9 protein-coding genes are annotated in these 43,514 nt (G+C 38.8%); 1 reads left to right on the forward strand and 8 read right to left on the reverse strand.

Annotation, left to right across the window (positions count from 1 at the left end; genetic code table 11):
* The coding region (locus tag SKA34_RS23305) for a hypothetical protein (protein WP_006644766.1) at nt 1-455 on the reverse strand (455 nt) is incomplete at its 3' end.
* A gap of 62 nt (nt 456-517) precedes the next feature.
* Here SKA34_RS23305 and SKA34_RS06860 point away from each other — a divergent pair.
* Nucleotides 518-1,690: an SEL1-like repeat protein gene (locus tag SKA34_RS06860; protein ID WP_006644767.1), complete on the forward strand. Its 1,173-nt coding sequence runs from the start codon at nt 518-520 to the stop codon at nt 1,688-1,690.
* A gap of 121 nt (nt 1,691-1,811) precedes the next feature.
* Here SKA34_RS06860 and SKA34_RS06865 read toward each other — a convergent pair whose 3' ends face one another.
* From SKA34_RS06865 to SKA34_RS06895, 7 genes are all read right to left on the reverse strand, one after another.
* Nucleotides 1,812-4,640: a hypothetical protein gene (locus SKA34_RS06865; protein ID WP_006644768.1), complete on the reverse strand. Its 2,829-nt coding sequence runs from the start codon at nt 4,638-4,640 to the stop codon at nt 1,812-1,814.
* 32 nt (nt 4,641-4,672) lie between these two features.
* Nucleotides 4,673-5,197, reverse strand: a complete 525-nt coding sequence (locus SKA34_RS06870) for an OmpA family protein (RefSeq protein ID WP_006644769.1) — start codon at nt 5,195-5,197, stop codon at nt 4,673-4,675.
* Nucleotides 5,198-5,213: 16 nt separating this feature from the next.
* The gene (locus tag SKA34_RS06875; RefSeq protein ID WP_232284237.1) at nt 5,214-11,774 is read right to left on the reverse strand and encodes a DUF11 domain-containing protein; all 6,561 of its coding nucleotides are present in this window, start codon (nt 11,772-11,774) and stop codon (nt 5,214-5,216) included.
* Nucleotides 11,775-11,943: 169 nt separating this feature from the next.
* The gene (locus SKA34_RS06880) at nt 11,944-15,201 is read right to left on the reverse strand and encodes a hypothetical protein (RefSeq protein ID WP_006644771.1); all 3,258 of its coding nucleotides are present in this window, start codon (nt 15,199-15,201) and stop codon (nt 11,944-11,946) included.
* A gap of 88 nt (nt 15,202-15,289) precedes the next feature.
* A complete protein-coding gene (locus SKA34_RS06885; protein ID WP_006644772.1) occupies nt 15,290-15,775 on the reverse strand; it encodes a DUF11 domain-containing protein in 486 nt (161 codons plus the stop codon).
* Between the two features lie 359 nt (nt 15,776-16,134).
* Entirely contained in the window at nt 16,135-30,381 is a 14,247-nt protein-coding gene (locus SKA34_RS06890; RefSeq protein ID WP_232284238.1) for a GEVED domain-containing protein, read from the reverse strand.
* Between the two features lie 321 nt (nt 30,382-30,702).
* Nucleotides 30,703-43,176 (reverse strand): GEVED domain-containing protein, encoded by a 12,474-nt coding sequence (locus SKA34_RS06895; protein WP_157044456.1) that lies wholly within the window; start codon nt 43,174-43,176, stop codon nt 30,703-30,705.
* Nucleotides 43,177-43,514 lie beyond the last annotated feature (338 nt).

The following is a 43,514-nucleotide window of genomic DNA, read 5'->3' on the forward strand; positions in this document are numbered from 1 at the left end:
ACGTTCACAAATTCATAAGACACAGAATAACTGTCATCATAAATATAGCTATATGACGTATTGTAATAGCTATTAAAGCTAACCCCTCGACCATAAGAGCCATACCCGCTTCCACCGGGATAACGAACCTCTTTATCTTCAATATTTATCAATTTTGCGACAAAAAGGGTTTGCGTATTATGTTTTTTTATATACGCCTCAATATCGCTTTTAGACGGTAACTCGTTAGGAAAAACTTGCGAACTCGGGATTGCATTCACCCCATGAGTTTGTAATTGTTTGACCATATCATCTTCAAAGATCCGTCTTACACGTAAGTTGTCAGACATAGCTACAACCATTGTGCTTTTTATTGGAAATTTTGTATAAGATGTATCAACCCAAGATGAAGTTAAATTACTTGAAGCACATCCCGTAAAAATACTTAAAAATAAGAAAATAAATAAATAGCGCATAATACCATTCCTTAACTTATGTTCTAAAATTAAACATAGTGCAGGGATAGGATAAATCAATCATGAAAAGAATTTTATTTCCTAGCTTAATTGTACTTATTAGCTGTAGTGCTGATAAAGACACTGAAAGCGTAAAATCAATATCTAAAATTGACAATAACTCAGAACATATTGTTGTATTGAAGACGAAAGAAAAAAATAACAGTTCAATAACCTCGCCAATAAAAAAATTAGATTTCCAGCCAAGTCTTTCTAAGAATATTATTATTATTGAGAATTCATCGTCAACTGATGAAGAAAGAATTGAAGCAATAAATAATATTAAGGATTTCTCTGATAACAACAGTGATGCCTTATTTTATTTAGGTAACTTATATGAGAAAGGTCACTGGCTCGAAAAGTCTGAATCACAAGCTAGAGACTATTATAATCAAGCAGCTACAATTGATAGTCATATACTGTCTCATTATTCATTAGCACTTATGCTTATTGATGGCCGCGGTGGAAACGTGAATTTAGAAAAAGCGGAGCATCTTTTAAAAGTAAACCATGATAAAAGCCATGCTCCTTCTACCTATTCATTCGGATATCTCTACTTTATCAGTGATAATTTCGAAAAATGCATAGGCGTTTTTTCAGTAAAAGGTTTTAATGCTAATGAATACAGTAATTATCTTCTTGCTATCTCATTACTTCAGACGGATCAAGATATTCCAAGAGCTTTGGCTCTACTCAACACTTCAGCAGAAAAAGAGAATGGCTATTCACACCTTACATTAGGTAATATTTATCAATATGGACTTTATGGAAATGAAATAGATGTAAAGAAAAGTTACTTTCACTTAAGCAAAGCAGTAGAACAAAAAGTTATTAAAGCAAATTATGAATTATTAATTCTTACTCTTGAATATCCAGAATTAATTAACACTGATTCTAAAAACATTATTCAACAATTAGAAAATGAAGATAAAAATGGAAACCTAGATGCGAGCTTTCAACTCGCTAAAATTTATGATCAAGGTAGAATTTCAAAACAAGATTATAAAAAAGCATTATTTTGGTATCAAAAATCAGCTAAGAATGGAAATAATTTAGCAATGTATAATTTAGCAAGCATGTATGCTGATGGTGATGGTGCAGAAGAATCACTTGATAAAGCTGAGCATTGGTTAAAAGAGTCTGCTAAGTATGGCAACAAAAAAGCTATTGAGTTATTAGAAAACCTTCCTGAATAAATTCTATATTTACACTTTTATGTAAATCATCCCTTTTAAATAAAAAAATCTTGCTTGGCAATTCGCCAAGCAAGTGTTTCGTCAACATAACAAAATTTGTTTTATCTATAGTGTGAATCGTTTAATCATCAACTTGAACTGCAAATAGAAGTACTACACTCTCGCCCGTAGCAACAGAATTAGCATCAATAATAATGTCACCTTGATGACCTTCGCTAATGGTAATCGGTGTACCATTTGAAATTGATGGTAAAGAGCCAATTATTCTGTGCTTAGTGTACAGAGGTACTTCATCTTTAAACCTAACATTATGAGCATCTTTAATACCGATATTCGTAGACATTAAACGATAAATAATGCATTCGTTAGGTTGAACATCAAATGTATTGAGAGTAAATGCCCCCTCCTCTGTACCATCACAGTTACTATCAAGCGCTTGCTCTTTAATAATGTTCATTATGGTATCTGTCACGTAAGTCAAATCCACTATTGAAGCACTACCACACGCTGCTTGTGCTTCAATTGTTGTAGATACTTTTAAGCCTTCAGCGATACCACTATTAAGTTGCACCCGAGAGAAGAAGATATAGTCTGCTTGAGCTGCAAGCGAAGCAATTGGCGCAACGATTTGAACATCATTTTCATCCAGCTCCCCATTACTGTTTGTATCTTCAAATAGCATGACTGATGCAAGTCCAGATGGTGAATTTGATGCAGTTAAGCTAATGTCGGTTTTTTCTTCATAACTTAAATTGGTAATTCGATGTTTGTAAGTAATGTGACCGCCACTGAACATTCTACCTTCAGTGCCAGTATCTATGCTCAAGCAAGAACTTCCATCAAATGTTAAACCAACACGATCGTGTTTCATGTCTGTTGCACCAGATGTAGGCGATATTGCTTTAAAGAATACTGATAGTGGAGACGTCGCATCTTCAGGAACAGAGACTTCTGCAATTACATATGTACTTTTTTGAGGGCCTAGAACAGGGATACTTGTAATAACACTGCCATCAGCCCCATCTTTAAACGTTACTCCCCATCCATTAGGTAAAGAGCCAGCAACAAAGGTATTAGGATCTGCGCCAGTCACAGCGTCACTGAATGATAGAGTATAAGAATCTGCGACGTTTGAAGTATTTGTTACATATAAATCAAACTTCGCCACATTACCTGGAATGACCGAAACAGTTCTAACTGGTGAAGCTTCTGGGCCTTGACCCACACCACAGTTACTACTTGTATCTTCACATGCTGATGAAGGATTTTCAGCGTTCTTTAAAGGCTCATCATTTGTAATATCAACAGTATTGCCAACAATACTGCCGAGTTCATCTGTTACTAAATTAAATTTCGAGGTATCGCTTGAAGACGTGGCTTTCTTGACCACTTGGAAGTCACTGCCAGAGGTCACACTAGCAGGAAGAGTCGCAACAAGCACAACTTTAACACCACAAGCTTTTATACCGGTTTCAGAGGTTGAACCCTCTACTTGATAAGATTTACAAGTATCGTTTTTACCCGGAATTGGACCTGTATCAGGTTTATCATCATTATCTGTGTCTAATAAAGGCGTAACACCATCACTTTTATATAAAAAGAACGTTGTTCCTGCTGGGAATGTATTGCCAGATTCAATAGTGATGTTAAAAATATCTTCATCATTACCGTGATTCCAGATGAAGTTAGTAAAACTTACGCGCTCGCCCTGACTAGCAGAATCGACCCTAACGGTATCAATCGCACTATCATCTTGGGCATTACAATTGGCACCTGAACCATCACAACCACCAGCATTCGCAACAACTGAGTATTGCGCTAATACATCGTAAGGGACTTTATTTGTTTGCTCTTCAAGCATAGGATCAGAAGGTGATGCTGGATCCGACATATATTCGAGTGTTGCTTGATTGAAAAGTGTTTGAGCTAATATATTGCTATCAATAACAGCATCAAAATCAATTTTAGCTTTCTTAGCAGAAACTAAACCAATGATCTGAGCCTTAATTCCCTGACCACCACTGGTGTATTCGAAGAAACCAGCATAGCTTCCATGAACGGATAAATTTGACGTGCCATCATTAACAACAAACTCAATTTCAGTACCATCGATTGTCCAACGCACTTTATCATCAGCAAATGACATACCAGCAGGTAATACATCTTCAAGGATAATATTGTAATGGCTTGAAAGCGTCGGGTTAGCTTGTACCGCCGCTATATCAGAAGATACGGGCATGTCTGACACACCAATATTTTCATAAACAAGGCTTACAGTAAAGGGGGCGACGCTTGGAGAGTCACCCAAGTCCTCACTCATATTTTTGGTTGCATTAATGATAGGTAGTAATGAAACCGTGATAGTATCTTGATTTGTTGCTGTACTGCTTCCACCTGATACTACAGTAATACCGTCGACCACATTATTCTGACTTTCAGCTGTAATATCTACCGTGACAACATCACCATCTGAAGCTGAATTACTCATGTCAACTTCGAGAATAAAACTATAAACCTCATCCGGAGCCATCGCTTGAAGGACGGTATCTGTTGCTATCGGCGTTGAGCCTGCATCTTTAACACCGTCGTTATCTACATCTGGATAAATAAGAACACTTTCGATAATTGCTGATGAAGCAAAAGCATATGACAATTTGAACGTATCGGTATCATTACCAACATTCGTCAATAAATGATTAAATGTAACAACACCATCAGGAGCAACACGTTTACTTTGAGGATCAATTAGACTTACGCCTGATACAGATTGAACAATAGTTTCAACCATATTAGAGGTTGTGCTACGTTGAATATCAGCACTATCTATATAAGTCGCACCAGCTTGGTTTTTAATAACCACACCTGACTCTGTTAACGCAATAGCGTGAACACTCACTAGAGCTATACAGATAAAAATTATTTTTTGTATCAATCTATAGAAGACATTCATCGGATGCTCCTCCGCGCATTATTTACGCTTTATTATTTAGATGCACTGAAATCTAAACTAACAGGGTTATAGTTAGCACCTAATAAAATCAGTTGTGCACGACGATTAACTCTATTTACTTCTCGGTCTTTTGAAACAATAAATTGCTCTCGAGAACCACTGCTTAAAGTCACCATTCGTGAACGGTCAATTCCTTTTGAAAAGAAATAATCAGCAACAACTTTTGCTCGTTTTAAAGCCAGTTTGTCGTTGTATTTAGCCCCACCCATTGAGTCAGCAGAACCAATAACAGCGACCCTGTAACGAGGGTTATCGCTTAAAATTTTTGATGCTAAATCCAATTGAGATTGCTCAGACATTTGCAGATCGTGTTTGTCGAAATCGAAGTAAACAGCTACTGGCCACTGATCAGAAGGAATAATGGCAGGAGCTGGTGCCTCAATGACAGTAGTACCACATGCTAAGTCACCATAATCAGCATAAATAGCTCTATCACTGACACAGCCTTGAAGCATTACTAAAAGAATAGGTAAAGTTACCTTTGCAATAAATCTCATTCTTGACTCCCTACTATTATTCACTCAACCAATCAAACATATCGTCATCAAGTTTGAACATGAGGTTGAAATAGAAACCTTGTAGGTTATAGCCTTGTGGATCAAGGTCTTCATCATCAAAGCCAATGAAGTTATAACCTATACCTGTACGAATATTTTTATAAACAAGATAATTTAAACCTAAACCTGCTGAGTAACGGCGACTATCAAATCCATCTGTAGATAGTAACCCTGCGTGAAGATCAACATCCCAACGACGATTAATGTAGTAATTAACTCTTCCATCAATAATCGATGTAATAGAGTTATAATTATCGTCATATTCAATGAAGTCTTCCCATTTCACACCTAGGCGACCTGAAACAGTCCACTCTGGTGAAAATTTATAGTTATGGTGTGTAGAAAGAATGTGAGCATCACGCTGAATTTCTTGATGTTCTGTTTTCCATTCATAAGCACCAAGCATGTGATAACGATTTGTTAAACGTGGGCGATACGCAAGACCCATTGTGAAATGGTTTGACCAAGTATTTTCAGCCGACTCTTTATTAAGGTATCGATATTCATCTCGAATTAAACCACTCCAATCTTGACTCAAGCGAGTAACCCACGCCCCGGTTAGACCGTAATAATCTTCAGACTCACCGTGGCGATACTCAATACGTCCCGTTGTTTTATAGTTCGGGTTTCTAACATCAGCAACACCTAAAGAAACCGCCACGCCATCTTCTGCATCGCCTTTAAGTACTTCCACATATTCAATGGCTGGGTCGATACTGATTCCAGGTACAACTTCGAACTTACCGCGGTAGCCATTTGATAGCTCAAGGCTACGACCATCGGTTGCACCTCGTTGACGAAACTCACTAAAAGTACGACCGCCATTTAGCCAATCAATATCTATACCTGCTGTAAACATATTGGTTGTACCGCTACCTAGGTTGCTAATACCACTGAGAGAGTCAATATATTCATACTGGGTGTAAAGGTTGGCTTGTTTATGAATTTTCCAATCAGCTTTAACATTGACGCGACGTTTTTCATCGTGACCAAAACTTTGTTCGTATTCTGTATTAATACGCGCAGGTTTATCCATCAATGTGAAGCTACGACCTAAACCAACGATTGCCGTTGTGTAAGTTTCTGAATCCGTTTCTGTCGTATTCTTGATATAACGACTACCTAATCTTGTCGTCCATTTTGAACCAAGAATTGGCGTATCAATTGTTACACTAACAGTCTCTTGCTTATCTTTGGTTTCTAAAGACTCAGACAAATTACCTTCAATGTTTAAGTTCATTAAACCTGTTAGTTTTTGACGGTGACGTAAACGAATTTCTTGTCGACCACTTGAAACACTTGCAGAGGTGTTAGTAAATCCTTTTTCTGCTCTTGCGTATTCAAGTTCGGTAGTTGCTTTGGTATTCCAATCTCTTTTTAAAGATAAGCGAATCGCTGAACCTTTTTTCATTCTATCTGTAGAGACTGTGTTTTGATCATTTAAGGTATCGGCACTTTCAGCACCTTCGTGATCCATCATTGCATAAGACACTGCAAACTGAGTTTTGCTGTCAAAGTTATACTCTGCCCAAACACTACCGATCTTATAGCCTTCGATATCATTATCGTTAAATTCGTAACTAATACCTGTTCTAAAGTTCGGCGTGAATTGATAACCTAATCGAGCACCTGCAACATTATACTCTTCACCATTACCTTCAACATCATATGCAATTCGAACACGCATAGGATTTAATGCACTGTCATAAGTTGGAATTACACGATTGAAAGTAATATCCCCGCTAAAGTAATCAATGGTGTAATCGATATAACGAACAAGTTTGATTTCTTCTAATATGAGACCAGGGCTATTACGGTCATAAGTAAGTAATGAAACCGAGTCACTATGACGGACGATATCTGAAGTACCAATTTTATAGAACATGGCGGTACCATTACCGTCAATGAAATCAACTTTGTGAAGATCTTCAGGTTGTGCGCCATAGATTTGCGCCATGAACAAACCATCGTTATACATAGCACTTATACCGTTTAGCACCTGACTTGTGCGACCAAGATCGTAACGGTCTGCTCCATCTCCACTGTTGAAATCACCCCACATTAAGAAGTGGCGTTCTTTTTCTATTTTTGCAAACAGTTTGCTGCTACTACGAGCATCATAGCCCTTAATACTTGCATCACCTGCTAATGGGTAATAACTATCAGGAGCAATTTCACGTAGATACTCTTCGTCAGTTTTTTCTGAATCATAACTAAGTGTTAGGTGAAGACCACCAACAATATTACCTTTTAAGAAAATAGCACCACGTTCATCATGGGTGTAAGAATCATCTTTATATCCATCAGCTTGTTGCGTCGGCTCATGACCCGAGAAGTTTGAATAACGTGCTGTGTAATCAAGAATACCAGCAACCATTAACGGACGTTTTGCTGCTACTTGATAAACCTCAACGGTATCAGCTACGTCATCAAGAGCAGCTTGAATCGTTAATTTTCCTGTTTCTTCACCACTACGTAGGTATACAGTTTTTTGTCCGTTCGTAACACGAACTTGGTACCCTGTTTCAGTAGGCTGAATATCAGGTTCTAACCAACTAATTCGTTTATCAGAATTTAATGTAATAAAGTTAGTACCACGAGCAAGGTTTCCGTATTCATCATAAAGACTGATACTAATAGGAATAGATGAACGACCACCATCAGATTGAATAACACTGTCTTGAGCAACCACAGATATACGTTTAGCTGATTCTGGTTTTACTACTGTTTTAGAGGCTAAAACACGCTCATTACCAAAGTTATCATTAGCTTTAACTTCTACTAAATTTTCACCACTCTCTAATTCAATACCATACCAACCCATTATTTGAGAATTAGCTTTTTTGTTAAGAATCTGCTCACCGAGTTTATCGCTATCTACTTTATCGCCATTGATGTAAAGATGCGGTTCAACACCACCTCTCACTACTACAATAAAACGACCATCGTAGCTGTAATTATCTTTTGGCCAATACCATGTACCTACTTTACCTTCCTCATTTGTTATCTTCTCTGCAACTTTAAGTGGTAATGGTATTGAATCATCAATCTTATTATCGATATTATTTTTAGCCGTATTAGGAATAGATGAGTAGAAAACTTCCACAACTTCAGTCGATATACGATTTACTGCTAATGACTTTTTCAATTCCATAAGTTGATCAACTGATTGACTAAAACCAAAACGTAAATAAGCTATTTCTTGTGATTCATAAATATAGCCTTCTTCTTGTACAACTTTTGGTAATGCATCAAATGCTTTTTGTACTGTTACAAGAGCGCCTTTTCGGTATTCCAAAGAATAACCAGAGGTATCGCTTTGAGAAGGACTCGATAAATCATTCATACCAACATTGCTTGGACCAGAAACAATACCCGAAGAAGAAGTGTTATTTTTAATTGAATTAGAGGATGGTGTATTCATACCGCGGAAGTTATCAACAGTATCTAATAGCCAATCACCATTAATATTCTTATTTCTTCCTCTTAATTCTTCAAATACTTCAAGTTGGTTATCTTTCGGACAAGGCGCTGCAAAGTCTGCTCTGTGCATTTCACCACGAAGGACATCAGCAAATCGTGAATCACCCGCTCCCGCATTCCTCGTATCAAGAGGCATTAAAGTGATGCCTTTCGGCAATGTTTGACGATCAACTTTTACTACATGATTGCCAGGCTTAACACCAAATAATGAATATTGACCATTTTCATCAGTTATTACGTAATCACCGGTTTCAAGATAAATTTTAACGCCACCAATCGGCCATTCTTGATTCGCTCTTAAGGTATTACATTTAGCATCAACATAAACTTTACCAAAAATGATACCCCTAGCAGACATAACGCCAGTTTGAGAGATTTTCACCTTAAATTTTGCGATATTTGAAGTGATAGGTTCAGTCGGTTTGCCCAATAATGATCCCTGAGCGTAAACTGAGTTAACTCCATCAGAGTCCATGGCACCCGCAGTCAACTGAAGAATATAGGTTAGTGTGTAAACACCTTTCGTCTCTGCATCATTTTTCGCTTGAAGCTTGCCAATAGTGAAAGTTAGAACATTTTGATCGCTTCTTACAGGATCTGTAATTTTGATTTCATTTAAACGAGCGCTACCTTTTATATATTTAAAGCCATAAGGTAAAGCATCATAAATTACCGAATTATAGAGTGTAGATGCATCAAGATTATTTCGTAATGTCACCGTATATTTAACAAAACTACCTATTTCTGCGGTATCTTTATCAGCCTCTTTCTGAACGGTGAGTCTTTTGTCTAAATTGGCAGGATCAATAGGCACATCGAATACAAGGTTTGTACCATTAGTATCTATTAATTTATGACTAAATAAACCTGCATTCGCTTTGTCACTATGACCAAATGGGCCATAAGACTGCTCTTTTACATTGTAAGTAAAGAATAATGACGGTTCTTTATATGATGACGGCCAAACATGAGTGTCTGGTGTTTTTACTGATATATAATAATTTTCAGATGACGGCGATAACTTAGGGAAAATGATTTTACCGTCTTCACCGGAAATAATGGTGTTAGTCGGCTTTAATCCATCAACATTTGGAACTCGATTTTTTGCATTAGGCGCATTGCCATCAACAGTTTGATAAAAATTAACTTCAACACCAGATATACCTTCTAAATTAGTAGCATCAAAAATGGTCATTTGAGGGCTAACAAAAGCTGTATCCGCAAATATGAAATTGCCGTTTTTATCATATAGCGCCAGAATTAATTTATCATTAGGATGTGCCTCAATCTTACATTCATTAGCCGTATTCCCATTTAACCCGTGGCCGGTAAGATTCAATTTATTATTGATATTAGTTAGGAATTCTTTTTCAGTATGTTCGTTTTCCAACCAACTATTTAGCCAACCGCTTGTGTGCGCTTCTGCACAATGATCTATATGAGCACGTGTGTAATCATCACTATGCATCATTGCCGTAACTGGAATTGCAGATCTAAATAAACCAGTGTTAGGGCCTGTTTCTACAAATAACCATTTTAGTGGGCGAGAGTCAGATGAAGAGGTTAGTTCTACCTTGAAATTACTGCTTGCTGGGCCTATGACGTCTCGTTTCAGAGGATCTTCGTTGGCTTGAGGGTAAAATATAGACGCATACTTACCATCAGCAAAAGGACTGAAATCAAACTCAGATGATTCAAAACTTTCTTTTAAAAGATAGTAATCAGTATTTGGAAACAAATCAGAGTTATTGATACTAACGAAAGTCTTATTACCACTACGAACACTGTCTTTAATACTTTGAGTTAATTCTTCAAAGTGAATATTTGATTTTCCATCTGAATCTAATTGGTAAGAAGATAAACCAGATAACGTATTGCAACGCTGATTACTTTGTATTGTACTTCCACCATCCGCATCTAAATTCAGGCTAGCTTGATTATAAATTTTGAATGGTTTTGCACCTGTAATATTGTTCACTTTAAGTGAATAAGTAAAGAATCCACTTTCGTTATTTTCCATATTTGATGCTGATACTAGAAAACCAATCTTGTGGACTAATCCATTACCATCCCATGAACCGTAATCATACCAATCTAAATCATAATCGCTTTTGCTTGATGTAACTGATTTTAATAAACCAACAACTACAATACCACCAGAAAATACAGAGTTATCAAGGATCGCAGTTTTAGGTAAGAAATTTGGAGTACCAGAAGATGGCTTATTATACGATTTATCGGTAACTAAACTGACATTACTTGGAATTTCTAACGTAGTTAATACGCCTGAATGATAAAATTCATCATAACCACCATTCCCATTTCCAGCAAAAATACGATATGGTTTTTCTGAATTTTCAGGTGGAAAAACACCAACATTTATATATTTAACTTTGTAATCAATAATATTATTAGATCCTACTGGCTTGTCACATTGAGTAGCCGAATCTAAAGAAAGATTAATTTGAGCCTTATTTGAAATAACAATTTTAGTAATATTGCCGTCTTTTTTAGTAGGATCACTTTTTGATGTAGCAACTGTTTCAATATTAAAGAAATCATCAAATTGAGCAAGACTTGGAATTTGAACATTATAAACAAGGTAAATTTGTTCACCAGGTACCATCTCAGGAGTAATGTAATTTCCATTTTCATCTTTAGGTAATTCAGTTTCTCCAGAATCTAATAAGCCATTTTTATTTACATCAAAATATAATTTAATGATATCACTATTATGGCTAGATAAATCACCTGAATCTCCAGATTGATTAAACAGTTCTACATTATATTTATCATCAACATTACCTATATTCTCGACAATTAGAGGGACACTTAAATAAGAATTAGGAGCAACATTAATTTGTTTTTCTTCATCGGGATATAAATCAACACCACGCGATGGTAGAACTTTTAAAGCAATAATATTAGATAGAATAGTAACGACCCTTCCCGTTTCACTATCTATATATTGCATCTCTGCTTTATTAAAAATCCTAGTACCAGCCGGTGTTAATGAATAGACAGCTGTACTCATAAAAATCAAACTATAGATAAATAGTAATTTGATCTTTCTCATTAAATTTAAGAGTGCCATAAGCGCTCTCCACTGGCTAAAATACAAGAAAATATAAAAGGCTTACTGAGCTCACTTAAAAAATAAGCTCAGTAAGCCTCCCTAATTGCTTAGGGAGGCTTTGTTAGAGTTATTCGACGCGAGTCATGAATTCAGCAACATATAAGTCGCCACTTTCTAAATCACTAACATCGAAAGAGATAGTCATTGTTGCAGGATCATAAGTAGCATCCGCTGACGGTCCTTGCGGGTCACAAATAAATTGCAATGCAGGGTCAAGAACTGTACTTGAGTCAACAACATCACCAGGTGCAGTTTCACTTAAACGACAAGACTTGAACGAAGTGGTTTCCATTGTTTCAACACCACTCTTAATCTCATCACGAATAATGGTATTTTCTGTTTTAGCTAAGCCATTATTCGATGCAATAAGTTTCCAAACTAAACACTCACCAGGTTTAACTCCAGGGCCATTAGATGGGTCTTTCTCAAACATGCCAGTGATTGTGCCATCACAACCAGCGCTCACACCTACATATTTATCAAGAGTAACATCACCATTTACAACTTCAGTTGTATCGATAGCTTCATCTGATGCACCTGCACTAGAACCAGTGGCAGTAATGGTAGTGTTATTTTTGTAGCCTTCAGGAGCTTCTGGTGGAACTTGCACTTGAACGTTGATTGATACTTCTTCACCAGGTTCTAAGTTCAATGTTCCAGCAGGACAAGCAACTTCAATGCTAGCTACAGAACCATCGGCTTGCTCAGCCAATACTTCTGTTTCACCATCAGCACACAACAGTGCAACATTTTTATCTGGAGTTAATGGATCATTATCGTGATCGACCATGATGATTGATGTGAATCCATCGCCACTGCCGCTATCAGATGTACCTAGCGTAACTTCTTCTGTTGTATTACCAGTATTAGTTAAAGTATGAGGATAAACTTCACTACCGCCGTTCTCAGCCTGACCACTTAATGAATCTGGAGAAATATCAACGGAAGAAGTCGATTCAACATCAAATGCCTCTAACTTACGGTCACTAGCACCGGTTACATTTGAAGATACTTTAATTGAAATGATGTAATCTAAGTCAGTATCACCACCCGCAGCGTTACCATTTACCGCGCCAACTTGATCACTATCAGCTAATGCTTTAGCTGCATCTGTAGGTGCTGTAAATACTGCTGTGATATGCATTACAGAACCAGGACCAATATTTGGTGTTGCTGTAATAATTTCACCACTAGCTGCAACATTTACGCTACCGTCGGCATCAGTATCAATACCGTTATGCTTGAAGACTACACTCCAACCATCAGGTACCACATCACCTTCATTTACACCTTCAGCTAATAGCGTGAAGCTATCATTAATACCACCTTCATTTGCGATATAGATACCAACTTCTTTAGATTCACCCAACGCTATATCGAAAGTCGTTGCAACACCACTTGCTGCATCATCAATATTAGTCGCAGGGTCAATTGAAGTTATTGCGGTGTTTGCCACATCAACTGTTGGACCAGTGATACTCTCTAGCTTCTCGATTTTACTAAAAGTAACCGTTGGATCATTAAATGATGTTGCAGTGGTTGTTGCTAGAGACTCTGTCGCTTGCGAACCACCATCTTGAGGAAGAGATGCAACAACTCTGATGAGTTTTTGGTTACAAGTTAACTCTATATTAGTACCAGCAACTGTAATTGTACTTGAGTCGGTTTCCAAACAAGTAACAGAGTCAATTAAACCAGTATCTACAGTGAAGTTACCATTAGTATCGGAAAGGTCTGCTGTACCAGTACCATTTTGATAACTAAAGCTTGTTCCTGCAGGGAAAGGATTAGTAACGTCGTTCTCAGTAACTAAGTCATAACTATCAGCTTTATTACCAAGGTTAGTTACAATGTTATAGAAATAAGCTTCGGCGCCAGCTGGAACTGTTGTAATAGTTTGCGTACCATCAACAGCACCATCATCATCACCACCACCATTTGTATCATCATCTGGGTCATTACCTTTATCACCTGTATCTGTGATTGAACCACCAGAATTGTTTTCAGAAGGTTTGGTTGTTGGGTTCGATGTATCTGGACCAGACGTGGTTGGATCAGGATCATTACACTCACCTTCTCCATCGAAATTACCATCGTTGTTTAAATCAGCACAAGCGTAGGCAATATTTATGAGATCTGTCTCAGCAGGTACTTTAAGTGGATCGTAAGCTACGTGGAAAGTAATACCCACTTTACCTACACTAAGTTCTTTTTTCATTGCATAAACACCAGAAATAGGATCGGTGTCAGTTGCATTACCATTGTTGTTTAGATCAATACCTACATCAGCCTCAGTGCTACCATTTGCTCCATCTTGATTAAGATCGATAGTAGACCCTTCATCAGCCAAATCAGATGCATATGTTGCTACAACATCATTTTGAAGCGCATTTAAATTAAACCCTACAGGACCATAAGTACCCGATGGAAGAACAACGGTATACTCTGGAGCACCATCAAAGATGACAACATCTTTCGCTGGTGTAATACTGTCATTTTGAACAGTTACTTCATATTTAATAATGTTAACTGGCGCATCATCAATGCTACCATCACCGTTAACGTCAAAGTTAATGTCAGCATCGCTTTCTTTGAAGGTGCCCTCAATTGGTGTTGCTGTTTTCTCCAAATCAAGAACAGCGTTGTTAGTTACAGTTAGGACATCACCGTTAGTATCAAAGCCAGCTAAAGGATCTGCCGCATCATTGTTATCACCTTTATCTTCGACTTTACCATCAACACCGGAGCCTGTACCTTCATGGGCTTTTACAATTAATTGAGCACCCATTTTGTCGTCTTTATTAGCATCCACTGGTACTTGGAAGGCTAATACCATACAAGCAGATTCACCCGCATCAAGGGTTACAGTATCTCCAGCGAATGGAAGTTCACCATCATCCGTTTTACCATTACAATTTTCATCAAAGAAGTATGATATATCGGTGTCAATTAAGGATGTTGTTATATCACCTAAACGTGAATCATCACTTGATAAATTAGCAAGTGTCGAAATTGAATAGGTGTCTGGACCATTACCAGTATTAGTTAATTTGTGTGCGAAGTTAACAGTTTTACCTGCTACACCTTTTTCATTTCGATCTTCTTCAATTGTTGCACTGTAAACTTGAGCAACATTAATAATAAGCTCGTTGGATTCAACAGTGTGTTTAATTCCAGATTCATCGGTATATTCAACAAATGCTTTGTTGGATATGGGTGTATTGACAGGGGTCTGTGCAAGGGCCGGATTAATTAATGATGCTGAACCAGCCGTTATGATCCCCGCAATAAACCATCTCGATATTGGTTTAAGTTGCGTTTTCATTTAGTGATTACCTTATAACGTGTAAGTTGTTATATGAGAATTAATTTCACCCTTGCAGATGCATAGTGAAATATTTAAATATCAGGAGTTATTCAACTTCAATACGATATTTAAAGATTTGCTCTTGATTGCCGCTAATCGGCTCTTTTGGAACCCACCGAATATTCGTGTACTTTTCAGGTGGAATTATTATTTCCACTTTCTTACCATCTTTGATAATTTCACGTTTTACCGGCTCAGATTCGTAGTTTTTTCCTCCATCAATACTAACTAAAAATTGTGAATTAACTTTGGTGTTATTTGTATTAGAAACAAAAAATGTATTTGCGGGAACAGGCCCAGTAACAACAAGCCCTTTTAATGGTTCATCCGTATTATTTTTATATGTAAGACGATATTCAATATTGTCTTTTGGATAAACCGTTTCAGCTGGAGTAAACACTTCTTTACCCTCATCATCAACATTCACAACAAATGCTGTCATGTCACTAGATAAAGGCGCTTTTTTATCATCAGCTATCGAATAAAAGGAAGCTGCTATACCGAAAAATAATATAAGCAATAATCTTTTCACGTTACACCTCATAATTTATAACAAGCAATTTAAATTAGCGAAATACATGCCAAAAAAACCATTATTGTAAAAATATTATAATCAGTAACTTACAAGAAATTAAAATAACGAAAAACTAAATCAATAAATATTTTTTATTATGCATAGCATTATAATAAGACATTTCTCAGAACATATTTCATTAAGAATTGAGATTATTAAAAATAAAACAAATTCATTTATTTAATATAAAAACCCAATAAAGACAAAGTGAATTCAAACAATATAGAATGACGATAATTATTTTTAACAACTCTTAGTTTTAATAAACTTTATTTATAATAAGACAATAAAAAAGGGCTCATTTTGAGCCCTGTATATTACTTAATTTTCACTCTATAAGTCACATGTCCTTGATCACCAGGTTTTAATATGCCATCAAGTACCCACTTTAAGCGACCTTCATAACCACTTATAGCGCTGCCATCGTCTGCAAATACTTGGCATGTCACTCCACTAGGTAAAGAACCAATACAGGCATTCATTGTCCCTTCAAGCTCGGTATAAGCTGGGGTAAAGTCAAATATTTCCACAGAACGTATGTCATCACTTCCGTTATTAATAAATTGAATTTCATATTCAAGAATATCATTTGGTTTACCTAGGTTAGATATTCCTTTGATATTATCCCCTGATATGTTGGTGACATATTTTTTAATCGTTAACTGACCAGCACCTTTGAAGCTCACCTTGACTGTATCATTATCTTTAACTGAAAGATCCGGATAACTGCTTCCAGAAAAGCTCATCGTTGCAACCAAATCATAATTAAATATTGAATTGAGTGGCGCATTTTCAGGGATGTATATTCTACTGACTATACAAATGTCATTATCCGATTCAGTAAATGTTGCTAATGAAACAGTAGAATTAATGATGGACTCAGTGGTATCAATCGCCCCATTACAGTTTGCATCTTGATAAAGCGCTACTGTCCATGCATCGTTCGCAGGTGCAACTTCTACGATAGATTCAGTAAAGTTCACGCTACCTAAAGTGTAATATTTAAAGCGATGGGCAAACTCAACAAACTGCCCTGGTTCAAACTCGCCATAATTATCAGTATCTATAATAGGTTGCCTTACTTTACCAAAGTTGAGGTTTTCTATAACACTACCTGCTAATGGTGTTACTTCCATTAAGGTATCAAACTGTGTAGTACCTTCAACTTCGGCTTCTGAAGATACGTCACTTTCACTTATATCTAACCAACGAGCTTGGCTTTCAACAATTAAGTCAACTTGCTCTTCTGCTATTTCAACAGGTAACAACAATTCATAACTACCATTACCACGTGTACGAGTGGTAGCTAAAACATCGTTATTTGAATAGTTAGTTGTCGCTGCACCTCGGTAGATAGCTTTAACAATAAATCCAGACAACCCTTTTTCAGAACCAGATTTAACACCATCATGAGCGGTAACACCACCCAAACCATTGTCTTCAAATACAAAGCCACGTAACAAGATTTGGTTAATTAGAGTAAATTCATAATCTTCAACTTCACCATTCGGAGCAATATCGCCAAGTGATACATCGTCAGGTTCATTACAATCACCACCATCTGTCGTATCACATAAGCGTAAACGCATCGTTGTTTGGCCATTGTGACCATCAGTTAATTTAGCATTTAACGTTATTTGAACGTCATTTTCACCGTTTGTCACAGATTGACTATAAACAAGTTCATTACTTCCTTCGTAACCATCTTTACCATTAAGGTCAACCCAAACATAAAGCATTAGATTTGGACTTGAAATCTCGTCAGTGACCGTCACTTTTAGTGTTGTAAGCGTCTCTACAACAATACTTTCAGGAACAACAACGCCATCTTCATCATCCAATTCAAGTAAATCATCCCCTGTTGCATCAGCACTGAATACTTGGGCAAGCTCAGGATCAATTTCTAAACCTAATCGGAAGTCAGCAATACCATTACTATTACCGTCATAGAAGAAGTGGCCAGCTTTAGCATCTACATAACTACTATCACCGTAATCAGCAGAAACCATGCAGCCTGCAGCATCTAAGCTATTAGGATATTCGTCAACCATTGCAGCTATTGGTTTAGCAACACCCGTCACAGTATTAATTCGATACATAGCTGAGCCGGTATATTCAGCCGTTCCATTACCATCTAGATCATGATTACCACTATTAGCAATGGCATACATGAATAAACCATTATCCATGAATACACCGCCAATACCGCCTCCCGCTTGAGGTGCAGAGTAACCATTCCATTGAATAGCAATAGAAGACCTCTGCATATTAGTAATATCTAACTTATACAGAGTGCTATTTGGTAGATCTGGGTTGTAAAGGAATCCATCACTGGCAAAGGCCATATCACCGCCCATACCATTAACTGCAGTATCAAACTCAACAATTTCAAAAGTTCGATTGATCAGATGGATACGGATCATTTGTTGCCAATTATCATGATGAACATATAAGAACTCACCACTAGGGTCGATATCCCCTCTACTTGGGACTTGGATGTTTAACCCACCAACCATACGCGATAGAAGTTGATTTTTCGTAAAGTTTACGACACCAACAAGTTGATGATCTAACGTTTGTGCTTGTAAAGAAACTATTGTGCCAAGGTCAACAACGTTAGTCATATCTTGATCGGTAACAAGAAGGTGAATTTCTTTATCAGAGGATGAGGTATCCATCACTGTGCCATAAATTAAATGCGATGTTGGATGTTGACCAAGTGCATTCAGACTATTGTACGAAGGCAGTGATGTAATACTTGGTTGGCCCAAAGAAATAGTATCAAACGGTTGTTGCTCTGGTTGTAATTGGTAAAGCTCAAAATTACCACTACTACCATGTGAAATGACTACATTTTCGCAACTCTCTGCAACAATTTCATCAGCCGTTAGCCATATATAATAATCCTCAACTTCACCTGTCTCGGCAATTTTTCCGAGCTCCGAATCATTAAATTTATCGCAATGACTCGCTTCCTTACAGAAGCGGAATCGTAAAGTAGCAGGGCCACTGTAGGTACCCAGTTTGGCACCATCTACAACTAAATCAACGGCATGCGTACCTGCTGCAGGTAAAGCTGTTGCAATCACTTGCTCACTATCGTCAAAGCTTCCACCGTTGCCGTAATCCAACCAAGCATAAAGCTGTCCTGCATTGTTAGATGTGACAGACACCACGTTAGTTCCCGCTAAAAGCGCACCATCAATAATGACACCGTCTTCATCAATTAAACCATTTAGGTTATCCGCCTGAGCAGTTGTTGATGTATGAGCAAAGAACTCACTATCCCATGCATCACCTAATGAATAATCAGTTACACCATTATTGTCGTCATCTGAATAGTAGTGACTCGCATCACCAAAACCACTATCCGCATCGCCAAAATCTCTTGCTAGATTAATACATCCATCTGCATCAGAGTTTGTCGATACAGCGCCATTTATAGGCCCCATTAACAATGCTTTTTGAGACTGAATATTGATTTGATAAATGGCTTTTCCTGTTGTATCTAAAATGCCATTTCCATCACTGTCATATTCTCCATCAACAAGCGCGTACAGTAAGCCATCATCAGAGATAATAAGGCCATACGATTCAACTTTAGGATTAATCGTGCCAAAGTCTAAAGAAACAGCACCAATTGCACCAGTTGATGGATTGATGTTATAGAGCACACCAAACTCCATCTCAGTCGCATAAATAGCCTGAGTTGTAGGATCATAAGCCCAGTCACTATCAAATGGTAATGTATAACCTCCACCAGCAGACATGCCAAGGTCCGGCAGAATGAGGCTAACAGCACTAACTTCTAGCGTATTAACGTTAACAACAAGAATTTGTCCACTTTGTGGGTGACCGAAGTACAATTGCTCTCTTGCGTCATCCATTGCACCCAAGCTTGCAATTAATGAACTAGGAGCCGTAACTGGGTTGCTAGTGGTTACATTGGTAACTGCCCCAGATTGAACATCAACGATCTGGAAATCTTCACTCGCAATTGGCAAACCTAAATCTACAGCATTACCATCTTTATCAAGCATAATGACATGCAGTTGGTCACTACCATCAATCGAGCTTGCGTAGAACATACGACCATTCGTTGTATGTGCAAGAGCATTTAGGTTATCAAAACCACTGATAGCTGAAGCTTGATTTAGAGAACCATATGGTAATGAAGTAATATCAATAAGATCAAGATCATAACTTGTCGTGTTAGCACTGCTGGTTTGATAAATACCATCACAAACAGAACTTGGTATGAGTCCTTCAATAACCTTCGCAAGATGATCCTCTACTTCACCATCAGTAGCGCGTCCCCCCACGGTTCCACAATTTAGTTCTCCGCCAGTACAAACACGAAGACGTAAATACGTATCACCGGCTTGAACTCCTGTTAATCCAGTCCATGATAGGGTTTTATCACCTGTAGTTTCACCAGCACTGATTGTTGCCTGCGCTCGCAAATCATCAGAGAATCCATTTGTTCCATTAAAATCAACCCATGCGAAGATGGTTGCTTCACTTCCAGAATTATTTGTAAAAGGAACAGTAATTTCAGCAGCACCAGCATTTACAAATACACGAACTTGATTGCTAAATGCATCTTCATCATCAGGTGTTGAGCCGATTGAATCATCGTTATCAGCACCAACAGTATTTACTCCATCATCATCATTATCAGGCCTATTATCACCTAACCATACATCGTTGTTCCTTGTAATATGCTCAGGGCCACCATCATCACTCGTAACAATGTAATCTGAACCTGCGTCACCATAATCCAGTGGCAAAGGCGCAAATCTACAGCGGGCACCATCATTTGATGCCATTGTGAATCCTAGAGATGAATTGATTGTTCCCTCGTAGTCTCTCGCAGCACCAGTAATATTTTTAGGCTCATTACCGATAGGAACGGCAACAATCGGTGCTTTAGGATCGTTATTTGTTCCTCCTGGTCTAGTGTAAGCACCATTGTTCACCGCATACATTGTACCACCAAGGTCAAAGTACACAGCACCATAGCCAGAGCCGAAATCAGTACTGTTATAGGATCTTCTTACATCGTTTTCAGTTTCACTATTGGTAATATGAGTAATACGTCCTGAAGTTAACTCTGTATTATTATCAAGATCATAACGTTTAACCGTACCATCTCTTAAAACACCATACATAACATTATTTAGAGGGTTGATTGCCACATCAGCTGCACCGAATTTAGACGCTAAGTTGTAGCTTGCATGTTGATTTAAGTAATTTGGGCTCGCTGGATTCACATCAAATACTTTAAATTGACTGAATGCTCCACCCGTCATATACATCAGACCATCATCAGTTATGTCAACCTGATTAAATGCCACACTGAAATTACTATCCAAAGTAACTTTTAGGTAGTGGACTTGATAATCACCATCAATCAATGCAATAACTGGATTGTTATTAGTAGAAACATCACCAAGAATGTGATCAGTTGAAATTCTATAACCAACTTGAAGATATCCAGAATCAGTTAGATCATCATCTAATACTTCACTACCACCAGTTAGAAGATCCACCGAGTAAAGCGCTGCATTATCTGAAGTATCTTTTAACGTTAAATACCCATCAGCATCACAAGCATTAAATGGTGGCGCATAAAAGTCTGCAAAATTTTGGTCTTGAACAGACGCAACAATCGGATTATTTAAAACAATCTGATTTGCCGAGCTCGATGTGTGATTTTCTGGATCCTGAATGGTTGATGTTGGTAATAGGCCATCCAGTAATTGCTGTTGCGTCGGTATAACTTCAGCTGGAGGGCACACACTAGGACTAGGAACGGATTCACCTGCAGTCTCAAATATTGTATACAAACCACCTTCTAGTGCAGCAAGAGAATAATTACCATCAGCATCGGTTTGAATAGACTGACAACTTTCATTACCTGGAGTACGGTTATAAAGCGTAATAGTCACACCAGGAATTGGTGCTTCACCATTGTCAAAAGTACCGTTGTAAGTTGGATGATTAGCACCATATGAAATGTCATTATTTTCATCAATGAAGACCTTACCACTGATTCTATGGCCGATAACAACCGTGAAATCCTCTACTTCACCATCGCTTGCAAAACCTTGATATCCTTCGGCGTCAAGAGTATCTGTAGTGATACGAATACGAGAGAAGGTGATTTCAGAGGTCGCCGATATGGTAAAGCCATTGAATGACAGAGTGGCAGAGCCGTCAGTACACGCTGCTGTAGCATATTCATTGTTACTGCTATCGAATTGATTATTTGCATCAAAGTCTACCCAAGCATAAACATTGGCACCAAGATCTTGACCATCTTTTGTATCGTTACAGCTCACATCAAACTCATAATCAGTACTATCTAGGAATAATCCAGGAAGGCCTGGTGAGGCATCTTCGTCACTGACATCCGTTGTAATACCTGAGGTGTCGTTATCATCATCATCCATGGCATTAGTTGATACATCAACACCGTTAACGAAACCATCATTATCAGCATCTGGTGGCGTTGTACCAAGGTAGAGATCATAACGATTTGTACCTAAACCATGACGAGCACCGTTATTACTCTCCAGTGTGTGATAACTATCAGGTGCATCACCATAATCAGACTCTTCACTAAAGTTGATTTTATGATCTTCCACCTCACCATTAACAACGGTACCGCCCGATCTTTCATCGCGAATAGTAGGGCCTAAATCTTGTGGTAACTCATTATTAGCAATACGTAATCGAACGTAACTATCACCTTCCTGAACATTCGATATACCAATCCAACTGAGTAAAGCACCACCTGGGCCTGAAAGATCATTATCGACACATGGACGAGAGCTATATTCACTCGCTTCAAAGATATTATTACCATTGAAATCAATCCAACCATGGACTGTACCGTTTAGGTCAACACCTGTGTTGTTATCATTACATTTCACATCGAGAGTAAAATTAGATTTTGAAGAATCAAAAACAGTATTAGGTTGAACAGCATCCTCATCATTACCAGCAGAGGTTCCAGAAGTATCTGTATTATCATCGGCATTTGCATCAGTATTTTGTAACAGCCCGGTATCCATATCAGGTTTTACATCACCTAAATACAGCGTATTTTCCATACCAATTTCATGCACAGGACCGTTACTATCTAGTAGGGTTGCAAAAGTATTCGACGTTCCATCATCTGGGGCATCACCGAGGTCATTAGCAAAGAAAGTTATATCCTGCTCTATAACACAAATTTTCTGTAGATTCTGGAATCCACCGGTTGACGCCGTCATGCCATAATAAATAAGACTTGAGCCACCAAAATAAGTATTAACAAGGTCAATATTTAATGAATCATATAAATTACCATCAAAGTAGTACTCAAAATTCTGACTAACAGGATCCCAATCAAATATAACTTCATAGTATTTGTCATTTTCAATATTCGATAATGCATGGACTGAAGTACCTGGTACTGAACTTAAGTTAGAAGTGCTTGGAATCATAATTGCTGTGTGATCAGATTGGTTACCTAAATCGTTAGATCCTGGTCCATTTTCGAAAGTATCAAACTCCACTCCAAAAGAATTTTGTATGTTTTTAGCGCCTAAACCTGAACCAACAACACCTAATGCTCCAGTACCACTAGGATCATTATGCATAACAAAAACTACACCATCAGCACCGTTACCATCACGATCACCTAAATAGATCCCAAATCTTAGTCTAAATTCTGAGTTCATATCGAATCGATTTTGGGTCCAGAAAGCACCTCTTTGCATACCCGCATTAGGAGTAACAATAACCTCGTTAGTCGTACCTGAAATCGACGAATTAGATGATGGAGGTATTTCGAATTGATCGCCTAGTGCTAAACAAGTAACAGGTCCAACGGTAACTTGGGTGTCCTCAACTTCACCCGTAGCTGCATGACCACTTATCGTGTTACATTCCCCGCTATCTTTACAAAAACGAACTCGGGCCCAATAAGTTCCATTACCAACACTGCCAGGAATGGACATTCGATAGATATTGCTTCCCTTATCTACAGCCCAATCAAGAACTATGTCATCGTCACTTTCAGTAAATTGGCCATCATTTTGCCAATCAACCCAGATTGATACATAACCATCTTCACTGGTTTCTACTGCAATAGAAGAAGAGTTCCATGAAATACTCGTATCACCAACAACACCTTTATAAAGTGCAAATGTTACACCGTCTTCATCGTCCCCATTACCATCATCATCAACAGATAAATCATCGCCATCAGAGACAGACCAACGCCCTTGCTCTTCATCAATAGTACTTCCAAGGTAATAATCACCAGTGGTATGCACTGCTGGTTCTTTATTTAACTCTTCATAAGAGATTGGGCTATCACCATAGTCACCCTGTCTAACGATTTCTACAATATGATCTTCAATCTCGCCACCAATAGCACCGGTAATACTTCTTTCATCCACAGAAGTTAGGACTTCATCAACATTCGTAAATTGATCATCCGGCACAATTCTAAGTCGAATCACTGTATCGCTGATTACTAAATTATTAGGGTCCCAACCCGTCCAATTAAGCGTAACTGTACCATCAGTTACAGGCACCACATCTAAACACGTACCTGTCGCTTGTTCGTTTAAAGAAGACTCAAAAACACCATTGTTGTTTATATCAATCCATCCAAATACTTGAGCATTATTACCATTACACGTAATAGGTAATGAATAACTTGTACTGAAACTTGGAATTATTAATGACGTATTAATTGCATCTTCATCATCAACACCTGAGGATACTTCATTGGTGTCATCTGCATTTGCAAGGCTATTTTGCAAAGTACCATCATCGCCATCAGGCGGAATAGTACCTAAGTAAGCAACAGAGCCAGAGGTAGGGATTTGGTGTTGAGGACCATTAGATACAAGTAATGTATTATAATCCCCAGAATTATTATCAGCGGGATCACCATTATCTGGCGCATCACCATAATCAATATCAACATTAATCGTTATCTGATGATCTTCAACCTCACCATTAACTGCGGAACCATACGCGCGTTCATCTCGTTCATCACCTATCACGCTATCAGTTAAGGTATCATCGGTAATTCTTAATCTCAGATAAGACTCACCAGAAACCAAACTTAATCCAGACCATGAAAGCTCTGCACTTCCTTGTTGTGTAGATGAAGTATCATTACAAACTTGGCTAGCATATTCGCTTTCTTCAAACTCACCGTTACGGTTTGCATCTAACCAACCATGCACGACAGCACCAAGATCTCCGCTACCTGCACTGAAGTCGTTACAGCTTACAGTGATAGAAGGAGATAAAGTTTCTATCACAATAGCCGTCACTACACCGTCTTCATCATCAGGCGCCGACCCTTTTGTGTCATCATCAGACGCATTTAGACCAATATCCGATCCATCATGGAAACCATCAGTATCACCATCAGGTGCTTCACTACCTAAATAAATGACTTCATCAATAATATGTGAAGGACCACCATTAATAGATAATGTCTCGTAATTACCTTGACTCACTCCTGTTACAGCATCAGGCGCATCACCATAATCACAGCCTGACGCATCACTGATAACCATACTCATGCCACCAAAGATATAGCGCTGGGAACTTGGATCGTTATTATGCGAGGTATGAGCTAGCCAAATACCTTGAGACGGATCGAGTGTACGTGCCCCAACAAAAATGGGAGATTGTTCAATAAGAGAACCGTCATCATTCATAGCAGTTAATTGAATGGTTGTAGATAGATCTGCTTGCACATACATACTTATACGGTAACGTTTAAATACGGTTGAACTTAATGACCCAGCAACCGTACCAAACTGATTAACAGTAGAATTAGTGAATCCACTTATTTCACTATTTGTTCCATTCCAGCCTGCATCTTTACCAACCCAAGCAATAAACTGATTAGCAACATCCGCTATTAAAACACCATTCATATTATTGTGATCAGTTAACCAAAATAGGAAATCTCCATCACCAGAGTTTAAATTTTTCAATCTAAATTCTGCTTCAATTCCTACGGGATAAGTAAATTGTTGCCCAGGAGCAAGGATTTCAAGTTCAAATCTTTTCGCTGGATGGCTACCACTTGCAGGTGTTGAGTGAAGCTCATCACCTACAATGCTAACGCCACCAAAAGATGTATAGTTTGCTAGTTCACTGATCTCTGCACCAGTTAGTGCTTGTGAAGAAGAAGCACAAGTTAGAGTATTATTTTGAGTGAAATCAGGAGAAACTTCGATTTGATGATCTTCGACTTCACCGATGCCTGCGAGACCTAAAGAACGAGGATCTTCAGCAGAAGACGATGCAGCACCATCGGCCAATAGCTGATTACTGATACGTAAACGAAGTACAAAGTTTTCACCCGATGTTAAAGACGGTAGTGAAGACCAAACCATATTTACACTGGTTTGGGCATCTGCAACGAGAATAGCATCGCCAGATTCAGTACCACCTTCAATGAACTCATCACGTTCAAATTTCCCGTTTTTATCCCAATCAACCCATGCATAAAGATAAGCATTGCTTGAGGTTGTGTTATGAACAAGCTGAGAAAAACTCAAAGATGCACTTGAGTCATACAACCCTAAGCCAGCAATTGCGTCTTCGTCATTTGAACTTGAAATATCATCTGCTGTGGCAGAAGCGTTTTGAAGAGAACCATCTTCAATATCAGGTGCGGTTTCACCTAAGTAAAGGTTGGTAGAAAGTGTATGGCGAGGACCATTACTGGTAAGAAGTGAACTGTAATCTGCTGTACCTGTATCAGGCGCATCACCGTAATCATAATCAGTTGCACACCCCACGGTAACACCATCTACAAGGTTACCTTCACCATCAGAAACCCATTGTAGTGGGAATAAAGCAACTCGTGTAATGTATTGTCCTGCTGGAACAGTATATGAGCCTGAATAGTAAATATAACCAACATCTGTGCTACTTTTCACATCTGTTAATTGTATTTGTGTAAGGGAGCCCGGCTCACCGATACGTAACTCAGCTTGTTGATTACCACCAGATATTTTTCTGCGAGGGCTCCAATAAAAGCCCCATGTAATTTCCTGTCCAGGTGTAGTAACAATATCTTGATAGTACATTTGTGGAATAAGCGTATTGAGTTCCGCTATATTTCCACCAGCAGGCGTTGAAGCATTTCCCGGTCCATACTTATCTCTTGATTGAACAAGATTACCATTTAAAGACCAGTCATAAGATGTAAAAGATGATGGCGATTCCGGTCCAACAGACCAACCTGGCACATTTTCCTCTTTAAAATATTCGTTCGTTAATCCTTCCGTCGGCGTCCCGGTAGGAATATCAAATCCACCATTAATAATTAGGCCTTGTTCACAAGACCCCAAAGAGAGTGGAGGAGCGGCAATTGAAACTAAATAGTCCTCTACTTCACCATCAGATGCCTCGCCAGTAGGCATAGCAATTTCAGCCGCATCGGTTGCGTAGCGAATACGGGCATAAGTTTCACCATGTACAACACTGCTTGGTAATGAGAACGATAAAGCGTTTGTGCCACTGTTAACAGCACTTGTAGTAATTAGCTCTGATTGTCCATTGACGGTATCTTCCCAATCCCCATCTTGGTTTAAATCAATCCATAAACTTACAAACCCGTTAGCAGATGCAGTAATAACAACTTCATTTGATAATGCAATGTCAGTATCGTTAGCGTAATGGTTAGTAAAAAGAATATTATTACTGCTTGGAGAGATGTCAGCATTATTTGGATTAAATTGGACACCATCATCAAAAGTATCAGACGCAGCGTTGATATCTGAACTGCCATCTACATCAGCAGAAATATGTGTACCACACTCAGAACCCGTTGACGTACCTAAACAAATAACACTATCAATAATATGCTTAGCACCGTCACTTGCATCCAATGTTTGATATTGACTTAAAACGTAACCGTTTTCTAAATCCACACCTTCAGGTGCATCACCGTAATCGGCATCTGGACCTGAATCTTCTTCTATTGAAGGCGTTGGTGCATTTATGATAGTTAAAATATGATCTTCAATTTCACCATCATCAACGACACCCGACGCACGTTCATCCCAAGATGTAGAAAGAATATCCGTAGGAAGCACTTCTGAGGTAATTCTTAAACGAAAGAATTGATTACCATTTTCAACGCCTGATAATCCCGACCAAGTTAATGATGCAGAGCCTGTAGAGTTATCATTTGAATCATTACAAACAGCTTGCGCATATTCTGAAGATTCAAATTGCTGGTTGCTGTTAAAGTCAACCCAACCATAAACAGTTGCACCTAGGTCTTGATTACCATCGTGATCATTACAAGGAATTGAAATAGAGAAATTATCTGAAGGTATCGAATGAGAGGCATTTTGATAAGCGTCTTCATCATCACTGCCTGAACTATTATCACCATCATTATTGTCATCTTGATTAGCATCTAATGATTGATAAGTACCGGTCTCAGTGTCTGGTTTTGCACTACCTAAATAAATGGGGCTTGCCACTTGTGTAACAACATTGCCGTATAAGATTTCTTCAACACTGTTAAGATTTAAAAAACGACCATTAGGCCAAGTGACTCGCCAAGCATCTGTACCTTGTGATACAACAGTATAAAGCGTTTCATCATAGCCTAATACTAACCTGTCGTGTCCTCCTGAACCTGAATAGCTTGCACCTTGTGCTAGTAAATTATTATTAATAACGAGCATATCGTTATTGTTACCACCATTGGCATTACTATTATTAGGCATATTTTGATATGTCCAAGTAGTACCATTAACAGGTGGCGTTAAATCACTGTTTACAACAACATCTGTCGTAGTTCCACCAGGAATATATTTATGACGCGCTCCGTTACTCATTAACAAAGTAGATGGAGTATCACTTGTGCCATCATCGAAAAGGTCACCAAAGTCATAATCAGCTTCAAGTAGAGAATCGGTTAAACATACAGCCACACCTGACTCTAGATGATCACCTGTACCCGAATTATCGGTATCTGCTGGAGTTGTATACCCATCACTACCCGTCACTTTACCATCAGTATCATAGCCGGTTCCGTCTACTTCCCCATCGCCATTTTCGTCTGTAAAACCAGCTTCGACAGCATCATTACAACTATCACCATCGCTATCTGTATCTAAATGATCAGGAGTACCATCACTGTCTGTATCTTGCCCTGTACAGGTAGAAGACGAGCTCCCGCCTGAGATAGAAATACCATCAATTGAAAGAGCTGTATTCACCGTATTTGCATTTTTAAATACAATTAAATAACTCCCAGTTACAGTCGGTGTGAAAGTGAAAGATTGTTGCTGCCAATTGGTACCTAAGGTCATTACATCACTCAGGGCTAATTGCGTCATGGGATCACTACCCACTTTATAGAGAACTTGTATAGAACCGCTTCCGAGATAACCAGGGCCTTTATCGACACCATAATTAGCCTGTTCAAAACTAATCGTATAGGATTCATTCGCTTCTAGATCAACAGCTTGATATATCATCTCACTGTAACCTGAATCATTGGAAGCAATACTGACCCATGTTCCACCATCATTTGAAATTGAAGGATTCGCTCCACAACTAGAAAAACCGCCATTACACCCAGTACCGTTATCAATATCTGGTGAATTAGTTTTACTCCAAGGGCTTGGAGAACTATCTCGAGCTACAGTCCCTGTTAAAGATCCATTGGTAAATAAATTAGTGTCAGCGGAATTTACAGAGCAACCTTCATCAATATCTAAAATACCGTCGTTATCGCTATCTAAATCTAAAACATCTGAGTATTGAAGGTATTCAGGAAAAGGAGTAAATGATGTATTGCTGTCGCCAAATAATAGTTCTAAATCCCAATCACCACCTTTCAAGGGTGAACCTGTTTTATCATTTGATGCTAATACTGTTACATTTGCTAATTTAGAAAATTGCTCTAATAGGTTAATACCTTCTTCATTATTACCAGAATCACAAGCGAGTAAGTTTATTACACCATCAGAACCCAGTTTGTTACCTATGCGCTGAATTTTATTTTTATACTTATTGATATTATTGAGAGTAATAATGTCTTTACCAAACTTTATTTCACCAGCTTTACCATGAGAAAAGATATCAACAACGTTGATATCACTTTTAAGCAGATCAATAACATCATCAATACTATCAATCTTTTCGTGTTTTAAACCTAGTTTCTCAAAATTAGGACTAATTGATATTTTATTATCAACTAGCACGACTCTTTCTAAATAAACTTTGTTAGATTCGGAATAACCGTCTACGGGTAGAGAAAAAACACTTTTTGAAAAAAGGCTAAAAGCAAAAATCATTAAAACAGTTAAAGTCAATTTAATAAAATCACTCAAAATACTGTAAACGTGACAATGCCCACCCTGATTAGGGCGAGCTAAGTTGGACTTGAGTCTATCGTTTCTTATTCCAATGATGTGCATAATAAACAATAAATAACTTCCCATTAATTTAGAAAAATTACTTGATAATATTTCACAGTTTTTTGAGAAAAGAGAACTCAACATAATGAGGTTCCTTAATAAAAACATCAGCACATTAAAAACACATGATAAATATTTAGGTAAAAATAAGATGAGACTCTCAATTTCTAGTCAATGAGAATGAATACCAATATTTTCAACCTAAATAAAAACCAGTCCATAAATTAACCACCAGCAGTTTTAATGCCACAAACAATAACAGTAGAAATTTATGAAGCAGGTAACATGCCAATAATATTTAATTGGAATAACTATGTTTTCATTCTAAAAACATTCTTTATCATTCGAAGTTATAATTACTTTTTTATTCTGCAATGCAATTAACTAAAATTCTTTATCTAATTATTAGTTAATTTTAACTCTGTAAGAAACACTACCAGAATCACCTGGAGCTAATTCACCATTCAGTATCCATTTAATTTCACCGTCATAGCCAGCACTATTTACGCCAGTAGGTGTATCAACATTACAACTAGTAATACTTGATGGTATCAGGCTCATTTCACAGATAATTTGAGTGCTTAGTAGTGTGTATGGTGGCACATTGTCATAAATAGTGACTTCTTTTATTGGACCTGAACCTGTATTAGTAAAGCTAATTACATATTCAATAATATCACCAGGGTTACCGCCAGAAGAGGTACCTGGAGAAACAGGACAACTACTTGTATCAGTTAAACAGGTCGTTACATTTTGAACAGATTTATCTAGCTGTAAATCACCCGCACCAGAGAATGTTGCACGTATAGTGTCTTTATCACTCACACTATATCCAACAATACCATGGCCGATATTGGCATCGTCAGCAAAATCCATTACGGCTTCAATACGGTAATCATACTGCGCATTTAAAGGTGCGTCTGACGGTACAAAAACGTTACTGATTAGACATATTTCATTATCTACATTTACTGAAATTGGTGCTGTTGTTAATTGTCCTTCTAATGGAGAACCATCCACTAAGCCATTACAGTTAACGTCATGATAAAGAACCGTTTGCCATGACGTATTCTCTGGCTCAGACTTTTTATCAACAACACTAAACATCACATCACCTTGTGTATGAGACGTAAATTTATGGATAAAGAATACGGATTTATCAGGTTCAGCCTCAGTAAAATTATCAGGTTCCATGCGAGGCGGTTTCACTTTACCAAAGTTCAAATCAGTAACAATATCACCAGCATTAGCACTGATGAGTAATTGGCTATCTGTCACATTACCTAAAGTCACAGTACCTGGACCAGAAGTATCAAATGACTCACTGATATCAATCCAACTCGCTTGTTTGACAACATCTAGCATTATTTCTTTTCCACTAAATGCCGCAGGAATAACAACTTCGTATAATCCAGAGCCATTTGTAATGGTACGTGTAATAACATCACCAGTAGAAAGCGATAGACCTGTATCATCACTGTCAGTCAAAATAACATTTACAGTGTATTTACTAATACCTTTCTCTTTTCCATCTTTTTTACCATCGTGAGCAGTGGCAAGTGATTCACCCGCAAGGTCTGCACCATTATCTTCGAATACATAACCTCTTAGAATAATATTATTAAGTAATGTAAATAGATGATCTTCAACTTCACCATCAGCAGCAATACCAGAAGGTGTATTACAGAGGCTATCTACAGAACATAAGCGAAGTCGAATAACAGTTTCACCGCTATAGGAGTCAGCAAGCGCAGAATCTAGCGTAAAGCTTACCGTTTCAGTGCCAGTGGAAACCGCTTGACCTTGTATTAAGTGCTCCTGTGAGCTGAATGCCGTATCATTGTTGATATCAACCCAAACGTTTATAAAGCCACCAGATGAAGCAACAATTGGAACACTTAAATCAACCTGTTTACCAACCGTGATAAACTCAGGGATCACAACATCTTCATCATCAATACCTGATATATCATCACTGTTCGCGGCAGCACTAAAGATTTGTGCCATATCCGCATCCCAAGTAGTCCCCATCATCATGTCACTGCTACCATCAAGTGCACTATCTACGTATCGATGCCCAACTTCTGCATATCCAGATTCCGCATCACCATAATCAATGGCTTCTAGACACCCAGCAACATCATTGCCTTGAATAACATCTGCTGTTGTTTCAATAACGAATGTCGTTTCACCCGTAATAACATTAATCTGATAAATGACAGATTTATTCAGTAAATCAATGCTACCGTTGTTACCTTTATCGTGATTACCGCCATTGGTAATAGCATAAAGATTAATACCATTATCAATCAGTAATCCACCCGGTTGTAACTTGTCAGCATCATTGACTTCTGGTGATACGCCACCACGATAGTTAAGCGTCATTGTTTCAACCGCACCAGAGTCAATATCAATTTTCACAAGTTTATCGTTAACGAAGTCAACAAAATAAGCTTTGCCATCTTGCTGACTAATCGCAAGGTCAGCACCAATATCGATCTTATTACCACTAGACCATCCCATCGCAGGCAGATCTTGAATCAGCGTGGCGGTAAAGGTCAGCGTAGATAGGTTAATTTTGACTAATGAATCCCAATCGTTACGCCAAATCACTAGATATTTGCCATCTTTACTGACATCACCGGATGTTGCACTACCGATATTTTGTACACTAGGGTAATTTCTGACTTTCAAAGCATCACCTGCTGTGAAGTCAATAGATTCACCAGTACTTAAACGGGTCATGCTCGTATCTTCGGCTGCGGTAATGCGGCCTAAATCGATGAAGTTAGTCCCTTCACGGTCAGTGACAAATAAATGATGATCTCTATCCGCAACAGATTTATTTACGAATGTACCAAACATCACACCAAGTGTACGATCAAAACCAATTGCATTGATTTGTTCAGCATCACCACTTGCATAACCACTTATCGCAATAGGATCAGTGATCGTAGTGAAAGAGACAGGGTTTGAGGTTAAGTTAATATCGTGATAACTATAGATTTCACCACCAGTGAGCGGTTTTTGCGTCTGAACGACGACATCACATGTGTTGTTACCAATCAGATCAGAGACAAAGATACGATAATCTTCTACTTCACCATCATAAGCTAACCCCGTAGGACTATTACAACCCACGTCACTACATACACGAACACGTAGATAGGTGTAACCAACTGCAGCGGTACTTGGTACTGATACACTAAATGCATTTTCCCCTTCAGCCGCTGATGGTTGATTAATTACCTGTTCACTGGTTTCCCAAACACCATTTTGGTTCCAATCAATCCAACCAAATAACTGGCTACCAACCCCTGTACGGCCACTTTCAATCGTAATGTTAGCTTTGATATTCAAGTCTTGACCTACTGTCGCTATTGCAGGTACATCAACACCATCTTCATCAGGCTTATTGTCAGTATCATCAGCGGTAGCTGTAATATCTTGCAATTCACCTGAATCGCTATCCCACTGGTCACCTAAACGAATATCAATGAACCCATTATCATCGGTATCAGCTTGTACGTGCATTGCACCATCATTGACATACAAGGTGGTGTAATTTCCAGGTCCAGTTTCGTCTGTTGTTGGGCCCGACAAATTATTTAAGTCAATCTGATTAGTATCAGGTGCATCACCTAAGTCAGTACCTAATACATTTGGAGCCGCAGTGAAACACCCTTTTTGTAGGTTCCAAGCTGCACCGGTAGAACCGGTAAAACCGAAGCGCACAAAGTTAGAACCTAAAGATGCAACAAGGTCATGGGTAAATTGGCCGACTTCCTCACCATCAAAGAAGTAAGTAAATAGTTGTGTATTCGGATCCCAGATAAATTGAGCAAGGTGGTATTTACCGTCTTCTAACTCACCACCGTTAATCGATTTGGCCGGAATTAAGTGGTTTGCCGGATTAGGCGTATATAAATCGCCATTTAAGTAAACACCAGTATGGTCAATATAATTATTCGTTGTACCGGAACCTAAATCATCCTGGGCTCCCATGAAAGAGTTATCGTACGTGTCAAACTCAACCACTAATGAAGGAGATATACGATCATTTGGATAGTTAAGTACGTTTGCATTACCCACACCATCAACGCCCATGTATGCGCCAGTATTACCTTGAGCAAAAATACCTTTCGGATCATTAGATAAGATAAAGGTCATACCATCAGCACCTGCTTCACCTGCACCAGGGTGACCCGAATTTTGAGATCGATCACCAAGGTATACCGCAAGCTCCATATACTGAGGTTTACTTAGGTCAATAAAGTCATAGCTCCAAAGGAAACCTTTCATACCACCTTGATTTGGAGTTACGACATATTCACCAGTAGAAATATCAAGGAAAGCATCACCTCGCTCAACCGCTCTTGGTGATAAACAGATACCCGGCTGGATTGTATTATTAATGATAGGGACAACTGAATCTCTATCATCTTCATCACCATCAAAGTCACTATTAGGAGTAGAATCAATATCCAGAATTGAAGACTGGTATATTTCACCTTTGATCGTAGTATCAGACATTGGATCAATTGGAACTAAACGGATTGTCGCAAAATCATCGAATCCAATAGGAATGGTACCTAGATCGAGGATACTTTCACCCGGTGCTGCATTATGGATATATTTAGCATCTGGTAGTAACGTGACACCATCACCTTCATATGCGCGTACAAATCGATAACCAGCAGGAATCAAGAAACGTACTTTCGTATTAGGAGCAACGACATGGGTACGTCCAGGTATTTCTTGATTAACAACTTTAACTACAAGATTAAATGGAATACCTTGCGTTACATTTTCACCAGGGTCTAAACGAAGTTCGAGTTCTAAATCTCCGACAGGTTTCAACGAGATAATATGATCTTCAACCTCACCATCACCAGCCGATCCTGTTGGCGAGCTACAGTCAGTATTCTCTGAACACGTACGCAAACGAATTAACGTATCTTGAAGGACAACACCCGCAGGCACGGTAAAGATAAGATCAACATCGCCAGACGCAGTTACAGTTGCTTCTGCGCGTTCAGCAAGCTCTAGTCCATTCACGCTATTAAAATCAATCCAACCATAGAGTTTATTGGTGAAACCTCCATCAACAACCATTGGAACCGTTACCGTTACCGTATCATTTTCAGCAAGTTCACCATCAATGACAGGCTGTGAGAAGCCATCTTCATCATCAGGCGTTATACCATTTGTATCATCAAAATCAGCCAACTCACTCGATGTACCATCATTTTCATTATCAGGACTTTCAGTACCAATATAAGGTAAACCGATATCAGTTTGGTGACGAGGGCCATTGTCTACTAATGATACAGGGTAAAGATTGGTCGTATTATCAGTATCAAGTAAAATTGGTGCATCACCATAATCTGTTGGTACTGGTGCATAACGACAGCGTGCACCATCGTTGTTATTAGCTGTGACACCTTGACCATTTAAGATCGCGTCTAAAAGTACTGAAGATTGAGCAGTAATATCAGATAAATCTAAACGCCATAGTTTTCCATCACTATTAACCGACGCATAAGCAAAGCCTAGATTATCAAAGTAGAACGCTCCAACAGCACTAGAACCCGCCAAATCAATTGAAGTTTGTCCGATATTCGTTACCGAAGCGGTATAAGTAGATGTAGACTTATCTGCAACAAAATCAATGCGGAAGAGCTTCTTACCACCCGATATCCCCCAAGCAGTGTTAGTATTTAATGGATGAATAGCAATATCACCTAACCCATTACTTACTAGGGAAGTAAGTGATTGTGAACGTCCTAGATATTGACCGTAAGTCGTTGAATTAACATCAACATCAATAAAGTACATCCTACGGCCATCGCCACTGTCTGAGATGATTATCAAAATATCATCATCTGTTACATCACCAGACGCGAATCCAATACCGTTTAATTCAGGAATATTAAAGTGTATGACTTCTTCATTATTACGGTTTAATGCTACGACATTAGATCCCCGACCACTTTCATTCTTACCATAAACACCCCAAATTAAGTTCTGAGAAATACTATAACCAATCGCGTTGTACACCCTTGACGACGCAGAGCCTAGCTCCGTTTCCGTTACCGTCACTAGATTAAGTTGATACAGTTCAGAAGGTGTATTTTTCGCTAAATATGCATTGGTATCACAAGTATCATAAGGGTCTTCATAAAGTTTATCGGCAAAGTCATGATGAACACTCGATGTTAACACTCCAATGTTGTGAGTATTCGGCGTGACAGAAACGTGCTCTGGTGGATCACCTATCACTCGGCCAACAGCAAGGCCTGTTATAGGGTCAATAGTTCCAGAACTCGGAGGGTTAACACTACAATCTAGTGGTGGCGTCGCACCATAAGTTTCATAAAGGATATATGTTTTATCTTTTGTACCAATAAATTCAAAATACCCCTTATCGGCATCATCAATGACACTGTCACCATTTACATCAACGGTTCCATCACCGGTTAATACCGAGGTACAAACTTTATCTGTTTCATTGTAAAGCGTTACGTAAACAGCTTGAATACCTAGCTCATCACCATCTTTAACGCCATTGGTTGATGTACCATTTGTACCACCGTCATCATCAAAGACATAACCCGTAATTAGTAGGCCATCAAACATTACTAATGCGTAATCTTCTACCTCACCATCTTCAATGTTTGTGCTTGTTGCACGTGTATCATTACCCAATGAATCGTTACCAGACTCAGCTTGTGCGCTATTAAATACACGTAAACGGACAGCAGCGGTTCCTGACGTTGTATTAGCTGGTATTGGGAATGTTAAATCTACATTAGAAGACGTTGTGGTTTGACTTTCTTGTAGTTCACTCGTTGCAAATACACCATCTTGGTTCCAGTCAACCCATGCGTATAGGTATGCGGTACCACTATTAACTGTCACATCAACGGGTAATACAAACTGGCTTTCTCCCAGGCGAAGTCCGTGGTGTAACGTGTTTGCACCGTCCTCATCATCTGTATTCGTAACATCGTCACCTGTTGCGAATAATGCATGACTTGCATCCACTGAAATATTAGCGCTACCAGCCATACCAGCATGATTTGCACAGTAGTAATACAAGTTACTTTCAGTATTTGAATCCACAACAACATCTATATAATCGGCTCCTTCTGTTAAACCTGTTGTGTATTCGCTTCCACCATTAAAGGTGCCGTCTGCTGTTGTAGAGAATTTAAGGATATGAGATGCAGGTACTGCACTCACATCGAAGCGATATGTACCAGCAGCAAGAAATAGATCTGGATTTTCTATACCATCAAAGTAGAAACGGTTACCACCACCTGTTGACGCGGCCGCTGTTGTTACTTTTATGGTAACTAATTGAGAAGTTAATTCTGTACCAGTACCAAATGCGCCATCATCAGCATCCGGTGCTGTACTACCTAGATAAACAGTTGATCCACTTGACGGAATTTCATGTGTCGGACCGTTGATTGTAGTGTAATTTCCTTGACCATCAGAGCTAGTGCTGGCATCCGGAGCATCACCAAAATCGCGTTGCTTCGCACACTCACTTACATCAAAATGCGCATTAGGAATCAACCAGTTAGTCTGCGTACTTGGCGGCATATTAGCCACCTTAACAGTTAGAGTTTGCCCTGCACTTAAAGTAAATACTGGATAAGCTAGACCATTTGGGCTGTCTACGTGTTCTTGTCTTAGCTCTTGAACGGTATACGTTTTCCCTGGTTCTATAACAACACCACCTGGGTCATAATCAATCATGACATTGTAGTTAGGTGCACGTAAATATGTGCGCCCCTGACCAAAGATACCGCTGAACCTTACCGTAGTTTCATCATTCCAATAGGCACTCGAATGGAAGTTATCAAATTCAATTGAAACAGTCGTATCTTCATAACCAGCCGCAGGTAGGAATTCATAAGTCACTTCGACTTGACCATCAGAGACGTTATCAATCCAAGTCTTATAACCAGCAACCTCTCTTATCTGATCGGCATCGGTACGGTAAACACCAAACCCGCTGAAACCTGTCTGGCTTTGATTTACGTTTTCATCTGCACTGTAAGAAACTTGAATACGACCCACAGTTGGACCATCTTTACGAATTAAATTTGATGACCAAGATGTAGATGTGAACTGATTGTTGTAACTGCCATTGTTACCCGTCCAATGCATATATTTTGTCATTGAATTCTCAAAGACATCGGTCATACATACAGAATTAATTGGAGTTGAAGAAGTTACGACTGTTAATAGATGGTCTTCCACTTCACCTACACTCGATGCACCATATGAACGAGGATCTTCATCACTACCAGAAGGGCTGCCAGATAGAAGAACATCAGATATACGGGCACGTACATAATAGGTATCGCCAGACGACAGCGACGGTAAGGTGCTCCAAGTTAGTCTTGCTAATGTATCACCATTACTAACTGTTAATGGCATGTCAGATACAGCTTCATCAGCATCAAATCGACCATTATTATCCCAATCAACCCACGCATATAAATATGCATCAGAGCCTAAAGTATTAGTGACTTCTATAGGCATACTGTATTCAGAAGCCGTATTTACCAACTCGATTTGAGTAATCCCGTCTTCATCATTATTAGCATCAAGATCATCACCGTTCGCAAGTAATTGATCGACGCCCAATGCATCTGCTTCCGAATCCGTTTCATTAGAGCCAATAAACAAATCTAAAGATGCTGTATGGCTAGGGCCACTATCTGCTAGCGAAGTACGATAATCTTGGTTATCCATACCAACACTAGAGTCTGGTGCGTCACCATAATCTAATAAATTAACATAACAATCTTCAATAAATGCACCAATAACAGCATCAACAGAAGCTGAATTTCGATCATTATCGTATGCGATACGATGAATTGGTACACCGCCAGTATCAGCAGTCGTAATTATCAATGCAGGATTGATATTATTATTATTATGGGTGTTTGCCTCAGTTATCGTTTTAGATCCGATTTGATTATTATTAATATCAAAGGCAATAACCGTCAGAACCGTGGCGCCATCTCCGGCTTGATCCGGTACAATACCCACAGCATTGGCGGTACGCTTACTGCCATCGCTATTAACTAAATCAATAGATAGCGCCCGATCACCAACCCAGAAAGATGCACCGGCACCCGTGTCATTTGTCACTGCAGCATTTTCTCTAAAGCCGTAGTTACCCCCTATATGCGCCTCATAAATTTCTAGACCATAAGGGCGGTAGGTTTCTTTTGGATAACGACCACCTGATAAACCATTAGTTGGATTTACAGCGTTACCCATATCAGTCGATAAGGTAGTAACACAATCAGCAATCGTTACTTGATGATCTTCTACTTCACCATCACTTGCTGCACCAATTGAACGGCTATCGAGTGCATCACTGGTGTTTGAATCTGTGAGCGTATCTGTGGTTATTCGCACACGCATAAAGGTGTTACCAGTACTTAAAGGACTCCAACCAGACCATGACAGCGTAACGCTTCCATCACCACTACCGCTATCAGAACAGGTTGCAGCTTGTGCCGATTCGGTTGATTCAAATACGCCATCATTATTTATATCTATCCAAGCGTAAACGTTAGCACCATCACCGTTACAGGCAATTTCCTTACTATACCCTGATGAGTTAGTTTGGATTTGAACAGGCGTAGCAAACGCATCTTCATCATTAACACCAGAAGATACTTCATTATTGTCATCAGCTGTTGCATCACTATTTTGAAGGGTACCATCATCGGTATCCGGTGCAGTCGTACCTATATATACCGTTGCACCTGTAATTGGAACCTCATGAGAAGGACCACCAGTAGCTAACGTAGTTAAATAATCATTACCGCTACTACTATCTCCGTCATCAGGCGCATCACCGAAATCAAGATCACCAGAGCTTACAATGAAGCTCGCCGAGAATTCAGAAGTTTGACCCGGTACAGCACCTGTTCCTGGTGCGTGATCAGAGAAGCTAATCGCACCAATCGTATCACCAACTGATAAACCACTTACGTTAATTGTGCCGGTGAAAGTACCATTAGTTTGTTGCGTTAGACTGCCAAGATAGGTAACACCCTCACCGTACATTAATCCGGTAATTTCATTACCTAAATTTGTATCAAAAGAGAATCCTCCCTTTGGATATTGGGTATTACTAGCAGTACTAATATCGCTTGAATCACCACTAACAATATAGAACTGAATTTCATAACTATTTTCGCTAACAAATGCACCGTTACAATGCTGACCTTCAACGGTTAAGGTATTACCACTCAATTCTGCTTTTTCAATTAATGGTAACGCTGGACCCGTAACTGTTGGTGAACCATGATAGGTTGATAAATAACAACGACGGTTAGTGGCTGTTTCATATACATGGGGAGTTGTATCAATACCATCTGGACCTTCACCAATATCAATTGCTATACCACCGTTATTACCAAATTGATTTTTACTAATTTTAATACCACGGCCAAGACCACTAACATGATCAATACCATTAACACCCGCAGCACCATTTATTGCTTTATTAAACTCAGCAACAATGCTTGAACCGTAGCTCAAACTGATCCCTGAGTGTGGAGACCATGCTGATACATGTGCATTATCATAAGCTGTATTTGATTGCTCATAGAAACCTTGAGTATTAGTTACCGTGTTTTGAAGAATATCAAGTTGAGACGCTCCTGAAGCATTATCGATACCTGCAAATTTAGCGTTATCAATATAGTTACCTTCAATAGTGGTTGCGTTCGTACCGCGATCAAGCACAATACCAGAGCCATCAACATCAATAATATAATTATCTGAAATAACAAACTTATCACGAGGATCTAGTGGGCCGGTGATATACCAAATAATAATGGCAGTATCCCAAGTATTGGCTAAATAGTTACTGTCAATTCGTCCAGAACCATCGTAATCAATTTCATTGCTCCAATTAATACCATTATTAATGATTACCCCGCGGTATAACTGATTATTAGTCTCTACACCTGTAGGTAATACCCCTATGACGTTATTATTGAAATCAAAGTTAGTGATAGAATCACTGGCAAAGAAAGCAGGACCGGAAACAGTACCATCACTATCGTCAGAGTACACACCCAAATTCTGGACTGTAATGTTGTGTACATTTGATACTGTTTCTATTGCAGCACACCCACTCCAACTCTTAGATTCAGCACTAACTTGAGCGTAGAAACTGCGGCCACAGCTGTTATTACGACGATGATTGATTGCAAAGTCAGGTGTATCAACCTGTGAAATTGAACGAGTATTCCAATCAGCACCAACAGATGTCACTGGGCCTAATAACGATGCATCTTCATTCCGATCGGTGTTACCGTCCTTGTAATCATAAGCGTTACCATCGATCGTGGTATCGCTGTCAGTTAACGCAGTAAACGATGCTACATCCGACGTTGACGTTTCCCACCACGTTGCACGATTAGGCGAAACTGCTGGAACGAAACGCATAACATTCGAGCCACTGTAAGCATTAGCATTTTGTAAGAACTGCTCATAAGAACCCGTGCCGCTACTTTCTGTGTTGACAACAACATTGAAGCTAAACCCAAAACTTAAATTTCCAAGTTCTTGTATTTGCGCATTAAGTAAGAAGCCTGTAACGTGTTCTCGCGTTCCTGCATCAGTTTTATCATCTGCAGCCGTTGCCGATTTACCCCCGTAGCAGGCATCGTTAAAATGGGTAGTATCAGAAGATAATATACTACCGCCGCTACCATCAGCACAGTATGATTGAATTCCCCATGCTTGAGGTATCTGAAATTGAGATGCCATACCGAATGTCTGATCTGCAACGAGTCCAGTGCTACCATTACTTGAGACGGTAGGTGCATCAGGGGCAACCCAATACACACCAGTTGCGAGGTCTGTAAATTCATAATAGCCATTTGCGTCTGTTGTCACTGTTTTTACAAATGTATCGCTACTACTAGGCAAGTTATCGCCATCATCAAGGTACAGCGTCACTATCACATTTGATAAAGCACGTTGATCACCCGTATTATCATTAAAAACCACATCACCATCATAGAAAACACCATCACCGGTTATGTCTTCAAAAATAGTACCATCAACTGAAAATGTACCAGCAGGAGGAGTACTTGATGGTGACATGTCTCTGAAGTCGATATCTTTCTGAATAGGTTCTATAGCGCCGTCTACAGCATCATTATCACTATCACCGAAGATTGTTTTTAAATGAGCCACTGTATCAGCTGTAACTTCATCCGTTGGTGACCATTGACCCGGTGATGAACCATTAACAGACGAATCGTCTATAGAATCAAATATATCTAATAAGCCATCACCATCAGTATCTGTGGTACTAGTAATAGAGTTTGGATGGTTAGGACCGTTTTCGCTGATGTCTGAAACACCATCACCATCAGAGTCGTCATCAACATAATCAGGCGTTGAATCTGTATTTAAAGGTAATGATTCATCTGTATTAACCGGTGTTAAGCCTTCCTTACCTTGATCACTTGTTGTTAAGTAAGCTGTATTTAGGCCGTTATTAGCAATATATTGAGCAAAACTGTTTACGTTTGGTAAAATATAATCTTCTGAAGTTTGAGCCTCTATATTGTCCGGAATACCATCATCATCTGAATCAATATCCAAATGATTTCCTTCAACAACACCAGATTGCTGCTGCTGATGTAATGTTTGATTCAGTAATTCAACACCACAGAATCCCCAATCATTACCTTGACCACTATTACCTCCAGATACATTCCTTAATGATAATGAAGTCAGCGGACCATCAGCAGACGGGTTATATGTAAAGGTTAATATTTGATCGCCACTAGCTGTTAGTGCTTCATTTGGACTCAATGTTTGTCCATTAATAACAGCTCTAAATTGAGATATAGGGCTATGCCAAACATTCACATGTAAGCGTAAAGTATAAGTTTCTCCAGCTTTAAAGACATCACCGCTAGGTAAGTATTGATTTTGTAATATATACCAGTCACCAACATGGCTCGTTGTTCCTTGACAATTATTACCAGTATCACCCTCAGAACAACGGGTTAAATAACCCCAGCCTCGGCCATATGGATTGGCACTTGTTGAACACTTCTCACCGCCATAATTACCCCAAACACTATTCCTTTGATTATTTGACGATTCACCAGGCAGGCCACAGGCACTATTACCACCATGTACTAAAG

This window comes from Photobacterium sp. SKA34, from assembly GCF_000153325.1.
Taxonomy (GTDB): Bacteria; Pseudomonadota; Gammaproteobacteria; order Enterobacterales; family Vibrionaceae; genus Photobacterium.

What these genes read in the sequence shown, in the direction of transcription:
- SKA34_RS06860 (WP_006644767.1), top strand. Translation starts at nt 518, where the DNA reads ATGAAAAGAATTTTATTTCCTAGCTTAATTGTACTTATTAGCTGTAGT.
- SKA34_RS06865 (WP_006644768.1), bottom strand. Translation starts at nt 4,640, where the DNA reads ATGAATGTCTTCTATAGATTGATACAAAAAATAATTTTTATCTGTATA.
- SKA34_RS06870 (WP_006644769.1), bottom strand. Translation starts at nt 5,197, where the DNA reads ATGAGATTTATTGCAAAGGTAACTTTACCTATTCTTTTAGTAATGCTT.
- SKA34_RS06875 (WP_232284237.1), bottom strand. Translation starts at nt 11,774, where the DNA reads ATGAGTACAGCTGTCTATTCATTAACACCGGCTGGTACTAGGATTTTT.
- SKA34_RS06880 (WP_006644771.1), bottom strand. Translation starts at nt 15,201, where the DNA reads ATGAAAACGCAACTTAAACCAATATCGAGATGGTTTATTGCGGGGATC.
- SKA34_RS06890 (WP_232284238.1), bottom strand. Translation starts at nt 30,381, where the DNA reads ATGTTGAGTTCTCTTTTCTCAAAAAACTGTGAAATATTATCAAGTAAT.